The sequence below is a fragment of the Arthrobacter glycogeni genome, from assembly GCF_054510815.1.
In genome coordinates this window covers 1-57,671 of record NZ_JBTNDV010000006.1, presented here as the reverse complement: position 1 = coordinate 57,671, position 57,671 = coordinate 1, and the positions used below count along the sequence as shown (strand labels likewise).

Here is a 57,671-nt window from a genome sequence, read left to right as displayed (position 1 = left end):
AGCACCAGGCCATCAGGATGTCCCACTCGCTGCTGGATATTCGCGACGCCGAGTTGGCCTCGGTTGCCGCGGGGGGCGGGTCACTCGACGACGCGCCGAAAGCTTCTTGGCCCACCATGCGCCAGGACGGTCAAACGGTGTTTCGGTGGGCGGTCTGGGAAATGGCCAAGGTAGCCCAACAGGCCCTTGACGCGGCGGGCATCACCGCCGAGGACCTCGTTGCGTTTGTCCCCCACCAGGCCAACATCCGGATCATCGACGAGATGGTTAAACAATTGAAGCTTCCCGAGCACGTCGAGGTGGCTCGCGATATCGTTGACGCAGGAAACACCTCCGCCGCTTCAATTCCGCTGGCAATGCACCGTCTGCTGCAGGAACACCCGACCCTCAGGGGTGGCCTTGCCCTGCAGATCGGTTTTGGTGCCGGGCTGGTGTTCGGCGCACAGGTGGTAGTGCTTCCCTAGTTTCCCCCAAGCCAAGCCGTCAACCGCGGTTTGATTATCCATGTCGGATCTGTGATCCGGCAAGACAAGAAAAGGAGCCATCCATGGCTAGCAACGAAGAAATCCTGGCCGGACTGGCCGAAATCGTCAACGAGGAAACTGGTCTGGCACCAGAGTCGGTTGAGATGGACAAGTCCTTCACCGATGACCTGGACATCGACTCCATCTCAATGATGACCATTGTGGTCAACGCCGAGGAAAAGTTCGGCGTTCGGATCCCCGACGAAGAGGTCAAGAACCTGAAGACCGTCGGCGACGCCGTCAACTTCATCTCCGGCGCGCAGGCCTAAGTAATCCCTGCCTTCGGGACCACCAGCACGAGTCGGTGCTGGTGGTTCCGAAGGGCCCCACCAGCACGTTCCACAGCACCACCCCCACGTTTTAGAGAGTGAACCATGGCACGCAAAGTAGTCATCACCGGGCTCGGCGCGACGACGCCCATCGGCGGAGACGTTCCCACCATGTGGAAGAACGCCCTCAAAGGGGTCTCCGGTGCTCGAACCATCGAAGCCGACTGGGTCCAGGAGTACGAACTGCCCGTAACCTTCGCCGCACAGGTCACCACCCCCGCCCTCGAGGTCCTCTCACGAGTCGAAGCGAAGCGCATGGACCCCTCCACCCAGTTCGCGGTCATCGCAGCCCGTGAAGCGTGGCGGGATTCAGGGCTTGAACAGATTGATCATGACCGCTTTGCTGTCGCCTTTGCCACCGGCATCGGCGGCGTCTGGACGCTGCTGGATGCCTGGGACACGCTCCGCGCCAAAGGCCCCCGACGGGTGCTGCCCATGACGGTGCCCATGCTGATGCCCAACGGTCCCGCCGCGGCTGTCAGCCTCGACCTCGGCGCCCGCGCTGGAGCGCACACGCCCGTGTCGGCGTGTGCCTCAGGAACCGAAGCCCTGCATCAGGGACTCGAGCTGATCCGCTCCGGCAAAGCCGACGTCGTGATGTGCGGCGGCGCCGAAGCGGCCATCCACCCAATGCCCATTGCTGCATTCGCCTCCATGCATGCGCTGTCCCGCCGCAACGATGATCCCGAGCACGCGTCCCGGCCCTACGACACCGGGCGCGATGGGTTCGTCATGGGTGAGGGCGCTGGAGCACTCCTGATCGAGGCGGAAGAACACGCGCTGGCCCGCGGCGCCCGGATCTACGCCGAATTGGCTGGTACGTCGGTCACCGCTGATGCCTACCACATCACCGCCCCTGATCCCGGCGGACTGGGCGCAACCCGTGCCCTGAAGGCAGCCATGTTCGATGCCAGGGTGCAGCCGTCCGACATCGCCCACGTCAACGCTCACGCGACGTCCACCCCGGTGGGCGACAAGCCCGAGTACGTGGCGTTGAAGACAGCTCTCGGCTCGCATATCGACAATGTTGCGGTGTCGGCGACCAAGTCACAGACCGGCCATCTACTGGGCGCCTCGGGAGCAGTAGAGGCAGTCATGACGGTTCTTGCTGTGTACGACCGCAAGCTGCCAGTGACCATCAACCTGGAACATCAGGATCCCGAGATTCCGTTGGACATCGTTACCACCGAACGAACGCTGCCCGAGGGCGACCTGGTCGCCTTGAGCAACTCGTTTGGCTTCGGTGGACACAACGCAGTGATTGTGGTGCGCAGCGTCTAGCCAGTCGCTAGTGGAACCGTTGACGCAGAAGGCGCCGGCCCTCGGGGCTCGGCGCCTTCTGCTGTAGGAATGGTGACAGGCTGTCAGGCGTGGTCGAGCTGTCAGGCGTGGTCAGCCCGCTCGTGGGTGTCAGCCCACCTGGTGGAGCCACCTGACCGGCGCGCCCTCGGCGGCATGGCGGAACGGTTCAAGCTCATCGTCCCACGACTCGCCAAGGGCCAGCGACAGCTCATGGTAAACAGCAGCGGGATCCCCCGCGCCGGTTTCGTAGGCATAGCGGATGCGGTCCTCAGTGACCATGATGTTGCCATGCACGTCAGTGGTGGCGTGGAAGATGCCCAACTCGGGGGTGTGCGACCATCGGCCACCATCGGCGCCGGCGCTCTGCTCTTCGGTGACCTCGTAGCGCAGGTGCGCCCAGCCCCGCAGTGCTGAGGCCAGCTGGGCTCCGGATCCCTGGGATCCGACCCATGACAGTTCGGCCCTGGACATACCCGGTGAGGCGGGTTGAGGGGACCACTCAAGATCGGTTCGCTGTTCAATCACCGAACCGATCGCCCACTCGATATGAGGGCATAACGCAGAAGGGGCTGAGTGAATATACAACACTCCGCGCGCCGTGATACCAGACATTCCATCCTCCATAGCTGTAGGTACGTCTTCCCCAACGACCTGCAACGGGAACGAAATCTTCTGGATGTGTCTGCCGACACGGCAGACTACGATTTATTCTGCCTTACATCGCCACATTGCGCCACTGTGACTATGGAGCTGCTACGTGCACTCATTTCCGAGACCATTCGCTAGGCCCGCGGATGGGCCTGCTCATAGCTCTTTCGGAGCCGGTCGACCGATACGTGGGTGTAGATCTGGGTGGTGGCAAGGCTGGAGTGCCCGAGAATCTCCTGCACGGCCCTCAAGTCGGCGCCCCCGTCCAGAAGATGGGTGGCGGTACTGTGTCGGAGCGCGTGCGGACCGGTTGCCGAGGTGCCCTCAATGCCGGCGAAGAGTTTCTCGACCGTTGACCGGACCTGTCGCTGATCCAGCCGTCCGCCGCGTTGGCCGAGGAACAAGGCGTAACCGCTTCCGGGTGCGGCCAGCTCAGGGCGGCCACGGCGAAGCCAGTCATCCAGTGCATGGGCGGCGGGCACCCCATACGGAACGGTGCGTTCCTTATTGCCTTTGCCGACCACGCGGAGGGTGCGGCGGTCCATATCGAGGTGGTCAACGTCGAGACCGACCAACTCCCCCACCCTGATACCCGTGCCATAGAGCACCTCGACGAGTGCGGCGTCCCTGATCGCCACCGGGTCACCCTCGGCTGCAGCAGTGCGCAGTGTTCCAAACACCCCATCGAGCTGCTTTCCGGAAAGGACTCCCGGCAGCGTCTTTTCCCGTTTGGGGGCGCGGAGGCGCAGCGCCGGATTCGCGTCGATGAGTTCCTCGCGCACCGCCCAGGCCAGGAAACTCCGGACGGTGGCTGCGCGCCGAGCGATAGTCGACCGTGCCTGGCCCTGCGCATCCATCGATCCCAGCCAGCATCGGAGATCAGCCAGGGTCAGCTCATCCAGGCTGGTCACCCCCGCAGTGTGAGCGAAGCGGAGCAGCCCGCCAAGGTCGGTGAGGTAGGCGCGGATCGTGTGGACCGAGCGGTTGCGTTCAGCGCTCAGGTAGCTCTGGTACCGCTCCACGATGGGTTCGAACGATTCGGGCAGTTGCTGCATCCTCCTACTGTGAGCCCTGGGAGGTGCATCCTCAAGGAGGCGCTCCGCGCCGCGGTTCACGGGCTGGTCAGGTGCGATTCAAAGGGCGGTCTAGGGCTGCTACGGTCTGCCACGGCTGTTCACGGGCTGCCACGGGCTGCGGATGGAATCGCTGTCAGGCCGCCGGTCGGGCAGCATCACCCGCCTCAAGGTCGAGCAGGAACCTTTTGACGTCCGGGCCGGCAGAGTACCCGGTGATTCCGCCGGTGGACCTCACCACCCGGTGTCCCGGGATGATGATAGCCAACGGGTTGACCCGGATAGCGGCACCGATGGCCCTCCCCATCGACGGATTGCCCAATTGGGCGGCCAATTCCTTGTAACTGCGCGTTTCGCCGTAGGCAATGCCCAACACGGCGCCCCAGACCTGCTGCTGAAAATCGGTTCCGCTGGCGTGGACGGGAAGGCTAAAGGCTCGTCTTGTGCCTGCAAAGTAGGCCGAAAACTGATCCGTGGCACGCTCATAGGTGGCGGCGTCTGCCTTCAGGGCTGCAGCGGTGATGCCGCTGTCTGCTGGGTTTTTACCTTCGGGCTTCCTTACTCCTACCTCCTTGCCATGCGACTCCCTACCGCCCGGACCCTCGGCTTTGGGTCCCGACGGTGTGGCCGGTGGGCCCACCGGTGTACCCGCAGCGCTTTGGGCGACCGCGAGCGTGGCGAACGGGACTCCGACGGCCGATGGCACCGGCTGCGGTTCATGGACTTCGTGATAGACAGCCGTCAGTGCACCTCGTTCCACGACCAGTAATAGCCTGCCGATTGGAGAGGCGATAAATCGATGAGTCTTCATGGGATGGTTCCTTTCTTATCGTTGCTTCTCAGGTGTGATGGCGGTGGATGTTTCCGCGACGCCATCCGCCGTCGTCGGTTCGTTCCGCGAGGGCGCTGAGATCCAACCGGCTCAGCCCCGCCAGGACATCACGGATACTCAGGCCAGCGACCGAGGCGAGCTTGTCGACAGTGGTGGACGCCCGCACGGGGAGGGCGTCGAGGAGGAGTAGGTCTTCGACACTAAGTCCGTCGTGAACCGCCACCTCCTGGTCGGGTTCGGGGACGATCATCGCGCCGATCGGCCCAGCGAGTTCGGCGATCTCCGCAGCGTCGGTGACGCAGATGGCGCTTCCGTCGCGCAGCAGCCGATGGCATCCGGCCGAGTTCGCCGAATGCACAGATCCCGGCACTGCCCCGACCGCTCGTCCTAGGCCTGCCGCGTGGTGCGCGGTGTTCAGTGCCCCAGACCGCCACCGTGCCTCAACAACCACTGTCACCGCGCACAGGGCGGCGATGAGACGGTTGCGTTGCAGGAACCGCCACCGTGTTGGAGAGGAGCCGGGCGGTACTTCCGCGACCAGTAGGCCGCGTCGCGCTGTTTCGCGGAGCAGTTGCTCGTTGCCCGCGGGATAGTAACGGTCGACGCCGCACGCAGTTACCCCGATGGTCGGCACCGGGCGGTCCTCTCCCGCCGCGGCAAGTGCAGAGCGGTGCGCCTGGGCGTCGATCCCGTAGGCCCCACCCGACACCACGGTGTAGCCACGCATGACCAGGCCAGCCGCGATGTCCCCCGTGACGGCTGCCCCATAGGCGGTGCTGTCCCGTGAGCCAACTACTGCCACCATCCGGTCAAGTTCGGGCAATCCCGCTGAAAGGTCACCCCGGGCCCAAAGGCAGGAGGGGGCTGAAAGCTGCAGGTCGTCAAGTGCTCCGGGCCACAGGGCGCTTTCGGGGGTAATCAGGATTCCGCCGAGCCGTTCAAGCGTTGCGAGATCCCGGTCGGGCGCAAGGTCGGCGACTCGTGGTTTCCACCGTTCCAACGCCTGCTGGAGTGTCTGAGCGCGGCTACTGATCCCGTGCGATTCCAGCAGTTCTGCTATTTCGCGGGCTATCAGTGCTCCGACCACTACTTGACCGGTGGCGATCCTCAAGGCGTCGACCGGTCCAGCGGCGACGGTCAGGGCGAGACCTACCGTGTCAGATGGTTCAAAAAGCCGGGAGAGCGCGGCCCGGGCGATGACCGTTGGATCGGTCGAGATGGTCATGAGGCACTCTCCTGCAAGCGAAAATTCAAGGCAACCTCAACGTCGTAGGTGGTGGGTGATGTGCGTCCGCCCAGATCGGCGAGGGTCCAGGCCACCCTGAGCACCCGATCGTGCCCGCGCATCGTCAGGGTCTGCTTATCCATAGCCCGGTCCACTGGTGCTGTGACGGTTCTCGGTAGCTTGAGCTCGTCGTTCAGCACCGCGGAGGACATCTCGGCATTGGTGGTGGCGTCCCATGCGGCCAGCCGTTCCCGTTGGGCAGCACGCGCTGCGGCGACCCTGCCCGCGATGACATGTGACGCTTCGGCCGTTGCGCCGTCGGCGTAGTCGGCAAGGGAGACCCGGGAGACGGTGAGCTGGAGGTCCACCCGGTCGAGAAGCGGTTGGGAAAGGCGGTTGAAGTATCGGCGGCGGCGTTCTGCGGAGCACACGCAGTCAATCCCTTTACCGGTGGCCAGGCCGCAGGGACAGGGATTGAGCGCCATCACGAGCTGAAACCGGGCGGGATAGGACGCGGTGCCCGCCGAGCGGTGCAGCACCAGTTCTCCACTCTCCAACGGTTCGCGGAGCGCCTCAAGGACACCGCGCTGGTATTCGGGGGCCTCGTCGAGAAAGAGCACGCCGCGGTGCGCCCGCGATGCCGCGCCGGGGCGTGGAATGCCGCTACCGCCGCCAATGATTGAGGCGGTCGACGACGTGTGATGGGGGCTTTCAAAGGGCGGTCGTCGCTGCAAGCCGCGACAGGAGAGGATTCGCCCGAGCGAGTGGATGGCTGTCACCTCGATTGCCTCCTCGTCGCTGAGGTCGGGGAGAATGCCGGGCATGCGTTCGACCAGCATTGTCTTACCGGCGCCGGGTGGGCCCACCATCATCATGTGGTGGGCACCGGCCGCAGCGATTTCGACGGCGAAGCGGGCAGTGGATTGGCCGGCAATGTCGGCCATGTCCTTCAGCGGGGCCCGTGAAGGTGGCGACACAGGCGCAGGTGCCGGCACCGAGCTCAGCCTGGAATCGGGGAGAGTCACTCGTGCTGGATCGGCGCCGAAGGCGAGGAATACCTCGGCCAGGCTGGCGAACCCTTTCACCTCGGCCTGCGGAACCAGCCCTGCTTCCCCGTGGTTTCCGGTGGCCACGACAAACCGCGTGTAGCCGGCCTTGACACCAGCCATGACGGCGGGGAGCACTCCGCTGACCGGCCGCAGCCGACCGTCGAGGCCCACTTCGGCAATGAACACCGTATCGGCGCAGCCGCGAACATCACCGGTGGCGGCCAGCGCTGCCATCACGATGGCCAGGTCAAAACCTGAGCCTCGCTTGTGAAGTGAGGCGGGAATCAGGTTGACGGTGATCTTCCGGCGGCTGAGGGGAAGACCAGCGTTACGGGCGGCTGCCCGAATCCGTTCGCGGGCCTCATTCAGCGACGCGTCGGGGAGTCCCAGGATCACGAAGGCAGGGAGGGTTTGCCCGATGTCGGCCTCCACCTCGACGATGTAGCCGTTCAGCCCGACGAGCGACACTGCATAGGTGCGTCCCAGTGGCATCAGCTCACCGCCCTCAGGTACTCGATCTGCGGATGACCGGTGCCGTCGTCAACCACTGCCACAGCATCCACCCGCACCTCCAGGAAGCGCAGGTCATGGGCAAGGGCCCATTGAGCCGCCAGCAGATAGAGGCGCTGCAGCTTGGCTGCGTTGATGCCCTCCAGCGGATGGCCAAAATCCAACGAGGAGCGGGTCTTCACCTCAATGACAACCAGGGTGGAGCCGTCAATGGCCACCAGATCAATCTCGCCGTGCGGGCACCGCCAATTATGATCCACCAGATCCAAACCCACACCTTCGAGATACGCGGCAGCCAGCGCCTCTCCCCTACGGCCCAACCTGTCTTTCGCCAACATCACAACACCTCCGGTTCCAGCTTGATCTGGCTGGCACCGGTGGTGTCACGAAATGTCGGCTATGTGGGAAAACCCACCGGCACCCGTCCTGTGCAGGACGGGTGCCGGTGAAGGAGGGTAAGCAACGGCCGGTTTGGAAGTCGGCGGGTTTGGCGGACCAGGCGGGTTGGACCGGGCTAGACCGGCTAGCGCTCCAGGACCGATTCGATCTGACCCATCGCCTCTTTGATGCCTTCTTCCATTCCCATGGCGATCATTTTCTCCAGCTGGTCGAGACTCTCAAAACTCGACACGGTCGTCATTCGAGTCCCGCCGTCGATGGCCTCGAAGGTGACTGAACCATGGGTAGTTCCTAGCTCATCCACCGGGGCTCCGTTGTCATCGGCGAATCCGTCGTCGAACTCAAGATGAGTCGGCTCAGTGATGGTGGTGAACGTCCACCAGCCGCGGCTCTTCTCCCCATTGGGACCGGTCATGAAGTAGCCGGCCTTCCCACCCGGGACGAAGTCGTGGCTTTCGAAGGTTGCGGGCCAAGTGGGTGGACCCCACCAGCGCTCGAGTTGCCGCGGGTCCGCCCACACCTGCCATAACCGCTCGGCGCTTGCCTCGAATTCGGCAATGACTGTGAGGGTCAATGCCTCGGGGTCTTTGTGTGAACTGATAACTGTCATGATGGTGATTTCCCTTGTTCCTCAGCCAGGATGGCGGAAATCCGGTCGACGCGTTGCCGCCAGATCGCCTCGTACTCCTCAAGCAGCCGCCGTGCCCGTCTCAACCCATCAAGATGGACCCGCACAATCTGCTCCCGTCCGCGCTTCTCCTTCGTCACAAGAGACGCGCGCTCCAGGACCGCCACATGCTTTTGCACCGCGGCGAAACTCATGGCGTAGTGGGCGGCCAAACCGGATACTGAATGATCACTGACCAGTGCTCGGGCGACAATGTCGCGCCGGGTGGCATCGGCGAGTGCCTGAAACAGGCGGTCCACTTCGACCTCGGATAGCTCATCTATAACCATGCGGTTGTACGTTAGCGGGCGCCGGGCAAGGCGTCAAGAGGTAGGTGGGAGATCAGTTCCCGAGCGAGCCGTCTTTGGGGAGCGCAATGTCGTCCGACTTGGTCAGTTCTTCGACGTTGACGTCCTTGAAGGTGATCACCCTGACATTTTTCACGAACCGCGCCGTGCGGTAGACATCCCATACCCACGCGTCCTGGAGCGTCAGATCGAAGTAGATCTCGCCGTCGGCCGATCGCGCCTGCAGGTCGACGTGGTTGGCCAGATAAAATCGACGTTCGGTTTCCACCACGTAGCTGAACAGGCCGACCACGTCGCGGTACTCGCGGTAGAGCTGCAGCTCCATGTCGGTTTCGTAGTTCTCAAGATCCTCAGCGCTCATGTCCCCATCATCTCCCACTTTCCATCCGCGGCATGCTGATTCGGCCCCTGGTCCCCAACCGCCAGGTGGTGCGGTGCAGGCCGGTGGGACCCAGCCCGTCGATCGCTGCGCGGTGACCAACGGTGGCATACCCTTTGTTGATGTCCCAGCCATACTGCGGATGGTCGGCGGCGTAGGCCACCATCATGGCGTCCCGCTCCACCTTGGCCAGCACGCTCGCCGCAGCGACGCTGAGGCACTTCAGATCGGCCTTGATCCGGGTGTGGACGGGAACGTCGCAGCCGGTCACCACCTCCGCCACAGCGGTGCGAAAGGCGCCGAGGGTGGTGGCTTCAGTCTCGAACGTCTCGGCGTCGAACAGTGCCGCCTGCTCACGCGGTGAAAGCCAATCGTGGTTCCCGTCGAGGATCACCGCATCGGGCCGCACGGTAGCAGCCACCTGCTCCCACGCCCGGTTGCCTGCCAACTGCAGCGCACGCATCAGCCCGACGGTGTCTATCTCGGCGGCGCTGGCATGCCCCACCCCGTGGGCGAGGGCCCATTTTTTGATCCGCGGTACCAGTTGGACCCGGTCCGCTGGCGACAGCAGCTTGCTGTCCCGTACCCCCCTCAGCCCCTTGACGGCGCCCAGATCGATCACGACAAGCCCTACCGAGACCGGTCCGGCGAGGGCTCCCCTGCCAACCTCGTCGCATCCAGCCAGGTACCGGTGGCCAGCATCGAGGAAGGACCGCTCAAAGCGGAGAGTCGGAGCGGCTGACCTCATCGCGATGAGGGGGCCGTCTCGCCTGCCGCGACCGCGGGTTCGGGCACGCTATCGAAAACGCCGGGGTAGTTGCCGAGGAAACCGGCCCGATCCAGCGGCCAGGCGATCACCGCCGCTTTACCTTCAATGTCCTCCACGTCGATGAACCCGGAGTTTGGTTTATCCATGTTGGCGCGGGAGTCTGCTGACGCGTTGCGGTGATCGCCCATCACCCAGATTTTCCCTTCGGGGACTGTCACGTCGAATTCGGTGTCGGAGGGGCTCGCGCCAGGAAAGAGATACGGCTCCTCAAGAGGTTCGCCGTTGACGGTGATCCGCCCGTCGTCGTCGCAGCAGACCACCCGGTCGCCGGCCATGCCGATCACCCGCTTCACCAGGTGCTGCTGGGTGTCATCCGGGGCCAGCCCCACAAAGATCAGCCCGTCCTTGACCCAGTTGGAGCCGGGACCGGTGCCGGGCGGCGGCGTGGGCAGCCACCCTTCGCTGTCCTGGAAGACGACGACGTCGCCGCGCTGCAGGTCAAACGGTGCGGGTACGAGCTGGTTGACGAAGATGCGGTCGTCAACCTCGAGGGTGTTTTCCATCGAGCCCGAAGGGATGAAGAAGGCCCTGAAGAGGAATGTCTTGATGAGGAAGGACAGCAGGATCGCTATGCCCACGATAATGAGGATTTCCTTGAGCCAGCCGCCTAAGCCGCGGGCGCCGTCGTCGTCGGTCTTCTTCCTTTTCGAGGAGCCACGACGGTGGCTCCGCGCCGACGAGGCGCGGGTAGCATCCGGACGGGCGTCAGCGTCGTCGTTGGGCTTGCCGGGGATGCTCGTTGCCATCTGCAGGTCACTACCTCAAAGTTGGTGGTCGGTCAATCGGTGAAACGTTCAATGGGGCCATACCGTGAGGGCGGCCAGATGGTGTGCACTGCCCGGCCAAGGACCCGGTCAGTCGAGACCAGTCCCCCACCCGGTGCCCCCAGCAGCGACCGTGAATCGAACGACGCTGAGCGGTGGTCGCCCATTACCCACAATTTACCCTGTGGGACCGTAACCTCGAACTGTTGGTCGCTAGGGGCATCTGAGGGGAAAACGTAGGGCTCCGCGAGCTGGTTCCCATTGACCTCGATCTGCGCACCCGGGCTGCTGCAGCAGGACACCGTGTCTCCGCCGACGCCGAGTACCCGTTTGACGTAGACGGTGTCGCTGCCCGACACGCCGAGCCAGTGCCCCAGCGTGCCAAGGATTTCGGCGGGTCCACCCCCACTGATCGGGTCAAAAGAGCCCCGGCCGTCGAAGACAATGACGTCGCCGCGCTGCGGTTCCCCGTCGACCCGGGAGACCAGCACCCGGTCACCTTCCTCGAGGAGCGGCTGCATGGACGCGGAGGGGATGTAGTAAATGTCGGCGACGGTGGCCCTGAGGACAGAGGCCACCACCACGGCAATAAGGAGTGCGGACAGCACAAAACGCCAGCCCCGAAGGGGCCGGCGTTCTGGTTGAGCTCGCGCACCATGCCCGGGACGATCCGATCCAGGCATGGTGCGGTTCACAAAGGGTGTTACTTGGCGGTCTTGGGTTCGCGCTTTTCCTTGATCTTGGCGGCCTTGCCGCGGAGGTCGCGCATGTAGTACAGCTTCGCGCGCCGGACGTCGCCGCGGGAAACGACCTCAATCTTGTCAAGGACTGGGGAGTGAACCGGGAAGGTACGCTCCACGCCTACACCGAAACTGATCTTACGGACGGTGAAGGTTTCGCGGAGGCCATCGCCCTGACGGCCAACAACAAAGCCCTGGAAGATCTGGACACGGGTGTTCTTGCCTTCAATGATGTTGACGTGCACCTTGAGGTTGTCACCGGCGCGGAATGCAGGAATGTCGGTGCGCAGTGATGCTGCATCGACGGAGTCAAGAATATGCATGGTTGTTGCTCCTGGTGAACGCCACAGGTCATTCACGTTGGTCACAGCGGGCAGGGCCTAGGCAATGTCCGCCGGAAAATTAGGAGACCGGCAGACTCATAGGTGGGCCGCCGGCGTGTCAGCCTGTTGGTAGTTCTCCCCCTGTGGCAGGGAACAACCCAGTCGACACAAACGCCAATTATGCCATATCGACGAGCTCGGTCAGTCATCGCCTGGCGAGGCACCGTCGGACCGCCGCTTCAGCCCGCCGTCGACGACGACGTACCCCAAGTCCGCCAACGCTGCCAGGTCCGCGGTGCTCAGCGTTTCAGTCGACAGCCCTTCCAGCAGGTCCGGCCGGCGCTGGGCTGTGCGACGGAACTGCTCGTCACGCCTGAACTGGGCGATTCGTGCGTGGTTGCCGCTGAGCAGGACCTCGGGGATCCCCCGGCCACGCCAGTCGGACGGCTTCGTATAGACCGGATACTCCAGCAGCCCGTCGGCATGGGACTCTTCGACGAGTGACTCCGGGTTGCCCACCACTCCGGGCAGCAACCTGCCGACGGCTTCGACCATCGCGAGCACGGCCACCTCTCCGCCGTTGAGGACGTAGTCGCCGAGGCTCACCGGCCGGACCTCGAACTGCTCGCTGGCCCAGTCGAGCACCCGCTCGTCGATCCCCTCGTACCTCCCGCAGGCGAAGGCCAGCTGCGGCTCCTCAGCAAGTTCATTGGCCATGCGCTGAGTGAACACCTCCCCCGCAGGAGAGGGAACAATCAGCACCGGGCGACACTCCGCCGGCGACTCGTCAATCACTGACTGCAGAGCCAACGCCCACGGTTCAGGCTTCATCACCATGCCCGCACCGCCGCCGTAGGGCGTATCATCTACGGTGCGGTGGCGGTCGGTGGTGAACCTGCGCAGGTCATGGACCCGCAGATCGAGCAACCCGTCCTGACGCGCCTTGCCGATCAGCGACAGGTCAAGGGCGGCCAGATACTCGGGGAAAATACTGATGACGTCGATGCGCACTTAGCGTCCGCTGCCCTCGGTACCGGCCGGGGCGTCGTTTGCGGGGGCGTCGTCGTCGAGCTCGCTGACTTCCCCATCATCGGGACCCGCCTGGTTGGAGCCCGGCAGGTTCAGTTCGAACAGGCCCGCCGGTGGGGTAAGCAGCACGTAGCCGCCCGCCACATTGACCTCGGGAACAATTTCGTTGACGAAGGGCACCAGCGTCTCGTGTCCGGCGGAGGTTTCGACGATCAGCAGATCCTGCACCTCGAGGGTGCGAAGACCGCTGACCTTGCCAACGACGTCGTCCCCGACCCGCGCTTCAAGGCCGACCAGCTCGTGTTCGTACCAGGCGTCGTCGTCGTCGTCCTCAGCCTCATGGGTATCGATGAAAAGTTTGGCTCCGCGGAGGGTTTCGGCGGCATTGCGATCGGCGTACCCGTCGAAGCCGAGGATCAGGATGTCCTTGTTCCAGCGGGCGCCACTGACCGTCAGCGGGCCAAGGGTGGCCGGTTCAGCGCGGAAGATGGCACCCGCCTCGAACCTGTCCTCCGGCGCGTCGGTGAATAGCTGCACGGTGACCTCGCCGCGAATACCGTGGGGCTTGCCAATCCTGGCAACCTGTACTTCCATCTGACACTCCTGGGTTGGGTGGGCACAAATTTGGCCCCGCCACCATTATCCGGTGCGGGGCCAAACTTAGTAATCTAGTGTGCTGAAGCGCTGTTAGCCTCGGCGGCGGTCCGTATCGACGACGTCCACGCGCACCGGTTCGCCATCGGCGAGGGCTGACACAACGGTGCGCAAGGCGCGGGCTGTGCGGCCCTGGCGACCGATAACGCGGCCCAGATCGTCCTGATGAACCCGCACCTCGAGGGTTTCCCCACGGCGGTTGTTCTTCAGGGAAACCTTGACATCATCAGGACTGTCGACGATTCCCCGGACGAGATGTTCCAGCGCTTCTGCCAGCAATTTACTTGGCCTCGGCGGTTTCCGTCTCGGCGTCGACTGGTGCCTCGGCGTCGGACTTCTTGGCCTTGGGGGTGATGGCTTCAGGAACGATTACCGAACCCTTTTCTGGGGCGACGAAGGCTTCCTTGGGAGCCTTGGTCCGCAAGGTTCCCTCCTGGCCTTCGAGTCCCTTGAACTTCTGCCAGTCACCGGTGATCTTGAGCAACACGGCGACCTGCTCGGTTGGCTGTGCGCCAACGCCGAGCCAGTACTGCGCGCGGTCCGACTTGATCTCGATGAACGAGGGCTCCTCGGTGGGGTTGTACTTACCGATCTCCTCGAGGGCACGGCCATCACGCTTGGCGCGTGCATCCATGACGACGACACGGTAGAAAGGTGCGCGGATTTTACCCATGCGCTTCAGGCGAATCTTTACGGCCACTGTTGTGGTCACTCCTTGATGATCTAAAGGGGCGAACCCTACTCAGTGCTCCCGTGGGGCGGGCCACCTCTGAGGGTTCAAAAGGACAAGATGCGCGCGCAGAGAGAGGGGCTGCCCGGATCGAGTACAGCTCTATTGTGCCAGATAGCTGACGCCAGCACGAATCACGCCACACTAATTTATGGCTACCCGGATTTTGTTGTTCCACGGATCATTGAAGCGTAGTTCGCTGCCGGTGTGGTGGTTTTCAATGCCGGCGACTTTCAGCCTGTCAGCCAGTGCACCCACGTGGTCCTGGGCTGGGACACGGATGAGCACTTCACCCAGCCCGAGTGTGTCTTTCCGTGGTCCGGCGCCGAGGCTGTTCCACACATTCATCGCCATGTGGTGATGGTATCCCCCAGCAGACACAAACAACGCCTGCCCATGCCAGCCGGCGGTGCGTTCGAAGCCGAGTGTGTCGACGTAGAAGTCTTCGGCGGTCGCCACATCTCCCACCTGCAGGTGAACATGCCCGACGACGGCGGCCGCCACTTTCTGGGCTGTCACCGCTTCCTGGGTCAGGTGGTCCCGCAGGTAGTCCTCGACCGGAAGTCGGAGGCTGTCCATGACGACTGACTTTCCACTGCCGTCGGTGTTCCACTGCCAGGTGTCGCGGGGCTTGTCGAAGTACAGCTCAATCCCGTTGCCTTCGGGGTCGGTGAAGTAAAAGGCCTCGCTGACCAGGTGGTCCGCGCTGCCCACGTAGAGTCTGGCATCGTACTGGGCGGTGGCGGCGACCGTAGCGGCCAGAGCCGACCGGTCATCGAAGAGGAGTGCGGTGTGGAAAAGTCCAGCCTCGCCCCGGGCCGGAAGCTGGAGGCCATTAGCCGGTGTGAGGTGAATCAGCGGCGTGCTTCCGCGGCCGAGGTTCACCCCCTCGCCAGTTTCGTCGATGACTTCGAGTCCAAGGGCTCGTTGGTAGTAGTCGGACATCGCTGGCAGGTCGCCCACCTTGAGGAGCACGGTGCCCATGGACAGCTCGTCGGGCAATAGATCCTGGGGATTCGTCATGAGGTTCTCCTTTTTACGTGACGCGCTACAAGGCACAACTACTTGAAACTTCAAGTTATTCCCGGACGTGGTGCGTTCCTGGTCCGGCGCCGATCTCCAGCGGCTGGCTGGTGGGCGAGATTGCCCAGGTTGTGGCGCGTGTTCGGCGTGTAGGCCGCCCGACACGCCGTCGATGGGCCGTTTTCGGGCGGAGAAGGTGAGCAGACCGGCACGGATGTGGCGCCTTCGGGCGGCTACAGCGCGATGCGCATGATCACGCGCTGGCCGATCTGGTCGAGGCCGATGGTTTTTTCATGGCGTCGGACCTCCAGCAGTGCCGGGGACGGGTGCCGGGCCATCTCAAATCCGCAGCTCTCATAGAACGGGGCGTTGAACGGTACAGCGGAGAAAGTAGTGAGGGTCAGTGCGGTGTATCCCTGCGCGCGGGCCCAGTCCTTCGAAGCTTCGACCAGGGCCCGGCCGATCCCCCTGCCCGCGTGGCGCGGAAGGACAGCCAGTTGCTCAAGGTGCGCGCCGCCGTCGAGCTCCTCCAGACGGGCGAACCCGACACACGGGCGCCCGACAACCAGCAGCTTCAGCGAGAGTGCCAGCTCGGCCCGCGAGGCTCCGGCCGGTAGCGACACCGGCAGAGGTGCGCCGCCGATGAAGGTCAACAACGAATCAGCTGTCGCCTCGATGACCGGCAGAAAGGCGATATCCAGCGGTTCGGCGTCGCGGATGCTGATCATCCGATCAAGTGTAGGGCGAGACCAGGCCGGTCAGGGCGCCGAGCGGCCTGCGCTGCGGGGATCAACCTGGACAGGCGGGTCAGTCTGGACCTCGTGGACCGAAATACCGCTCACCGGGGTCCAGGCTGACGTCCCGTGTCCAGGATGCTCACCGTTGCCGGATTGTGGCACGGAAGGTCTTCATGAGTGAGCGGGATTTGCGTGCACAGCGATGAACTCCCGGATCAGGGTGTCCCCCTCGGTTGCGTCCTGCGGTCGATGGCCGCCCGGGGCAACCACGTGGTGGGCGCCGGTGACCGCGAGATAGTCGGCGATCTCCTCGTAGAGCGGTTCCCAGCCGCCGGTCACGATCAACGTCGGGACCCCGGGAACGATGTCCAGCGGCGCCTCCCACGGCGGCAACTGCATCTTCAACCGTCGGGCGGCGCGGCGGGCCTCGGATGTGGCAGGATGCCTTGCCTCGGTGGAGAACACGAGCCGGACAAACTCCTGCAGGAACGCTTCATCCGACAGAGAATCCCGGCGTTGATATAGCGGCTCGACCAGCGCCCGGTGCGCAGCGGTGGCAGGCAAGTCGGCGGTCAACGAAAGGCAGGCGGGCTCGATGAGTACCAACGACCGGACCAGATCGGGCCTGTCGACGGCGGCCATCATCGCCGAAATGGCGCCATGCGAATGGGCCACCAGATGCCCGCCGTCGCCGAGGGCATCGACAACAATCCGCTGGTCCTCGGCGAAGTCAGGGGGCAGCGGGTCAACCCCGGCCTCGAACCCATGACGGCGCAGGAAGAGGCAGTCGTACCTACCCGCCAGGGCGTGCTGGGTTGGCCAGGCGGCGGCGCCAAAGGCACCGCCGCCGTGGACAAACACGAGTCGTTCCTGGGTCATGGCGCCGCTCTTAGGTCTCCGGGATGGATCGAGTCACCACACATGACGGGACTCGCGCCCGAAATCGATCATTTCTGGTGACTCGATCCGAGGGTGTTGCGGGGGGCTACTTGCCGAGGAACTTGTCGAAGCCCTTCGGGAGGTTCAGCGACGACGGGTCGAAGTCGTTCTGCGCGCCGAAGGCCGCCCCGGACGGAACGGACGGTCGGTTGCGCCGCGCCTCGGCGTCGACCCGCTCCTGGGCCGCCTTGGCCGGGTTGCCCGACTTCGCCTTTTTCTTCCCCTTGGCTACAGCCTTGCCTTTGCGTGCTCCACCGTTGAACCCGCCGGGACCTGCCACGCCGGGCATCCCCGGGATTCCCCCGCCGGAGGCCATCTTCTTCATCATCTTCTGCGCCTGGCCGAAACGCTCCAGCAGGCCGTTGACCTCCGAAACATGCACACCCGAACCGCGCGCGATCCTGGCGCGGCGCGAACCGTTGATGATCTTCGGCGCCACCCGCTCATGCTTGGTCATGGACCGCACGATCGCCTCGACGCGATCGATCTCGCGCTCGTCGAAATTCTCCAGCTGTTCCCGCATCCCGGCGGCGCCCGGCATCATCATCAGCATTTTCTTCATGGAGCCCATGTTGCGGATCTGTTGCATCTGCGCCAGGAAGTCGTCGAGCGTGAAGTCCTCCTGGTCGGAGAACTTCTGCGCCATCCGCGCGGCTTCGTCCTTGTCCCACGACTTCTCCGCCTGCTCGATCAGCGTGAGAATGTCGCCCATGTCCAGGATGCGTGAAGCCATCCGGTCGGGGTGGAACAGCTCGAAGTCGTTCAGGCCCTCACCGGTAGAGGCGAACATGACCGGCTTGCCGGTGACCGACGCCACCGAGAGCGCCGCACCACCGCGGGCGTCGCCGTCGAGCTTGGTCAGGACCACACCCGTGAAATTGACGCCCTCGTTGAAGGCCTGCGCCGTGTTGACGGCGTCCTGCCCGATCATTGCGTCAATGACGAAGAGCACTTCGTCGGGGTTGACTGCATCGCGGATGTCGGACGCCTGCTGCATCAGCTCGGCGTCGATACCCAGGCGGCCCGCGGTATCGACGATGACGACGTCGTACAGCTTGGTCCGTGCTTCGGCGACACCGGCGCGGGCGACGGCTACCGGGTCCCCAGTGGCGGTTTCGAATTCGGAGCTGACACCGGGATGCGGCGCGAAGACCGGCACGCCCGCGCGTTCGCCGTTGACCTGCAACTGCTTGACGGCGTTGGGTCGCTGCAGGTCACACGCCACCAGGAGCGGACTGTGGCCTTGGCCCTTTAGCCACTTCGCCAGCTTGCCGGCAAGGGTGGTCTTACCCGCACCCTGGAGGCCGGCCAACATGATGACGGTCGGGGGGTTCTTGGCAAGCCTGATGCGACGGGTCTCCCCGCCGAGGATGCCGACGAGCTCCTCGTTGACGATCTTCACGACCTGCTGGCCCGGATTCAGCGCCTGCGAGACCTCCAGCCCCAGCGCGCGTTCCTTGACCTTGGCGGTGAATTCGCGGACCACCGTGACCGCGACGTCGGCATCCAGCAGTGCGCGGCGAATCTCGCGAACAGTGGCGTCGACGTCGGCTTCGGAGAGCCGACCCTTCCCACGGAGGTTCTTGAAAGTTTCTGTCAACCGGTCAGAGAGTGAATTGAACACGCGCCGTGAACTGCTTTCTTCGATGGATGGTGGATCTGCTATCAAGGGTACCAACTGGGGCAGCTGGCGGGTTGCGGGACATCGCGGTAGCGAGGTGGCAGGGTGGTGGTGTGGAAACGCATACAAACTCAGTCCAGGACCAGACGCCGTTCTCCCCCGATCAGGAGGTCGCGACGCTGCTCATCCTCGGCGCGTCAGGCGATCTGACCGGCAGGCTGTTGCTGCCCGGCCTGGCCCGGCTGGTGCGGCACGGCCGAGCCGGTGGGCTCCATCTGGTGGGTGCCGGCTCCGACGACTGGAGCGCGGAGCGGTGGGCGACGCGGCTCTCGGATTCCTTCGCTGCCGCCTCCGAGGATGCCGACGACGACGGCCGGATGGCGCTGGGCGGGATCAGAGCCACCAGCGTGTACCGGCGGATTGACGTCACAGCGCCCGGTGAACTGGCCCGGCTGATCGCAACCCTGCGGGGGCCCGTCGCCGTGTACTTCGCGCTGCCACCGGCGATCAGCGAGCAGGCGTGCGAGCTGCTCTCCCCCACTGATCTTCACGCTGGCACCCGGCTCGTGATGGAGAAGCCGTTCGGCACCGATCAGGCGGCGGCGTTCCGGCTCAATGAAACGCTGACCCGGCTGGTTCCCGAGGATCACATCCACCGGGTGGATCACTTCCTGGGCAAAGCCACGGTGCTGAACATTCTCGGCCTCAGGTTCGCGAACCGCCTGCTGGAACCGGTCTGGAATAACCTGCACATCGATCGGGTGGAGGTTGTCTACGACGAGGATCTGGCGTTGGAGGATCGTGCCCGCTACTACGACGGCGCTGGCGCCCTCCGCGACATGATCCAGAGTCATCTGCTGCACGCCATGGCCATCATGGCGATGGAATCCCCGGTGAGCCTGCACGAACGCGACCTCAGGGACGGCATCGGCGCCGTGTTGCGTGCCAGTGAGGTTGACCCCGATTTCACCCGGAGCACCCGGCGCGCCCGGTATGTGGCCGGGACCATTGCTGGGCGGGACATTCCGGATTACGCGGCCGAGGCCGGAGTCGACCCCTCCCGCGGGACAGAAACACTCGCCGAGATCACCGTGTCCATCAATAATGCGCGGTGGGCTGGCGTGCCGTTCATCCTTCGGTCCGGGAAGGCGCTCGGCGTCAAACGCAAGGAGGCGCTCATCACGTTCAAACCGGTGAGTCATCTACCCGCCGGGTTCACCGGTCAGGACACGCCCACCCGGCTGCGGATTAGTTTCGGACCCGAGACGCTGCAGCTCGAAGTTGATGTCAACGGACCCGGGGACATCTTCTCCCTGGACCGGGCGGTCCTTGAGGCCAGACTCAACGCGTCGGAACTGCTGCCCTACGGCGAAGTCCTCGAAGGGGTGCTGACCGGCGACCCCACCCTGTCCGTTCGGGGCGACACCGCCGAGGACTGCTGGCGGATCGTGGATCCGGTACTTGACGCGTGGGCTGCCGATGAGGTGCCGCTGGATGAGTATCCGGCCGGGTCGTCGGGTCCCGCAGCCTGGGAGAGGTAGTTGGAACGGCAGCGCCCCTGCTGACCGCCGCCAAGCGCCGTCGTCGTCGTCATTAACCGCCGAAGCCACCCCTCGCTTCGGGAAACCCGCCGGTAGGCGGTGATCCCGAAGGTGAAAGGTGGCTTTTGTCCGGTGTCGTGGGACGGACTAGAGTGCGGCGTCGCCGCGTTCCCCGGTGCGAACGCGGACGGCGTCCTCCACCGGGATCACCCAGACCTTCCCGTCACCGGCCCGACCGGTGTTGGCGGTCGAGACCAGGACATCAACAATGTCGGTGACCCAGGCATCGGCGACGAGTACCTCGACGCGAATCTTCTGGAGCAGGTCGACTGTGTATTCAGCGCCGCGGTACACCTCGGTGTGGCCGCGCTGCCTTCCGTAGCCGCTTGCCCCGCTGACCGTGAGACCCTGCACGCCGTAGGTTTCCAGGGCTCCGCGGACGCCGTCGAGCTTATCCGGGCGGACGATTGCCGTGACCAGCTTCATGAGTTCACCTTTTCCGAGACCTGCTCCGTGGCTGCGACATTGTGTGTGGGATGGAACTGTCCACCGACACCGAGCCCACCGAATTCGTAGGCTGTCTCGGCGTGCTCCGAGAGGTCGACGCCGGATACCTCGTCGTCAGCGGTGATGCGGAATCCGATGGTCTTGTGGATGCCGAGGCCGATGATTGCCGTCATGACCGCGGAGAGGGTCACGGCTACGAGGACCGAGATGACCTGGGCCAGCAACTGGCTGCCACCACCACCGTAGAAGAGCCCCCCACCTTCGCCGTCTACCGGCATGGCGATGAAGCCGAGTGCGAGGGTGCCGATGGTCCCGGCCACCAGGTGAACGGCGACGACGTCGAGGGAGTCGTCGAAGCCGAGCTTATATTTCAGGCCGACGGCGAGAGCGCACATCGCGCCAGCTACCAGGCCGAGGCCGATGGCACCGATGGGGCTGACGTTGGCGCAGGCGGGGGTGATGGCGACGAGACCGGCGACGATCCCCGAGGCTGCGCCCAGGGACGTTGGTCGCCCATCACGGAACCGTTCGAGCACCAGCCAGCCGACCATTGCTGCTGCCGGAGCGGCCATGGTGTTGACCCAGATGAGGCCGGCTTCCTCGGCGGAACCCGCGGCGCCACCGTTGAAGCCGAACCAGCCGAACCACAGCAGGGCTGCGCCGAGCATGACCAGTGGCACGTTGTGGGGGCGCTGCGCGGGATCCTTGCCGAAGCCCTGCCGCTTGCCGAGGATGAGCGCCAGGACCAGTGCCGCAACGCCGGCGCTGATGTGGACAACAGTTCCGCCGGCGAAGTCGATGGCTTCACCCACCGCACCGCCGACGGCACCGTCGGCGCTGAGTAGGCCGCCACCCCAGACCATGAAGGCCAGCGGGCAGTAGACGGCGGTGACCCAGATGGGAACGAACAGCGACCAGGCGCCAAATTTGGCCCGGTCGGCGATGGCGCCGCTAATGAGGGCAACAGTGATGATGGCGAAGGTAACTCCGTAGCCGGCCCCGATCATGTCCTCGGTGCCGATCAGGCCTTCGAGACCGAAGGAGGCGAAGGGATTACCGAAAAGCTGGGCGACGCCGTCGCCCCCTGTCATCGAGTAGCCCCACAGGACCCAGACGATGCCGACCAATCCGACGGCGATGAAACTCATCATCATCATGTTGAGTGCGGCCTTGGCGCGCGTCATGCCGCCGTAAAAAAATGCCAGCCCGGGTGTCATCAAAAGCACCATGGCGGCCGAAATCATTACCCAGACGTGACCTGCTGTCAGATCCATCGTCACATCCTCTCGCGAGTGGCGGGTAGATCCCGCACTAGCAAGTCTGCCCGCGCCGTGTTTCCGTGCCGTGAACCAATTGATTGCCGGGACGTTACAGAACTCGCGCCCCGGTAAAGACTGCATGACAGCTATGTTTCGGGCAGATGAACTGGCCCCACACTGCTGCGGGCCACCGGCTGGGGGTGACCACTGGGGGTAGAAAACGAAGGAGGCTGCGGGCTGGTTAGACTGGCTGGGAGCTGACAACGATGGAGACTAATGTCCGATTACCCCAATAGCCCCACGCCTGATCCTTTACCGGAGGAGACCGGGCAAGGATCAGCCCGGCGTGCCCGTCCGAGCCCCAAAGTGATGGTTGCTGCCGGGTTGGCCACCATTGGTGTCCTGGTCGGCGCGGGAGTTGGAATCTCCGCCCTGGTCCAGGAGGACGAGCCAGGGGCGACGACGTCGTCAGCCTCGCCGTCGTCGTCCTCGATGCCGAGCTCTGCTGCCGTCGAAACCTCGCCAGCTCCCCCATCGGAGCCGCTGCCTGAATCAACCAAGCCCCTTCCGCCGGCACCTACCGTGTTCTATGAGCAGGCCGGCCCCCCGGCAGGGTCGCCGCTTGAAGCCGTCGAACCAATGACCATCACGGTGTCTGACGAACCGACCGGCACCGAGCTGCCGTCCAACCTCATCGGACTGTCGCTTGAAGCGACCGATCTCGCAGATCCTCGGATGTCCGGCGACAACCCGGAGATAGTGGCCAGTCTGACCGGGCTGGGGCGGCCGATGCTTCGCTTCGGCGGCAACGCGGTGGACCGCCGGTTTTTCTGGACCTCCTCCAACGAGGCAATCCCCGGAAACCTTGAGGGCGATAAGGCGCGGCCCGTACGCGCAGTCGGCCCAGCAGACCTGGAGCGGGTCAACACCTTGCTGGAAGCCGCTGACGCCACGATCAGCCTGACAGTGGATATGGGTAACTACGATCCCGAGCGTGCGGCTGACATGACCATGCACGCGTCCAACATCTTCGGTGACCGACTGGTCGGAATCACCATCGGTAACGAACCCAATGGGTATCCCACTAACGGTCTACGGCCCTCCGACTGGGGCATCCCGGACTACCTGAACGAGCTGCAAGCCTACGCGGACGCAATGTACGAGGTTGCGCCAGAGGTGAAGATTGTGGGTCCGGGCACGTATGCGGAGGCCTGGTGGGAGCCGTTCACCCAGGCCGACCTGCAGCAGGAAAAGATCCTTTCGTTCCACCACTACCCGCTGTCGCAGTGCGACGGATCAAATGATCCCCTGGGCGAGCCCATCATGGAGAACCTGATGGCCGCGCCGATCCACGACCGCGCCGAGGACTACCGCCGCGCCGCCCTCGCCCCGGCCAGTGCAGCCGGACTGGAAACCTGGATTCCCGAAACCGGGATCTCGGCCTGCCCCGGATCAAACGAGACCACCAAGACCCACGCGTCAGCGCTGTGGAGCGTCGACTACGCACTGAGCGCCGCCCAGATCGGCATCCCCCGGCTGAGCTTCCACAGCTCACTGCTGACCTGCGAGGGCGGTCCTCCGATGTCATCCATTTGCTCGGGAGGGGCCTACCTTCAGCCTGATGCAACCTTCAACGAACGGGCCAACTACTACGGCCTGTCAATGGTTGCCGAACTCCCACCCGGAGCGTTCCTGAAGAACACCGCCGAGGGTGGTGGGCTGGCCTACAGCTACGTGGTCCAGCACGAGGATGGCAGCATCAGTGTGGTCCTGGTCAACGAGAACGACCCCGAGGTTGCTGCGCAGGCTGACGTCACAGTGCAACTACCCGCAGGTGCGCGCACCAGCTCCATGACCCAGCTCGCTGGTCCTTCCTACACCGCAGAGGACTCAACAGTGATCGACGGCGAGTTCGCCGCACCCATCCCGGCCGCCGATCGCCCGGCCATCCCCGGGTTCGTCCCGGGAGCGGAATCGGTGCAGCTGCCGGTGACGGCGGGCACCGTGTCGGTGTTCACGTTCACCTTCTAGCCCCACACGAAAGCGGCGCCCACGGAATCGTGGAGCGCCGCTTTCCTTGACCCGCTAGTTGAGCAGCGCGTCCACGAAGGTTTCGGCCTCGAACAGGGCCAGGTCGTCCGCGCCTTCACCGAGCCCCACGAGCTTCACCGGGACCCCGAGGCTGCGCTGGATCGCGACGACGATGCCGCCCTTGGCGGTGCCGTCGAGCTTGGTGAGGACGATGCCCGTCACGTTCACAACCTCGGCGAACACCCGTGCCTGGTTGAGGCCGTTCTGCCCGGTGGTGGCATCGAGCACCAGCAGCACCTCATCGACGGTGGCGAGCTTCTCGATCACCCGCTTCACCTTACCGAGTTCGTCCATCAGGTTCACCTTGTTCTGGAGCCGGCCGGCGGTGTCAATCATGACCACATCCACTTCGCCGTCGATGCCTGCCTTCACTGCCTCGAACGCGACCGACGCCGGGTCGGCGCCGTCGACGTCGGACCGGACCGTCGGCACGCCGACCCGCTGCCCCCAGGTCGCGAGCTGCTCCGCAGCCGCGGCTCGGAAGGTGTCGGCGGCGCCCAGCAGGACATCCTTGTCATCGGCAACGAGGACACGCGCCAGCTTCCCAACGGTCGTGGTCTTGCCTACGCCGTTCACGCCGACCACCAGCACCACCGCGGGGCGGTCGGCGTGCCGGTCGGTCGCGAGGGAACGGTCCATCGTGGGATCGACCAGCTTGACCAGTTCCTGGCGCAACATGTCCTTGACCTCGGCGGGGCTGCGGCTGCCGGCAACCTTCACCCGGGCCCGGAGCGCGTCCACCAGTTCCATTGTCGGTTCGGTGCCCAGGTCGGCGAGCAGCAGGGTCTCTTCGATTTCGTCCCAGACGTCTTCGTCGATGTTGTCGCGGGACAGCAGGGCGAGCAGACCCTTGCCCAGCGCATTATTCGACCGGATCAGCCGGGCCCGCAGGCGGGCCAGGCGGCCCTGCACCTCGTCGGGCGTCTCCACGGGCACGGTTTCGGTGCCGATGGTGGTCTCGTCGAGATCGCGCAGGTCATCGGGAACAGTTACATCCGGGGCAGCGACGTCGGGTGCGTGGACCATGCCCGAGGGCCGCTCCAGCGTATCGGTGGAGTAGGCGGACCTTCCACCGGTGACGGGATCGTCGTCGTCACGGGTGGTGGTGTAGGTACCCGGAGGTGTTCTGCGTCCCTTCAGCAGGAGCATGGCGAGTGAGCCGATCACCGCGAGGGAAATGGCTACGTAAATTACTATCTGGAGCGTCGTTTCGTTCACAGACCTAGCTTCTCATACGCCTCCGGCACGGCCCGGAGGAAACTGGTGAAAGACTGAACGCATCATGTTCAGCCTCAGACGCTCCCCCGCCACCGGCACGCCCGCCGTCGAACCCGCCGAACGCATCACCATCCCGCGGGAGATCCGGGTCCTGATCGCCGCTGCGTTCGTTATCGCCATCGGCTTCGGACTGGTGGCACCGGTGCTCCCGCAGTTCGCCCAAAGCTTCGACCTCCCACCGATCGTGGCCCGCCTTGACCTGGGGGTGACCGCCTCGGCCATCATCGTCAGCGCGTTCGCCTTCACCCGGCTGGTCTTTGCCCCGGCGGGCGGCAAGCTCGTCGAACGCCTCGGTGAACGGCCGGTCTATGTGTCGGGACTGTTGATCGTCGCGCTGTCGACTGCAGCGTGTGCGTTCGCCGCGGACTACTGGCAGCTGCTGATCTTCCGCGGACTGGGCGGTATCGGGTCCACTATGTTCACTGTGTCGGCGATGGGCCTGATCGTTCGGCTGGCGCCACCGGGCCTGCGCGGCAGGGTATCGGGCTCCTACGCTTCAGCTTTTCTGCTGGGCAGTATTTTCGGGCCCCTGATCGGCGGGTTGCTGGCTGTCTTCGGACTGCGGGTTCCGTTCCTCGTCTATGCGGGAGCCCTGATCATCGCCGCAGCAGTGGTCTTCTTCCAGCTGCGGGATTCGGCGCTCCGGGACAAGGCAGCCAACGCGGCGCCGCTCCCATCCCTGTCCGTGCGCGAGGCGCTCGGCGACTCCGCCTACCGGGCGGCGCTGGCATCGGGGTTCTCCAACGGGTGGTCCTCGTTCGGCGTGAGGATGGCGCTCGTCCCCCTGTTCGCCGCGGCCGTGCTGGGCGAAGGCCCTGAGGTGGCTGGCATCGCTCTGACCTTCTTCGCGGTAGGCACCGCGGTGGCCCTGACCTTTTCCGGCAGGCTGGCAGACCGGTTGGGCCGCAAACCCCTGGTGCTCACGGGGCTGGCCATCAACGGGGCGGCGATGGCGGGTCTCGGCTTCACCACCGACCTGGTGATGTTCCTCGCGGTCTCTGTTGTCGCCGGTCTGGGTGCTGGCCTGCTGAATCCCGCCCAGCAGGCGGCCGTCGCCGATGTGATTGGCAACCAACGCAGCGGCGGAAAGGTGCTGGCAGCGTTCCAGATGAGCGCCGATACCGGCGCCATCATTGGGCCCATCATCGCAGGACTGCTCGTTGACGCCCTGTCCTTCGGATGGGCATTCGCCCTGACCGGCGTCGTCGCGTTTGCGGCGTTTCTGGTTTGGCTGGGCGCGCGCGAAACGCTTCCAGGAAAGGCTGGCCCCTAAGCGCCAGTTAGCCGGTAGTCACGCCGGCGCGAACCGCTGCAACAGCGATCTGCACACGGTTGTCCACGCCCAGCAGCTGCATAACCTGTGCCAGCCGCGCCTTGATCGTCGCCTCGCTGAGATTCATCTTCCGCGAGATCTGCAGGTTGGTCTGCCCGTCAGCCAAAGCGCCAACAATGAGCAAGTCCCGTCCGCTCATCGACTCGAAGCGGCTCACCACCTGCGCATCCATGCCGGCCACCGGGCGTGGCGCGTGCCGACAGGCTGGGAAGACGGCGTTCACCACCCCGCCCCGGTGCACGATGCGCAGGGCGGCGGCAATATCCTCGACAGTGAAATCCCGCACAATGTAACTCGATGCCCCAGCGGCGAAGGCCGCACCCATGGCGCTGCCCGAATCGCCGGTTCGGTTGGCCGAGAGGATAGCCACCTTCGGCGCCCCGGCAAGCCTGGAGATTGCCGAGGTAGTCTCAGCCAACCCCCGGTCGGAAATCAGCGCGTCCACCAAAACCACGTCGGGATGTTCAGTCCGGACCTGGGCGACCGCCTGTGTGCCGTGCGTGCTCAATCCCGTGACTTCAATGAATCCCGACCGGTTCAGCAATTGAGCGAGCGCGAGACCGGTTAGATAATCGTTGCCCGCCAGATGAACCGTGAGCGATTGGGAACGAAGGTCTTCCATTGTCACTAGATGTCTCCCCCAAACGGCTACCAAGTAGCAATGACTCCCCAGCCATTTGGCTAATCTACCCCATCAACTAAGCTGGCTTAGTAACAGTTGGGTCACTTTTTTCTAACTGACCAGACCTGTCAATTACCCACCTGACCGGGTGACATGGAGCACAGGAAACACCTCAAGGACAACCGGTGCTCCTGCCTTCGGTCGCGGACCGTCGGCCCACTCTCGCCTCAGGAGAAGATTCATGATCACTCGCAACCGCCTGCTCGCCGTCGGGTCCACAGCTGCACTCATCGCTGGCAGCACGTTCCTCAGCGCTGCACCGGCACAGGCCGCACTCGATTCGCCCGAGTGCCTGTCGGCGCAGGCCGACGTCCGCGCTGCACTGGACCGCACGGGGGCGGACCCCGAGCTCTCCCTCGAACTCTCGCTTGCCCTACAGGCTGTACTGGACGCCCAGGCTGATCTGGACGCGCTGGTAGCAGCGGCAGCTGTCGCCACCGGCGAAGCCCAAGGGGAGCTCGACGCGGCACTGCAGTTGCTCGTCGATGCGGAGCTGGCACTGGATAACGCGCAACTCGCCCTCGACGCTGCGCTGGCGGTTCTGCTGGACGCCGGCGTTGACGTGGACGACGCCACCGTAGCTCTCGACGCAGCGCTCGCCCTTCAGTCCGGTCTGATCGCCGACGCACGGACGGCCCTCGATGTGGCGGTTGCCGCCCAGGTCGTCGCGGATGAGGCAGTGGCCACCGCTGAGGCCGACCTGGCTGTAGCCATTGCCGACGGCGACCCGGTGGCGATCGCTGCTGCCCAGGTCGCTTTGGATGCTGCGCTCGCCGCGCAGGTGGTCGCTGACCTATCGGTGACCAACGCCCAGGTTGCAGTGGATGCGCTGCTGGCGGTCGAAACCGACGCCGTAATCGCGGCCCGGGCGGCCCTGGATGCGGCCGTGGCGCTGGAAGCCGAGGCTCAGGTAGTGGCTGACGACCTCCAGCTGACGCTGAATGCCGCTGCGGCGGCCGCCGTCGATGCCCAACTTGCCGTTGACGCTGCCGAGCTAGCGCTCGAGCTTGCAGCCGACACCGAAGCTATTCTCGCAGCCCAGGGGGCGCTCGATGCCGCGCTGGCGGTGCTGGTGAACCTTCAGCTGGAGGCGCCCGGGATCAGCGACGCCGATATCGCCGAGCTGGAAGCCTTGTTCGCTGTGGCGATCGCCAACTGTGGGGTGGGCGACGTGCTGCTCGACATCGACATCATCGTCGACGTGGACGGTGGTACAGGAGGCGACGGTGGCGACGGCGATTCCGGTGGTTCCGGTGGTTCCGGTGGTTCCGGTAGTTCCGGTGGCGCAGGGAGCGGCAACGGAGGGACCGGCAGCGCGGGCGGAACCGGTGGAATCGGAGGCGCAGGTGGGTCCGGTGGAACCGGTGGCTCCGGGGCTGGCGGTTCGGCCGGGACGTCGGGTTCGGCGGGCAGCAACGGCGGTTTGAATATCCAGACCGGCAGCGACAGCGGCGATGTAACGGCTACCCCAGCGTCCACGGCGTCCACAGCATCCCCAGCATCACCTGCGAGCGCGGGGTTCCTGGGACTGGGGGCACTGTTGGCTGCAGGTGCAGCCGCGGCGGTAGTGAAACTGCGGCGCAACTCACGGGTGACAGGCTAGCTCCTCCTGCCGTCAGCTGACCAGCAGTGAAGGTGGCGCCGATCATCACCTCGATCGGCGCCACCTTCACACTGTGACTTTCACCCAACGAAACGAGGACCGATGACCAAAGATCGATTCCCCGGAGCACGGCAGAACCGCAGCTACCGGCTGGTGTACGTTGTGCTCGGCGCGCTGCTGACCTTGCTTACTGCGTGCTCGTCGGAAGTGGCAGCGTCGTCTGGCCCAGCGGACCGACCCTCGGGCAGCTACCAGACCTCTACCGCCCCCTTCTCCACCGCCCCCTCACCGGGCGCCCCCTCATCACCGTCAGCTGATCCCACGGGAACCGCTCCTCCTGCTGGACCGGCTGGGGCAGGACCCGCCGCCCTCGAAACAGGCCACGGCGACGGGGCAATCGTTGCTCCCGTTTCGGCGCCGATCGGGCTCACTGTTCCCTCAGCTGGCATTGATCTAGCGGTCCTGGGGCTGACACCGACCGCCGGTGAGGTTGCAGCGCAGTCGATTGTGCCGCCGTTCACCCTTGATGCGTACTGGCTCACTAGCTACGGCAGCCCCGGAGAAGGATCCACCAACACCACCTATGTCACCGGTCATAGCTGGGAGGACCGGGAAGCGCCGTTCAACCGGCTAAGCACCGACGTCGTCGTCGGGGATCCACTCACTCTGACCACTGAGACGGGCGCGTTGAACTACGTCGTCGAATCGGTCACGACCGACGATAAGGAGACGTTGAAGACCAGCGATATCTGGGACATTGTTCCCCACCGGTTGGTGATCATCAGCTGCTACACGGACGACCTGTGGGGGAAAAACGTCATCGTCACAGCGGTACCGTCCGGCTAGCTGCCTACGCGTCCACCAGCCGCTGGCTGATCACCGTGGAAACGCCGTCGCCCCTCATCGTCACCCCGTACAGCGCGTCTGCCACCTCCATCGTCCGTTTCTGGTGGGTGATGATGATGAGCTGGCTGGATTGACGGAGCTCCTCGAAGATGGTGATCAGCCGGCCCAGGTTGGTGTCATCGAGTGCCGCCTCCACCTCGTCCATCACATAGAACGGCGACGGCCGGGCCTTGAAGATCGCGACGAGGAGCGCGACGGCGGTCAGCGAGCGCTCACCCCCCGATAACAGCGAGAGGCGCTTGATCCTTTTCCCCGCCGGGCGTGCCTCCACCTCGATCCCGGTGGTGAGCATATTGTCCGGGTCGGTCAGGACCAGCCTGCCCTCCCCTCCCGGGAACAGCCTGCCAAACACACGCTCAAACTGGACAGCGGTATCCTGGTACGCGGCGGTGAAGACCTGCTCCACCCGTTCGTCGACCTCCCGGATGATGTCCAGCAGGTCCTTGCGGGTCGCTTTGAGGTCCTCCAGCTGGGTGCTCAGGAACTGGTGGCGCTCCTCAAGGGCAGCGAACTCCTCGAGCGCCAGCGGATTGACCCGGCCCAGCGACGCGAGGTCCTTCTCTGCACGCTTCAACCGCTTCTTCTGGATCTCCCGCACGTAGGGCGTCCCGGTGGGCACCGGATTACCGGCGTCGTCCACCGGCGCCCGGAGCTCAGCCCACTTGTCGGCGGCCGCTGCGGGAACCGGGACCGGCACATCGGGACCGTACTCGGCGATCAGATGGTCCGACGTGAATCCGAGCTCATCGATCGAGCGATTCGCCAGCGTTTCGATCCGGGCCCGCTGCTGGGCGCGCGCCAGTTCGTCGCGATGCACCGAGTCGGTCAGCGCGGCCAGTTCGGCGAGCAGCCTGTCGTTGCCGGTGCGGACCTCGGCCAGTTCGGCGTCCCACTGCGCCCGCCGGTCCTCGGCTGCATCCCGGAGGTGAGCCGCCCGGTCCACTGACACGTTGAGGTAGGCGAGTGCACTGGTGACCGCCTGCCCGACGGCGGCTGCCCGCTTCGCCTGCAGGCGGCGGACTCTCGCCCGCTCGGCAGCCTCGACGCGTGCCTGTCGTTCGGCGACCGCTGCCCGTTCGAGGGACAATGCACGGTTGCTGATGGACCGGAGTTGCTCCTCGGCGCTCCGCAGTGACAGCCGGGCTTCCATCTCGACCTGCCGCGACTGGGCTGCCCCGAGGGCCAGCAGGTCACGGTGCTCGGTGGAGGGTTCGCTGTCCGCCGGGGCGTCCTGGGCGGCGGAAAGCCGCCCGGTCACCTCGTGCAGCCGTTCCTGCTCGGCGGCGAGGTTGGCGGCGGCAGCGTCGGCCAGTCGGGTCAACCGTTCAGTCTCGCCTGCCGCCGACCGCACCACCGAACCCAGCTGACCCAGCTTTTCGGCGACCGCCGCGAGCCGGGCATCCGAGTCGTGGAGTTGTTCTAGCGCGTCGTTGGCCGTCGTCTGGGCGTCGTGCACCCTGGCTGTAGCGGCAGCAATCTCAAATCTGGCGCGTTCCATCCGGTTGGCCGCGGCGTCCAGCCGCCCGGTGGTTTCCTCAACCGCCGCCTGCACTTCCAGGACCCCCGGCTCACCGGCAGAGCCACCCCGCACTGACGCGACAGTGATCACCTGGCCATCCCGGGTCACGGCCGTCACGCGTGGCTGCGACGCCACCAGGGCAAATGCCTCAGCGAGTCCCTCAACCACCACACGGTCGGCGAGCAACCCGGTGACGACGCCAGCCAGCCGGCTGTCGCAACGGACCAGGCTGGCAGCCGGCACAGGTCCTGCAGGTACTTGTGTCGCCGTTTCCCCTATCTGCTTCCGCAGTTCTCCCCCAGCCAGTTCTCCCCCGGCGTGTCCTCCCCCGGCGACGAGCAGCGTGACCTGGCCGGCCCCGTCGTCCAGGACCCGAAGCAGCACGCGCCGGGCCGCCTCAAAATTCTCGACGGCGACGGCGTCGGCTGCCGGACCGAGAGCGGCCGCGATGGCCGTCTCATACCCCGGCTGCACAGTAATCAGGTCGGTGACCGCGGTGAGCACCCCGTGCAGGCCGGCGTCGAGCACAGCCTGGCTGGCGTCCCTGCGTCGCAGCCCGGTCTGCAACGCATCCCGGCGCGCCTGCAGGGAGTCCCGTTCCCTGTCGGCGGCGCGCTCCTGCCGGGTCAGGTCCTCCAGTTCCGCCTGGACAGCCTCCAGGGCGCGGCTGGCAGTTTCGTACTGTTCGTCGAGGTTCTCTTCGCCCTCCTCGGCGCCTGCGACCTGCACCTCCAGGGCGGTGAACTCCTGCTGGGCGGCGGTCCGGCGCACGTTGACGTCGGCCACCGAGGCACGAAGCCGGCCCAGTTCGGCCCCGGCCGACTCCACCCGTGACCGAGCGGCGCCCACCTGGCCGGTGAGCTTGGCCAGTCCCTCGCGCCGGTCCGCCGCAGCGCGAAGCACCGCGGTGAGCCGGTGATCCTCGACCGCCGCGGCCTCCTCGGCGTCGCCGCGCAGTTCGACAGCCGTCTCGAGCGCTTCGCTGCGTTCCTCAACGTGGTCCCGCAGCGCAGCTTCCTCAGAACGGGCGCGGGCCGCCTGCTGGTCCAGCTCGTCGGGGGTCCTGCCGCCGGCCCGGGGGGCGCCGTCGTCGTCGGCGCTCTCCCCAAGGAGCCGCCGACGCTCCTCAGCGAGGCTGCCCAGCGACCTGAACCGTTCGCGGGTGTTGGCGAGCTGGTACCACGTGTCGCGGGCTGCGTTGAGTTGGGGGGTTGCCTCGGCGGCGAACCGTTCAAGGTCGGCCTGCCGGGACCGTCCGGCGGCGAGGAGTTTCTCGACGTCGGCGCGGCGTTCCTTCAGGGCAGTCTCGTCGGCCACGTCGCGCTCGAAGGAATTCATCAGCTGCATCAGGTCGTCGGCCATAAGCCGTGCCCGGGCGTCCCTGACATCGAACTGGACGGTCTTGGCACGGCGGGCGACGTCGGCCTGTTTTCCCAGCGGGGTGAGCTGACGGCGAATTTCACCGGTCAGGTCGGTCAGGCGGGTGAGATTCGCCTGCATGGCGTCAAGTTTCCGCACGGTCTTTTCGCGGCGTCGCCGGTGCTTGAGGATTCCTGCTGCCTCCTCGATGAACCCGCGGCGGTCCTCGGGGGTGGCGTGCAGCACCTTGTCCAGCTGGCCCTGCCCGACGATCACGTGCATTTCCCGACCGAGCCCGGAATCCGAGAGCAGCTCCTGAATGTCAAGGAGCCGGCAGGTGCTGCCGTTGATCGCGTACTCCGAGCCACCGGTGCGGAACAGGGTCCGGGAAATGGTCACTTCGGCGTACTCGATTGGGAGGGCGCCGTCGGCGTTGTCGATGGTCAGCGAAACCTGGGCTCTGCCGAGGGGCGCCCGGCCCGACGTTCCGGCGAAGATGACGTCCTCCATCTTGCCGCCGCGGAGCGTTTTGGCACCCTGCTCGCCCATCACCCACGCCAGGGCGTCCACCACATTGGATTTACCTGATCCGTTGGGTCCCACCACAGCGGTGACACCCGGCTCGAAGTCGAACGTCGTCGCGGACGCGAAGGACTTGAAGCCGCGCACGGTTAGACTTTTCAGATGCACGGGATCTCTTAGGTCTCCAGAAGGTGATGGGTTTTCCCCTAATCTACTGCGTTGAGGCTCTGTTCAGCAGCATTGCGTGGGTTCACGCACCGCGTAATTAGGCGTCACCGCGGGCTGGAGAAAGAGAAAGGAAGTAGGCTTTATAACGAATCGTCAGATTCGTTTTTGCGTCCACGTGCCCCAGAGGCCATCCAGCGCAGGTTACCGAGGCGCACTGACCAGTCGACAAGGCAGGAAATTTGACCGGCAATTTCAACTTCCGACACCACAACACAGCGCTGCTTGGCGTGGAAAGCGTTGAGGCTCCGGTCATCGTCACCTCCAACGAGTTCGACCGTGTTCTGGCACCGGCGCTCAAGCGCCTCCGACTCTCCAGCGGACTGCTTCAGCGGGTTGCTGGCATCACTGAACGCCGGTGGTGGGCTCCGGGCACCCGGTTTGACGACGCCGCCATCGAGGCGGGCGCGAAAGCCCTCGCTTCCTCGGGCATTGGTGCCTCACAGATCGGCCTCCTGATCAACACCTCGGTCACGCGCACCAACCTTGAACCATCGGTTGCCGTGAAGATCCACAACGGGCTGGGGCTGCCGTCATCGGCGATGAACTTCGACGTCGCCAACGCCTGCCTCGGGTTCGTCAACGGCATCACCCTGGCCGCGAACATGATCGAGGCCGGGCAGATCCAGTACGCGATGGTGGTCAATGGTGAAGATTCCCAGGCCACCCAGGAGGCTACGCTGCGCCGACTCAACCAGCCGGACGCCACCAGGGCCAGCTTTCTGCAGGAGTTCGCCACCCTCACCCTCGGATCGGGGGCAGCCGCCGCAGTGCTGGGGCCAGCCGACGCCCACCCGGGCGCCCACCGTGTGTTGGGTGGAGTGGCACGTGCTGGAACCGAGCACCACGAACTGTGCATCGGCGGCATGGACGGCATGTATACAGATGCTCAGGGATTGCTCGACGGCGGCCTCGAGCTGGTCGTCGACGCCTGGAAAGAAGCACAACAGGAGTGGGACTGGACGTCGATGGACCGCTACATCACCCATCAGGTGAGCAGCACCCACACGAACGCCATCGTCGAGGCGATTGATCTTGATCCTTCCCGGGTGCCGATGACCTTCCAGAAATGGGGCAATGTTGGTCCTGCTTCCCTGCCAATGACCCTCGCAGCCGAGGCGCAGACGCTCACGTCGGGCGACCGGGTGCTCTGCATGGGCGTTGGTTCAGGGCTGAATACCGCAATGCTGGAGATTGCGTGGTAGCACTTCCCGGCGTCGACCCGTCGTGGCCGGCCTACCGAGACGTCCCTTCCACCGCCGCAATAGACCCTGCGGGAACCACCAATAGCTGGCATTATCTAGATAATGGGTCTGAGCTGACCAGGCCAGCCCGCGGGACTCTGCTGTGTGTGCACGGCAACCCCACCTGGTCCTACCTGTGGAGGACCGTCCTCGCCGCGGGTGTTGAACACGGGTGGCGGGTGATCGCCGTCGACCAGCTGAACATGGGGCTTTCCGAACGGACCGGACGGTTCCGCAGGCTCGCTGACCGCGTGACTGACCTGGTTGACTTCGTCGATTCGATGGGACTCACCACACCGGTCATCACAGTGGGTCACGATTGGGGCGGTGTGGTCAGTCTCGGCTTCGCCGACCGGCGCAGGGACCTGGTGTCCGGAGTCGTGCTCACGAACACGGCGATCCACCAGGATCCCGACCGGCAGATTCCCGCTGCGCTTCGACTGGCACTGCACCCGCTGGTTCACCGGTGGGGCACCAAGGACACGACGGCCTTTCTTGACGTTACGCACGCCCTGGCCCGTCCGTCGCTGCCCCAAGAGGTGCGGAAAGCGTTTCTGCTGCCGTACCGTGGTGCCGCCCGGCGTCAGGGCATCGCGGATTTTGTTGCTGACATCCCTGCCGACCCGTCGCATCCCAGCTATCCGGCGCTTCGGAGCATCGCTGAAGGCATTCGGACCCTCGATGTGCCCGCGTTGATGCTGTGGGGCCCCGAAGATCCGATTTTCTCCGACACCTACCTCAACGACCTCGCAGCACGCCTGCCGCACGCCGACATTCACCGGTTTGAGGGTGCTGGCCATCTGGTGGGCGAGGATCGGGATATCGCGACGCCATTGTTCGGATGGCTGGGTGGCACTGCGGCGCTGGCTCCTGAGGCCGGTCCGTCGTCGTCGTTCACCCCACTTGAACACGAACTGATTCAGCGTGCACAGGGGCCCGACGCGGACCAGTTGGCGGTTGCCGACATGGGCTCCGACGGCCGCATCGGCCGGTCGCTGTCCTGGCGGGGGCTCGAGGATGAGGTGCAGTCCCTTGCGACCGCGCTACGGAGCATTGGTGTCAGCCGGGGTAGCCGAATCAGTCTCATGGTGCCGCCGGGGGTTGAGCTCACCGTGCTGCTGTACGCCTGCCTGCGGATTGGGGCGGTGATCATCGTCGCCGATGCCGGCCTGGGTCGAAAGGGACTGAGCAAAGCGGTCCGGGGCACGGTTCCCGACTTCCTCATCGGCATTGACCTGGCGTTGACCGCTGCGAAACTGTTCGGTTGGCCGGGACGCCGTATCAGTGTGGCCGCGATGCCAGCAGCCAAGCGGAGGGTCCTGGGGGTGGAGTACTCGCTCGCGGAGCTCCGTGTCAGCGGGGCTGGGGCTCCTGCTGCTTCTGGCACAACCGGGGCTTCCGCTGCTGACGAGCTGGATCCCGACGCATTCGACCCCGACGCATTCGATCCCGACGCTGACGCCGCCATCCTCTTCACCTCCGGTTCGACCGGGCCCGCGAAGGGCGTCGTATACACGCATCGACGGTTGGCCGCGATGCGGGATACCGTCGCCCAAACCTTTGGTATCCGCCCCGGCGCTGGGCTGGTAGCCGGTTTCGCTCCGTTCGCGCTGCTCGGTCCGGCACTGGGAACGACGTCGATCACTCCCGACATGGACGTCACCAAACCGAAGACCCTGTCCGCGGCGGCCCTTGCCGACGCCGTCGCCGCGATCAGCGCCACCGCAGTGTTTGCGTCCCCAGCGGCGCTCAGGAACATTCTCGCCACCCGGAGCGAGCTGACTGCCGCTCATCGAGACGCACTGGCCGGCGTGTCACTGCTGCTGTCGGCAGGGGCTCCCGTGCCGTCACGGTTGCTGACCGAACTGTTTGGCGTCCTTCCCAAGGCGTCGCTGCACACGCCCTACGGGATGACCGAAGCGTTGCCCGTCACCGACATCGACCTCGGGATGATCCTTTCGGCCGAAGCCGATGCGGCAGCCGGGAGGGTGATCGGCGCGGGGAACGGGGTCTGCGTCGGCAGAGCCGTCTCGGGTGCGCAGATCACCGTCAGTCCCCTCAACCAGGCGGGTACCGCCGACGGCGACCCGACCACCGATGCCGGGGTCACCGGCGAGATTCTGATCAGCGCCCCACATGTGAAAGAGCGCTATCACCGGTTGTGGATCACCCAGAGTGATAGCTCACGGACGGGCGGCTGGCACCGGACCGGAGACGTGGGCCATTTCGACTGTGACGGCAAGCTCTGGGTCGAGGGCAGGCTCCCCCACATCATCACCGCGCCAACCGGCGTTGTCACCCCGGTGGGGGTTGAGCAGGCGCTCGAAACGGTCGACGCCGTCGGGCTGGCGGCGGTGGTCGGTGTTGGGCCGGCCGGTACGCAGGTGGTAGTCGCCGTCGTCGAGACTGTGCCGCCGGCCACCACGTCAGGGCTGGCGCCGGAGTCCCTTGCCACCGGTGCGCGCACGGCAGCACAGTCCGCCGGAGTTGAGCTGTCGGCGGTGCTGGCTGTTCCGTTGCTGCCAACGGACATCCGGCACAACGCGAAAATCGACAGGACCCGGGTCGCCGCATGGGCGGCTAGGGTGCTCGCCGGCGGGAAGATCGGCTCGCTGTGAGGGTTCTCGTCACCGGTGCCAGCGGGATGCTGGGCAGGGTGACAGCGGATCTACTCCGATCCCAGGGGCATGAGCTACGGACGTTTCAGCGTCGGCCGTCGGGGTTGGCCGGCGTCGATGATTGGCTGGGATCGGTTACCGATCCGGAGGCGATCCGGCGGGCGGTGCGGGGCATGGATGCGGTGGTACATCTCGCGGCCAAGGTGTCATTTGCCGGTGCTGCAGCGGATTTCGAAACAGTCAATGTGGAGGGGACCCGGCTGCTGCTCTCCGCTGCTAGATCCGCCGGGATCCGGGACTTCGTCCTCATTTCCTCCCCGTCCGTGGCGCATGTCGGAGCGGCGCTGGTCGGACAAAGTGCCACGAGCGCGACGCCGGGCTTGGTGCGGGGTCATTACGCCCAGACCAAGGGAAGGGCCGAACTGCTCGCCCTGGCGGCCGACAGCGAGGATTTCCGGGTTGCAGCTGTCCGACCCCACATCGTGTGGGGTCCTGGGGATACCCAGTTGGTGGAGCGAGTGATTGAGCGTGCCCGTGCGGGGCGTCTACCGTTGCTGGATGGCGGGACGGCCCTGGTGGATACCACCTATGTAGACAATGCCGCAGCAGCGATAGCCGCAGCGCTTTACGGCATGGACCGGTTGGCGGGGCAGGCGGTGGTGGTCACCAACGGTGAGCCGCGGCCCATCGGCGAGCTGATTGCGGGGATCTGCCGGGCTGGCGGGGTGCAGCCGCCGCGTTGGACGGTTCCGGGTCGGGCGGCGCGGGTGGCTGGATCGTTGGTGGAGCTGGTGTGGCAGCGGCGCGGCCTTGAGAGCGAACCACCGATGACCCGGTTCCTTGCCGAACAGCTGTCCACCGCCCACTGGTTTGATCAGCGCCGGACCCGAGAGTTGCTGGCGTGGACGCCGGCCGTGTCGATCGATGAGGGTTTGGCCCGGCTCGCCCGGCACTACCAGGGCTAGCTGGCGCCTCCCCGTCAGATTCCTGGTTTATTGATGTCTGGCTCGTCGGTCCGCGGTTTGCTCATGTCTGGCCCGATAATTCCGGGCTCGTTAGTCACTGGCTCGTTGTTCCCTGGCTCGTTAGTCCCTGATCATTGGCTCTTCACCGACTGCGCCGTCCGCTTGTTCCCGCAATACATCAAGGTGGCCGAGGTGGCGTGCAGTCTCCTCGATCAGGTGCTGCAGGATCCACCGGAGTGTGTAGTCGTCGCGGGAGGACCTTGCATCCAACGAAGGGGCGGCCCGGACGACGGCGTCGCAGCGGCCCGATTCGGCTGAATAGTCCTGAAGGAGCCGCTGCATCGAAATATCGGGGGCGACGTGGAATTCGCCGTCCGGATCGGCGTCGGACCAGTCGTAGGTAAGACCTTGCTCCCCCGCGAAGACGTCCCTTAGCCAGGACCGTTCAACATTCTCGAGATGACGTACCAGGCCGTGCGGGGTGAGCCCGGTGGGGGTCGCGACGGAGCGTAGGGCGTCGTCGTCGACGTCCCCGACCTTCCAGGCGACCAGATCGCGTTGACGTTGGAGGAAGCCCAGGGTGGTGGTCGACTCGTCACCCTGGTGGGCGGGCTCGGTAATTCCCCGCCGCACGCCGTTGTTTGCTCCTGCACCGTCGCCAGCCGCCTGTGTCATTGATTCACCCTACCGGTGAGCCGTCTGACCGGAAAGCACGAAGGCAGAGCCGCGGCTATCGTCCACGCTGGCGCGGGACGAGACCATTCTGGCGTGGGGGTGGATATCCGATCCCTATGCCTCTTTACTGCGCCATTGCCTTCAATTACAGTGCGACAGTGGAGACTTCGCTGAAGAAGTACGTTCCCTACGTTCCTCGGACGCCGCCGATGGCTGTGGACGACCCGGTGGTGCGGTGGCTGCTGCAGGGCGATCCAGCGATCCGTTGGCAGGTGCTACGCGACCTCCTCGACGCCCTGCGGGATGAGGTGGTAGCTGTGCGGGCGAGGGTGGAGCACGAAGGGTGGGGCGCTAGGCTGCTCGCGCTGCGGGCGCCCGACGGACAATGGGCGGACGGGGCATGCTTTCCTAATACCGCTGCGTTCGCCGAGAGTACCGCGCGGGCCTTGGCTGCCGGCAAGCCACCGCCGCCGTTCCCGTCGCCCACCACAGACCAGACCGAGACGCCAGGTGAGCACCCTGAGCAACCATGGATCGCTACCTACCCCGTGCTGCTCGATCTGTGCCACTTGGCGTACCGCCGGACAGTGCGGTGATGCTAGAGACGGCACAGTTGGTCGACCGCAACTGCCGGTGGGAGTATGACGGGTTGCCTTTCTTCGCCGGGGAAGTCGACTGCTGCATCAACGCCGGCGTTGTCCTGATCGGTACCTACCTTGGCATCAACATCGATCCGGTGGTCAAGCGGCTCGTGGCCGACCAACTGCCTGACGGAGGCTGGAACTGCTGGGCCGAGTCGCGTTCGGCGCCGGGATCGTTCGCCAGTACTCTTGACGTAATTGACGCTTTACTGAGGTGGGAGCGACGCACCGGTGGATCCGACGAGGTCAGGCGGGCTCGCCACGGGGGCGAGGAATTTCTGCTTCGACGCGGTCTGTTCCGGTCGTTGCGCACAGGCGAGGTAGTGAACCCTCGATGGCTCCAGTTCTCTTACCCTCCACGCTGGCACTACGACCTGCTCAAAGCGACGAGCTACTTCGCTCTCCGCGGCGGACCGGCCGATCCGAGGCTGGTTGAGGCAGTCGATCAAGTTCGTACCAAGCGTCAGTCAAATGGACATTGGCTGCTGGAAAACCCTCACCCCGGGGCGGTCCACTTTCGATTCGAAGAACCCGATGGTACATCGAGTCGGTGGAACACCCTTAGGGCATTGCGGGTTCTTCGCTGGTACGACGCAGCGAGTCTCTCCGACGGAGCAAGCGTGACCCTATGACAAGAGCAGCAAGAAGATTTCGCATGCGCAAGTGACGTCGAGAGTGCCGTACGAACTGGTGTCATTTAACCACGGGTGACCGATTCACAGACGAAGCACAAAGGCGCCACCGGATGTTTCCGGTGGCGCCTTCATGGTACTTCTCCAGACCGCCGCGACGGTATGGAAGGTTTAGAGCGTGTAGTACCCAACCAGTGGCATAGCGCTGACCGCGTGGACCAGGGTTCCCTGGCTTGGGTTCAGTGCGCTGACCATCTGGCCGTCACCGATATAGATGCCGATGTGTCCGCCGCCGTTCTGGACGACGAGGTCACCTGGCTGAGGGTTGCTGGTGGGGGTCAGCGCACCCATCTGTGCCTGGCTGGTGCGGGGCAGATCGATGCCGTGCTGGGCGTAGACCCACTGCACGAAGCCTGAGCAGTCCCAGCCAGCGGTTGAGCTGGTGCCACCGTAGACGTACGGTGCGCCGATCATTGACTGGGCCGTTCCGGCGATACCTGCGCTCGATACCTGTCCGCCGGTGGACGCCGCACCGATTGGCTGGATGTCCTCCGAGGCGGTGGTGATACCCAGCGTGCTGGTCTCAGCGGGGGCCGCCGGTGCAGCTACCTGGATCGCCGGGGCTGGCGCTGCTGCTGAAGCTGGCGCCGGTGCTGCTACTGGTGCTAACTGGCTTGACTGGCCAGTGTTGCCGGTCAGCGAGATGACGTCGCCTGGGAAGATGACCGAGTCCCAGCCGAGCCCGTTGGCGGCGAAAATCGACTCAACGCTGACGCCGTAGGTGCCGGCAATGCTGCCGAGAGTATCTCCGGGCTGAACCGTGTGAGTGGAGGCTCCGGGGGCTGGTGCGCTGGAGGCCTGGGCGACAGATGCCGGCGCGGCCTGGACGTCGACTTCGCCTGCAGCGTTAGCTGGCAGCCCGGCGCTCAACATCAGACCTGATGCGGCGACGACAACCGCTGCCGGACGGCCGATGGAGCCGGCATGTGAGCTGACTGCCTTGGATACGGTCTGCATGGCGCTTGGCGGGGTTGCACGGTGGCGCGCGATATAACGGTTCTTGGACATGATGATGTTGCCTCTCCCAGTGCCTGCGAAGTTAGCTGTCGGATTCGGATGGGAGCCACCCGGGTGCGATACCGCACCTTTACCCCTAGGCCGTCTTACGACGACCACTACTGGTTCCCCCGCTTCTGCCGGATGTATGCGAACGGACCTCGCGGCAGCGGCAGAATTAGGCAATCTGTCGGGAGGACGCTGAGTTGAACGGAACAGAGCGTGCCGTCTACTGTACCTATCGCTATGAGGTTTTGTCACATTTAGGTCACGGAGCCAGTGTGCCGTTGTGTGCCCCCGGTGGCGGCGACGGGCGACCGCCTCGATGATGGATTGCGTGCGCGGATCGATGATCCGGATTACTCCCCGGGTTACATTTCGCTGCCAGTCATTGCGTTTTCCGGCCAGAGCCGCCATCAGTTCGCGCGGCGCTACAAGCAGTGCGGCCCGGAAATTGACCCTACCGAGCCCGGCACGGGAAGGTTCCCTCCGGCATGCTATGCCGCCAAGCTTTTGAAATGTCCTCACGGTATCCATACCTAATGGTTACCTGCCCGCAGGTGCTGCCGGACGGCGACATGTATTAAGTGGGTAAGTCTCCTGGGTGGAGGACAAGTCATCCAGTGGTGTCAGGACGAGAATCGGATGCCGACCTCACCGGAGCCGCGCTTCCTCGTTCACTGAGGGTCACTGTGTTTCGGCGTGAGGCCATTTAGTGGTAATTATGCGGGCGGTGCGTCCCGCCCGCATGGCCCCGAATTGATGGTCCCGGGCAAGGTTTTCCCATGGTTGGTTCGTCAACATTGGAGGCGCCAGAACTAATGGCAGCCTGCAGTGACTTCACGGCGTAGCCGGGAGCACCGGAACCAGTAAGGGGAATCATCATGTCGGCAGTGAACAGCAAAACCGCTCGGGGTTGGCAGACAGGGAATACTGGGGATGAACCCGGTCTGCACCGAGGTGCAGGGCAGGGCCGTCGGAAGACTTTCCTGCGCCGGTTCGCCACCGTGACTGTTGCCTCCCTGCTGGCCGCATCCATGGCCCCTTTGGCTGCCGTGCCTGCGTTGGCTGCGACGGCGGGCATGAGCCCGGTCGACCCCCAGAATGGATTTCCCACCTGGTATTCAGACGGCAACGTCAAACTTCAGCTGTGCTACATGGCCGGAGCTGGTTGCCTGGCTGAACCGCCGGACCCAAACTCCCCGGCGTCCTACCCCGATAATTTTCCGGAAGAAGCGTTCTGGTTCAACGCAGGGGCATCCGGCGGAAAGCTTGGGCTCTACGAAGCGGCACTGGAAGGTGCCCACCTGAACGGTGTCGTAACGGCTGGCGAGCAGATGGGCTTCGGCCGGCTTCGGTTCATCGTCGAGGACCTCCAGCCAGGCGCCAGCTACACCATTACGCACCCCTACGGTGTCAACACGTTCGTCGCCGAGCAAGACCCGAAGGTGGCAACGGCCGGACGCATCAAGCAAACCATTGACGCCGGAGTCTGCGCACCCACACCCCAGCAGCCCTGCGATTGGGCCAGCGTCGGGCAAGCCTTCCTGGGCGACAACTCAGACAGCACGACATCGACCTTCCTGAAGCAAGTTGGCGCAGCGCCAGGAACGCTTGGCGACATCAACACAGCACGCGCCGTCACCGGTGCACCGACCGGAAACAACTTCGTGCGGGTGGACGGCCCGGACGCCGGCGGTCCCGGCGTCAACACCCTTACCGTCAACACCTTCACCGTCCAAGGCCTGATCTTCAACGGTGCCGACGCCGCCCCTTCGACCCCCGACCTCGCGCCGGCGAGCGACAGTGGAAAATCAGGCACAGACAACATCACCAATGTGACCAGGCCGACCCTCACCGGAACCGTACCGGGCGTCGGCGTCAGCGAAGCGACGGTGGAGTTGCTAGTGGATGGCGCCACGGCTCCAGCTGCAACGACCACCACCACCGCTGGCGCATACTCGGTTCTCCTGGACACAGCCCTCACATCCGGTACCCACAGGGTCCAGGCCCGAACACCCAATCCCGAATACACAGTGGACCCAGCAACGGGTGAACCGGTTGATCCCACGATTCCCCAATATCTCATCTCGGGAACGCTCACCTTCAAATTGGACACGGTCGCTCCGCCCGTCGCTATTGTGGCGCCTTTCCCGTCCAACCCGACCGCCGACACCACCCCAACCGTGAACTTCACGTCCCCGGAGCCAAGTGTCAGCTTCGAATGCCAGCTGGTGCCAAGCAACCCCGACTGGGATCCAACCTGTGCCTCACCAAAGAGCTACGACCCACAGCTCAACGGGACTTACACTTTCAACGTCCGCGCCACCGATCCCGCGGGTAACGTCGGAACCCAGGCCACCCGGACCTGGACCATTGGCCCGGCTGACACCATTGCACCAACCCTCAGCGCGCAATCGCCTTCAAGTAACGCCAGCGGGGTCCCCATGCTCAACACGATCTCCGTCAGATTCTCCGAACCGGTCAGAAACGTTGATGCATCAACGTTCATCCTTCAGGATCCTGCGGGCGCCATCGTGCCGTCGACCGTTACCTTCGACACCGCCACCAACCAGGCGGTCCTGGATCCCACCAACCCTCTGGCGGGCAGCACCCGCTACACCGTCTCACTCAAGAACACCATCGCGGACCTTTCCGGAAACCAATTCGCTGGCAGCACGTGGGCCTTCATCACTACTGACACAACCCTCCCGACCGTCACCTCCCGCAGCCCCCTTACCGGCGCCACCGGCGTCAGCACCACAGGGAACATGACGGCGACCTTCAGCGAAGCCGTCCAAGGCGTCAGCGGGACAACCTTCACCCTGAGAAACGCCGCCGGAACAGCAACCGCCGCCACGGTGTCCTACAACGCCACCACCCGGGTCGCGACCCTGGATCCCACGGCGACCCTGGCAGCGAACACCAATTACACGGCTACCCTGACCGGAAGCACAACCAGCATCCGAGACACCGCCAACAATCCTTTGGCCACCACGTCCTGGTCCTTCACCACCGGAGCCGCGCCCGACACCACCGCCCCAACCGCCACCTCCCGCAGCCCTCTCACCGGCGCCACCGGCGTCAGTACTTCAGGGAATGTTACGGCGACCTTTAGTGAGGCCGTCCAAGGCGTCAGCGGGACAACCTTCGCCCTGAGAAACGCCGCCGGAACAGTAACCGCCGCCACGGTGTCCTACAACGCCACCACCCGCGTCGCAACCCTGGATCCCACGGCAACCCTGGTGTCGGACACGCGCTATACCGTTGCTCTGACCGGCGGAGCCACCGGCATCCGGGATGCTGCCGGCAATCCCCTGGCCACCCAGAGCTGGGCGTTCACCACCGGTCCCGCCCCGTCGGTGACAGGACGGACACCGGGCATCAACGCAACGGCAGTGAGCACGACGGGAAACATCACTGCCACGCTGAGCGAGTCAGTCGCAGGAATCAGTGGAACGACGTTTGCGCTCCGGAATGCTGCGGGGACAACCGTCGCCGCGACAGTGTCCTACAACGCCACGACCCGCGTCGCGACGCTCAATCCCACGGCTACTCTGGCTTCGGACACGCGCTACACGGCGACCCTCACCGGAGGAGCCACCGCTATCCGGGACGCTGCAGGAAATCCCCTGGCCACCCAGAGCTGGTCGTTCACCACCGGTCCCGCTCCAACGGTGACAGGAAGGACTCCGGGCATCAACGCAACGGCAGTGAGCAGGACCGGTAACATCACCGCAACATTCAGTGAGGCCGTCACTGGAGTCAGCGGCGCCACCGTTGCCCTTCGGACCTCAGCCGGAGCAGCCGTCACAGCTGTAGTGTCCTACAACACCACTACCCGTGTCGCCACGCTCAACCCATCGGCAACCCTGACAGCCAACACCAGCTACCGAGTCACCCTGACCGGCAGCACCACGGCACTGCGCGACATCGTGGGCAATCCGTTGCTCACTACGACATGGAACTTCACCACCGGCCCATGACACGCTCCCAGTAAGTCGACGAAAGCGGCCCCGATCAGTAAGCCTGCCTGAATCGGAGCCGCTTTGTCGCGTCGGCGCCACCAGCCCTTTCCGAATTTACCAACGGCCGTTCCGGGGTTTCGGCTGACACCGGGGGCAGGTGAATGACGAACGGTTCATAAACATCTCACGACGCATCAGCGCGACCCCCTGGAACAACGGATCACCGGCGCAGCGGCTGCACGGTTCGCCCTCCCGGCCGTAGGCGTTCAGCGAACGCTCGAAGTATCCGGAGCTGCCGTTGACGTTCACGTAGAGCGAGTCAAAGCTGGTGCCGCCGGCCGCAAGCGCCCGGACCATGACGTCGCGGCAGGCGTCAACTAACCGCGACGCGTCGGCGCGTCTCATGGAGTCGGTCGGGCGCGCGTAATGCACCTTCGCGGCCCAGAGTGCTTCGTCGGCGTAGATGTTGCCGATCCCGGAGATCAGACCCTGGTCGAGGAGCGCCCGCTTGATACCCGTCTTGCGCCGTCGCAGCTTCGCGAAGAAGCTTTCAAAGGAGAACACGGGATCGAGCGGGTCGCGGGCAATGTGGGAGGCCTCTGCCGGAATCAACGGCAGGGGGCTCTCGCCAAGACCACCCGGCTGTCCGTCGTCGGTCGACACCATCGACGTCACGAAGAGGCCACCGAAGATGCGTTGATCAACAAACCGCAGTTCCCCCGGCAAAGGCCCAGTCGGCCCCCCCGCCGCCGACAGCGTCAGTCTGACCCGTAGGTGCTTTTCCTCGGGCGAGCCAGCGTCTTTGACCAGCAACTGCCCACTCATCCCCAGGTGAGCCATCAGGGCCACGGGCGCGACATCAGCGGACGAACCAGCCAGCGCCAACGACGCCGACGACGCCGACCCAGTGCTGACTATCTCGGCCGGGGCAGCCAACGGCATCCACAGAAATTTTCCGCGGCGCACCACGTCGAGGACCCGGGCCCCCACCAGGTTGCCGCTGAAGTCGTCGGCGCCGAGCCCGTGACGGCGGATGGACCGGAGATCGAGGATGTCGACGTCGTCGATGGTTCGCCCCAACACCCAGCGGGCGAGGCCACGGCGCACCACCTCGACCTCGGGAAGTTCAGGCATCGGGAAAGTTAGGCTGACTCAGTCGACGCCGCGGCGGCAGCACCAGGATCGGCAAGCTCAGAAGCGGCATGGTCATGAGCCGGGGTGGCAGCGGCAGGTACAGACACCGAGTAGGCGGACGACTTGGGCTCTGCGGCCATCACCCGCAGCATCTTCCATGACGCTGCTGCCGCTTCCTGCTCGGCTTCCTTTTTCGACGGACCGGATCCTGAGCCGTACGGCAGACCGCCCACCGTGAGCAGAGCCTCGAAGGTGCGGGCGTGGTCGGGCCCGGTGCCGGTGACCTTGTAGTCGATGACGCCGAGCCGTCGTGCGGCGGCGATCTCCTGGATGCTGGTCTTCCAGTCGGTGCCGGCGCCCATCGCCGCTGCGCTGCCGAGGAGAGGAGCCACCAGCCGCATCACCATGGCCCGCGCCACTTCAATACCGTTACTCAGGTAGGTGGCCCCGATGACGGCTTCCATGGTGTCGGCGAGGATTGAGGCCTTGTTTTTACCGTCGGTCAGCTTCTCCCCCTGCCCGAGCAGGACGTGCTGGCCAAGTTCGAGCTCGCGAGCAATACCGGCGAGCGCGCGGGTGCTGACGACCGCGGACCGGCGCTTGGCGAGGTCGCCCTCGGACAGGTCGGGATTATCGCGGTACAGCGCATCGGTCACCGCCAGTCCCAGCACAGAGTCACCGAGAAACTCAAGGCGTTCGTTGGTGGGGATGCCCCCCTGCTCGTAGGCAAAGGAGCGGTGTGTCAGGGCAAGACGAAGCGTCCCGGCGTCTATAGAGACACCGAGACGCTTCAAAAGGTCTTCAGTATTTGCCACGTCTACTTACGCATTCGCATAAGAACGCTGCGGGCACCACGTTGCCGGGGCGCGCAGCGGTCGTTAGACGTCGGCTACTTTGCGTCCCTTGTACTCAAGGAACAGTGCAGTGCCGGCGGAGTCGGTTACTACCTTGGCCTGGTGAGCCAGGCTGTAGGTAACGCGGCCGTTCTCCACGGTCTTCACCAGTTTGGGCGCAGTCGCCTTCCACTGGGACCGACGTGCACGGGTATTCGAGCGGGACATTTTCCGCTTAGGAACAGCCACGACTAACTCTCTTCTCTCTCGACAGACTCTGTACTTGTTGCCGCATCGCTCGACGCGGCAGTGCCAGTCAGCCCGGTAAGGGCGGACCAACGGGGATCCAAAATTTCGTGCTGATGATCGGGGTCATCCGCTAGGTGTACTCCACATTCAGAACACAAGCCCTCGCAGTCCTCCCGGCATACCGGCTGGAACGGCAGCGACGTTACCACTCCGTCCCGAAGCACCGGCTCAAGATCAATTGAATCCCGATCAACCCGGTGCTCTTCAACAAGCTCATCTCCTTCGGACAACTCGACGTCGTCGTAATAGAAAAGCTCTTGCACATCGATGCTGCTGTCGTACCTGATGGGATCCAGGCACCGACCGCATTCGCCCACTATCTCGACGTCTGCGGTACCCGATACCAGGATGCCTTCATGTACTGCCTCAAGTCTCAGATCCAGTTCCACAGGGGAACCTTCCTGAACACCGATGAGAACCACACCGAAATCCTTAGGTGCAGGTACATGTTCTTCGATTGTTCGCATGCTGCCTGGGCTGCGCCCGAGGTCCTTGACATTGAATATCAAAGGCGAACTGAGATCGCTCTTAATGGGAACTCCTGTAGAACATATGACCGACGTATCATCTTAGCCTGATAAGCCCGCCCGGCTCAAACCAGGGCCCGCGGGCCCTGCATGCGGCGTACGCCGACGGCGAGTGCCGTTCATGCTCCACCTCACCACGGATTCGGTGCAGTTCCAAACCCGCCACGCGGGTCGGAGCGGGATCGACAACGCTCCGACCACCGGTCCCCCATCACTGGACTACCTACCCGTAAGCTTTGTCCAGTGAAGATCCCCCCAGCCGCCGGTGCCATCTGGCCGTGGCTGCGACGATCAATGACGCTGCTGGCCGCTCTTCTCTGCGTCTGGCTCATTGCCTGCTACTCCCTGTTCATCAATCCTCCGGTGTTTGGCTCCGACCAGGTGGCCGGCGTTGAGGCGGACGCTGTTGTGGTGCTCGGCGGTGACAGTTCAGAACGCCTCCCGGTGGGGCAGGAACTGGTGGCAGCCGGGCATGCTCCCATCCTGGTCATGTCGAACACCGACACTCCGGGCAACGTCGACGCCGACAAGTTGTGCCGGCGACCGGCCCACGTGTCGCGAGTGTGCTTTGAACCGGATCCGCGCACCACCCGCGGCGAGGCTCGAGCCCTGGCCCGGCTCGCTGCGGACCGGGGATGGGACAGGCTGATCGTTGTCACCTCGGACTATCACGTGCTGCGGGCCTTCACGAATCTGAGCCAGTGCTCAAACTCGACGTTCATCATGGTGCCGTCCCAGCCGGACCACGGGCTGCTTGGCTGGCTCCCCCGGTTTATCGAGGAAAGCGCGGCCCTCACGGCGAGCTACCTGCGACCAGTGTGCGCCAACCGCATCTGATCACCCTTCCCCGCACCATGGTGCAACAGCGATATTGGTCAGTATGCTTAGGTTCACCTGGGCCCCGCCAGTAAAGCGATGCCCCACCCACTAACCGGGAAGTAGCGCCAACGATGAGCAATTCCGAAAAAACGCTGGATTCGATCTGGTCCGACTGGACACAGGCTGTCAACATGAATGCCTCCACCCTGAAGCACTGGCTCGACACCGACGAGTCCAAAGCAGTCGGACAGAAGAGTGGCAGCGAGGAATCAGTGGGTCATGAATCCGGTCGTCGGATTGTCAAGATTCTAGAAACCAACAAGGCAGATCTGAGCAACGCCGATGTCGAGCACATGCACAAAGTCGTGGGCTACATCCACCGGCATTTGGCACAGAAACCCTCCTCCAACCTGGAAGACTCGCGGTGGCGATACTCCCTGATGAACTGGGGGCACGACCCCCTCAAACAGGAGTAAAACGCTCAGCCATCCCCACATAGCCGCACCTGCTGCGATAGAGTGCAGATTATGTCGCAGATAAGAATCAGGGATGCTGCCCATTATCTCGGGGTCAGCACCGATACGGTGCGCCGGTGGGTGGAGGAGGGCACGTTGTCCGGCGATAAGTCGGAGTCGGGGGTCACCACGGTGGACGGGCTCGGACTGGCACACCTTGCCCGCGAGCGCGCTGTACTACCTGATGATCCGTCGGGAATGGCCAGTTCGGCCCGCAACCGGTTTGTGGGGCTGGTTACCCGGGTGGTGTCGGACCAGGTCATGGCCCAGGTGGAGCTGCAATGCGGCCCGCATCGGGTGGTGTCGCTGATGAGCGCCGAGGCAGTCCGCGATCTGGCACTGGAGCCCGGTTCGGTGGCTGTTGCAGTGGTGAAGTCAACGACAGTCATTGTGGAGACGCCGGGAAGGAAGGCCTGACGTGGCTCGCCCCTCCCGCACCCTATCGGCCGGATTCGGCCTTGCCGTTCTACTGTCGACCACCGCCTGCGGCACACCCAGTGACCCCGCGCCCACCGACGACCAAACGCTGACCGTGTTTGCCGCAGCATCGCTGCAGTCAACGTTCACAGAACTCGCCGACGACTTCGAAGCAATACACCCCGGCGTGACCGTCACGCTAAGCTTCGCCGGGTCATCCGATCTCGCCACCCAACTCTCGGCTGGTGCCCCCGCCGACGTGTTCGCGTCGGCGGACACCGTCACCATGGGCCGGCTCGTCCAGGAAGGTCTGATAGACGGCAACCCGGTGCCTTTTGCTACCAATACCCTCACGATCGCCGTCCCGCCGGGCAATCCGGCGGGTGTTGAGCAGTTCAGCGACCTCGCCGACCCCGGCACGAGCGTGGTACTTTGCGCTCCCCAGGTGCCCTGCGGTGCTGCAGCCACCCAAACGCAGGAAGCAGCCGGTGTCACGGTGAACGCCGTTAGCGAGGAATCATCGGTGACCGAGGTGCTCGGGAAGGTGCGCTCCGGTGAAGCCGACGCCGGACTGGTTTACGTCACCGACGTCCTCGGCGAGGAAAGTGGCGTCGAGGAGATTCCGTTCGACGAAGCAGCCGACGCCGTCAACATCTACCCCGCGGGGGTAGTTGCGGACGGCAATACCAGGCTCGCCGCCGCCTTCCTTAACCTTCTGACCGGGCCGGAGGGGCAGGACGTCCTGACTGAAGCCGGCTTCGGCCCCCCATGAGCGACCATCCCAGCATCGAGTACCCGTTGAAAGGGCGCCCGCCCGATAAACCCTCAACTAAAAGGCCCCAGTCAATCCGCCACGGGATTCCACCATGGGTTTTCGTCGTCGCCGGTGCTGGCGCACTCTTTGTCATGTTGCCGCTCGCAGCAATGATTTCCCAGGTGAGCTGGTCCCAGTTTGTCCCGCTCATCACCTCCGAATCGTCGCTGGCCGCGCTGGGTCTGAGCCTACGAACCTCGCTGATCAGCACAGTGCTGTGCGTGGTCTTTGGGGTGCCGATGGCTCTGGTGTTGGCCCGCACCGACTTTCCCGGCCAACAACTGATGCGGGCTCTGGTGCTGCTGCCGCTGGTGCTTCCGCCGGTGGTCGGTGGCATTGCCCTGCTCTACACGTTTGGCAGGCAAGGACTGCTGGGCACCAGCCTTCAAATCCTTGGCATTGACATCGCCTTCTCGACCACCGCCGTCGTGATCGCCCAGACCTTCGTTGCACTCCCCTTCCTGGTACTAAGTCTTGAGGGTGCGATCCGGTCGGCGGGCAGCAGGTACGAGGCGGTGGCCGCTACCCTCGGGGCCCACCCCGGGACCGTCCTGCGCCGGATCACCCTCCCCCTGGTGTTGCCCGGGCTGGTTTCTGGCATGGTGCTGTCCTTCGCCCGCGCGCTTGGAGAGTTTGGTGCCACCCTCACCTTCGCCGGCAGCCTGCAGGGCACCACCCGGACGCTGCCCCTGGAAATCTACCTGCAGCGGGAGACCGACCCGGATGCCGCCGTCGCCCTGTCCTTAGTGCTCGTAGTGGTGGCGGTGCTGGTGGTAGGCCTGGCACACCGGTCACGCGCCCCGGTCCGCGACGCGCCATGAGACTGGTAGCGGATGTGCGGGTGGCAGCGCGGGGGCTGAATCTTCAGCTCACCGTGGAGAGCGGCGAAACGGTCGCCATCCTCGGCCCCAATGGTGCAGGCAAGTCGACGCTACTCGCTGTCCTTGCCGGACTGCTACGTCCTGACGGCGGCAGCGCCGCGTTGGGCGACACAGTCCTCTTTGATGACACATCCTGGCGTCCGCCCTACGACAGGGGTGTCTCGTTGCTGGCGCAGGAGCCGCTGTTGTTTCCGCACTTGAGCGTGCTGGATAACGTGGCCTTTGGTCCGCGGAGCCAGGGCACCGGTCGGGCCGCGTCACGAACTGAGGCGATGCGCTGGCTTCGTGAGGTTGAGGCTGTCGAGTTCGCTGACCGTCGACCGTCGGAACTCTCGGGGGGTCAGGCCCAGCGGGTGGCAGTCGCCAGGGCGTTGGCCACCGATCCGAGGCTGCTGCTCCTTGACGAACCGATGGCTGCGCTGGACATTGCAGTCACCCCGGCGATGCGCAGGACGCTACGGCGGGTACTGACGGGCCGAAGCGCCATCATCGTGACCCACAACGTGCTTGACGCGCTAATGCTTGCTGATCGAACGATTATCGTCGAAGCCGGCGCAGTGGTGGAGATGGGACCAACCCGTGAGGTGCTGGAACGCCCCCGCAGTGCGTTTGGTGCGGGGTTGGCCGGGCTGAATCTGGTGACCGGCGTCAGCATCGAGGGTGGTCTGGAGACCACCGCGGGGCTTCGGCTGTCGGCACTCGCCGAAGTGCCGCTGGGTCTGGCCCAGGAGGCTGCTGCGGTGTTCAGCCCGCGGGCGGTCTCGGTGTTTGTGGTGCAACCATCGGGTAGCCCCAGGAACGTGCTACCCGTCACCATCACCGACCTGGAACAGCGTGGTGAGCTCATAAGTGTTCGAGCCGGACAGCTAAGCGCCGATATCACCGCCGCCGCTGCGGCTGACCTTGACCTGATACCTGGCCTGCGGGTGTTCTTTGTGGTCAAGTCCACCGAAGTGACCCTTTATCCGCGGTAAGAATCACCGGGGTCAGCGTCAACAATTTTTCTGGTGGGACGACCGGTAGAACTATAAGTTTTTCACAACTTGCATCCGACAGCATGAGGGCACCTAGATTCGTCCAAAGACCGGGGTGTGTCATGAATATTTTCGGTAGGAAAAGTCCGCTATTAACGCATGAGTCACCTCAAGGGGCGGGGGAAGCGGTTCCACGCATCCCCGACCGAGATCAGGCCCGGGTCAGACCACAAACATCCGGTCACCGATTGTCGGTCCGCATCGCAGCGATTGCCACCGCCCTGGTCTTTCCCCTCGGCATGTTGCTACCGGTGACCGTAGCCAACGCCGTGGTGGCCCCCACCGGTCAGGGGTTCACAGTGACCCCCTCGGATCTCGCCTTCATCCTGAAGCAGATCAAAATCTCCGAGGCGCACGTGGCGAACACCACATCCGAGACCGGCCCCTGTGGCGCGCTGGTGGGAACAGGGCCCAACCAGATTGCCACTCCCCTGATTTCACATGGTCTCAGGACGGTTGATGGTTCCTGCAACAACCTGCAACCGGGGCAGGAAACCTTCGGCGCCGCTGATCAGGTGTTCCCGCGGTTGGCGCCGGCCAAGTTTGGCAGCGCGGAGGCGGGGTCACTGGGTGGCCCTCCCGCACCAACCAGTTATCAGCAGACATCCGGGAATGTCTTCGACTCACAGCCACGCATCATCAGCAACCTGATCGTGGACCAGACCTCAACCAACCCTGCAGCTGTAGCTGCAGCCGGTCTGCCCATCAGAAGCCAGAACAACCCCGGGGTCACCCCGTGCACCACAGATCCCGATCCTTTGGCCGTGCCAGCGGTAGACGCTGTCCCTGTCGGCTGTACACCGTCCTTCCAGACCCTGTTCATTCCGAATGTCACCACGGATGTGGGGCTTTCTCCTCCGTACAATTCGCTGTTTACCCTGTTTGGACAGTTCTTCGATCATGGAATCGATCAGACGGTCAAGGGTGGCGGAACCGTCTTTGTTCCGCTGAAAAGTGATGACCCGCTGATCGCTGGACCGGACCACAAGGTTGGTACCGCCGATGATCTGGATTCGCACCTGCGGTTCATGGTGCTGACCCGGGGGAAGAACCAGCCGGGCCCCGACGGACAATTGGGCACAGTGGACGACATTCGTGACGCCCTCAACACCGACACACCCTGGGTTGACCAAAGCCAGACCTACACCTCCCACGCCTCCCACCAGGTTTTCGTGCGCGAGTACGTCAATAACGCCAATGGACGCCCGGTGTCGACGGGCAAACTGCTGGGCGGACCTGCGGGTCCCACTGCGGGCGGCATGGCTACCTGGGCGACCGTCAAGGCACAGGCCGCATCGCTGCTGGGCCTGCGCCTCGAGGATAAGGACGCTCTGGACGTCCCCATGATTGCCGCGGATCCTTACGGTAAGTTCATCCCCGGCCCCGTTCGGGGGCTGCCACAGTATGTGACCCTCACCGGACTGGTTGAAGGCGACACTGCAGCTCCTGTGCCTGTTCCGGACAACGTCAGGTACTTTGAGACACCGTTCCTGACCGACATCGCCAACAACGCAGTTCCAAAGCCCGGCTTCACTCCGGACCCCGACGACGTCGTCACGCCATCCCTGACCCCTTGCGCGCGACCAGGAGTTCCGGTGGGCTGCGTCAACCAATACGACAACGAAATCCTGGACCTGCACTTCGCAGCCGGTGATGGCAGGGTCAATGAGAACATCGGACTGACCGCCATCCACCAGGTGTTCCACTCCGAACATGACCGGATGGTCAATGACATCAAGAACACCCTTACCGCAGATACCTCCGCTGCTGGCGTGAAAGCACTGGCCGAATGGAAGGCAGCACTTGGCGCTGACGGTTGGAACGGTGAAAGGCTGTTCCAGGCCGCCCGTTTTGTGACGGAGATGGAGTACCAGCACCTGGTCTTCGAGGAGTTTGCCCGCAAAGTCCAGCCTGCAATCAACCCCTTCGAACCGTTTGCCTTCACCCAGACCAACGTCGATCCGGCAGTTACCGCTGAGTTTGCCCATGCGGTTTACCGTTTTGGACACTCCATGTTGACCGAGACGATCTCCCGGCGCAACGAAGACCGGCCAGGTCCGGACGGCGAATTCGGCACCTCCGACGACATAGCGGGATCCCAGAATGACATTTCTCTCCTTGAAGGGTTCCTTAATCCCCCGGCCTACACCGATGGCGGTCCGGCCGGGGCCCTGACCTCCGAGGAGGCTGCGGGCAGCATCTTCATGGGAATGTCCGATCAAGTGGGTAACGAACTCGATGAGTTCGTTACCGAGACCCTCCGTAATAACCTGTTGGGTCTGCCGCTTGACCTGGCGACAATCAACATTACCCGCGCCCGTTCGGAGGGCATTCCCCGCCTCAACGTGCTACGCCGCACCATCCACGCTGCTACAAATGACGCCCAGCTGCGGCCTTACGTCAACTGGATCGACTTCGGCGAAAGCATCAAGCACCCGGAGTCCCTGGTGAACTTCGTTGCAGCGTACGGCATGCACCCAACTATTACCGGTGCGACGACTTTGAAAGCCAAGCGCACTGCGGCGCGGGAGATTGTCAATCCAAATGTGGCCGCGGGAGACGTACCTCCTGTGGACGCCGCGGATTTCATGAACAGCACCGGCGCCTGGGTAAACAATGGAACCTCATCCATTACCGGGCTGGACAACGTTGACCTCTGGATTGGCGGTTTGGCTGAGCAGACAAACGTCTTCGGGGGGCTGCTCGGAAGCACCTTCAATTACGTGTTCGAAAGCCAGATGACCGATCTGCAGAACGGCGACCGCCTGTACTACCTCGCCCGCACGCCCGGTATGAACCTGCGCACCCAGCTTGAGGGAAACTCCTTCGCGGAACTGGTCATGCGCAACACGAATGCGAAGAGCCTCAAGGCCGATCCCTTCGCCACGTCGGACTGTAAGTTCGAGTTGAAGAACCTCGCTGGCACCCCGGCCGGGTTTGCTACGTTCGGCAACACCGTCGCTAACGATCCAAGCAGTGAATGCGATGAGGCTGCCCTGCTGATCCGCATGCCGGACGGAACGATCAAGTACCGTGCGCGAAATACGGTCGACCCGGCCGGTATCAACGGACAGAGCGTTTACAACGGAACGTCGGGCACCGACCGGATCTTCGGTGGAAATGACAGCGACACCTTCTGGGGCAACGCAGCCAACGACATTATCGAAGGTGGCGACGGAGCCGACGTCGCTTTGGGCGGTCTTGGCAATGATGTCCTTACCGACCTCGCTGGCGACGACGTACTTAAAGGCGGCCCCGGTAACGACGCCATCGACGCAGGTCCCGGGCTGGATCTGCTCATGGGCGGTGACGGCAAGGACTTCACCAACGGCGGCGGTAACGCCAACACCACCTTCGCGGGTGAAGGAGACGACTTCCTGATCCTCGGCGAGGGTATTGACCAGGGTATTGGTGACGGGGGGGACGACTGGATCGAGGGTGGTGACCAGCCCGACGGTCTTATCGGTGACAGTTCCAATTTGTTTTTCACCGATGACAACAAGCCTGGCCACGACATCGCTATCGGCCAGGGTGGGGACGATGACTACGACCTGGAGGGTGGGGACGACATCGGCGTCGCCGGACCGGGAATTGAGAAAAACTCTGGCGCCGCGGGTTACGACTGGTCCATCAGTCAGGGAGATCCCCAGGCGATGGATGCGGACCTCGCCCTTCCCATTCCACCGCTGGATGTGTTGACAGCGGGGGTCAGGGACAAGTTCAACGAGACCGAGGCCGTGTCAGGCTGGAACTTGAATGACAAGATCCGCGGCGACAGCCTGGTTCCCAGTGAAGTGGGTGGCGGCGGATTCATCGGCTGCGACGTTCTTGACCAAGCAGGCGTAGATCGCATCAGAGGACTCAGCGCCCTGGTTCCTACCTCCGCGCTGACCACCCCGCTGGCTGATGTCGCTGCCAAGTCGGTGATCGGCCCGGGAGAATGTGCTGGGCTCGCTGGACCCGTATGGGGCGCGGGTAATGTTTTGCTCGGCGGCGCCGGGAGCGACCTGATTGAGGGCCGTGGCGCCAACGACATCATCGACGGCGATGCCTACCTCAGTGTCCGGCTCAGCGTCCGTAACGCAGCCGGCGAGCAGATCGGCAGCGCATCAGTTGAGGGCGTCGGTCAAAGTGCCATGGCCGCTCAGTACCTGCGCGACGTCAATGGCAACCTCACCGGGCCAACCCTGCAGCAGGATGTCTTTGCAGGGGTAGTCGATCCGGGGAACATCGTCATCGTTAGGGAGATCCTTTCCCCAGCGAACGGGACGTCGGTGGACATTGCACAGTTCTCTGATCTTGAGGCGAACTATGATGTAACCACCTCCCCCGCGGGAGCCACGTTGGGTTCGCCAGGTTCGGTCACCACCGTTGTTCACGCCCGCGGCACCCTGGCCGACGGCACCGACACCCTGCGGAATGTTGAACAGCTCCGGTACTCGGACTCCGTTGCTCCAGCGGCACCGGTGATTGGAACGGCCACGGCAGGCAACGCCTCCGCTACTGTCCGGTGGACCGCACCAACGGGTCTTGTGACCAGCTATAACGTGCGGGTCATCGATTCCGCTGGCGCTACGGTGGGCGCACTACGGACGGCCGCCGCCGATGCAACCAGCGAGGTGGTCACAGGCCTGGTCAACGGGCAGGCGTACCGGTTCCAGGTGCAGGCGGTCAACGCGGTGGGAGCAAGCCCGTTCTCGGCCCTGTCCACCGCGGTAACTCCCGATGTGGTCCCCGCAGCTCCAACGAATGTAGTCGGAGTACTCGGAAACGCACAGGTGACCCTGTCCTGGACCGCTCCGGCACTAAATGGTGGAACGGCCATCACCGAATACCGGGTACAGGTGCTTACCGGCACAACGGTCCTACGAACGGTGACGTTCGCTGGCACCGCAACGACGGATCGCCTAGTTACCGGTCTGACCAATGGCACCGCGTACACCTTCAGGGTCCAGGGGGTTAACGCCTTCGGGATCGGCGCACTATCTACAGCCTCCGCCGCAATCACCCCAAATGTTGTCCCGGCGGCACCAGTGATTGGGACTGCCACGGCGGGTAATACCACGGCTACAGTCCGGTGGACGGCGCCAGCCGGAACCGTCGGCAGCTACAACGTACGGGTAGTCAACG

53 protein-coding genes and 1 riboswitch (1 of these 54 running past the window's edge) are annotated in these 57,671 nt (G+C 64.3%); of the genes, 21 read left to right on the top strand and 32 right to left on the bottom strand.

What is annotated here, in order from left to right; genetic code table 11:
- The 3 genes from ACX80G_RS08160 to fabF all read left to right on the top strand — a co-directional run.
- Window positions 1-464 carry the final stretch of a beta-ketoacyl-ACP synthase III gene (locus ACX80G_RS08160; protein ID WP_459307116.1) on the top strand. 589 nt of this gene lie to the left of the window's left edge, so the window shows 464 of its 1,053 coding nt (coding positions 590-1,053); its start codon lies off the left edge, out of view; it ends in the stop codon at window positions 462-464.
- 83 nt (window positions 465-547) lie between these two features.
- Window positions 548-793 (top strand): acyl carrier protein, encoded by a 246-nt coding sequence (locus ACX80G_RS08155; protein ID WP_019482900.1) that lies wholly within the window; start codon window positions 548-550, stop codon window positions 791-793.
- Window positions 794-898: 105 nt separating this feature from the next.
- Window positions 899-2,134, top strand: a complete 1,236-nt coding sequence (gene fabF / locus ACX80G_RS08150; protein ID WP_459307114.1) for a beta-ketoacyl-ACP synthase II — start codon at window positions 899-901, stop codon at window positions 2,132-2,134.
- A 129-nt stretch (window positions 2,135-2,263) separates the two neighbouring features.
- Here fabF and ACX80G_RS08145 read toward each other — a convergent pair whose 3' ends face one another.
- The 21 genes from ACX80G_RS08145 to ffh all read right to left on the bottom strand — a co-directional run bounded on the left by ACX80G_RS08145 (window position 2,264) and on the right by ffh (window position 18,637).
- Window positions 2,264-2,767 (bottom strand): DUF3145 domain-containing protein, encoded by a 504-nt coding sequence (locus ACX80G_RS08145; RefSeq protein ID WP_459307112.1) that lies wholly within the window; start codon window positions 2,765-2,767, stop codon window positions 2,264-2,266.
- Between the two features lie 170 nt (window positions 2,768-2,937).
- A complete protein-coding gene (locus tag ACX80G_RS08140; protein WP_459307110.1) occupies window positions 2,938-3,858 on the bottom strand; it encodes a tyrosine recombinase XerC in 921 nt (306 codons plus the stop codon).
- Between the two features lie 154 nt (window positions 3,859-4,012).
- Window positions 4,013-4,687 carry a methylated-DNA--[protein]-cysteine S-methyltransferase gene (locus ACX80G_RS08135; RefSeq protein ID WP_459307108.1) on the bottom strand — a complete coding sequence of 225 codons (675 nt, stop codon included), beginning with the start codon at window positions 4,685-4,687 and terminating at the stop codon, window positions 4,013-4,015.
- Window positions 4,688-4,715: 28 nt separating this feature from the next.
- Complete coding sequence (gene dprA, locus ACX80G_RS08130) at window positions 4,716-5,933, bottom strand: DNA-processing protein DprA (protein ID WP_459307106.1); 1,218 nt, start codon at window positions 5,931-5,933, stop codon at window positions 4,716-4,718.
- Window positions 5,930-7,474 (bottom strand): YifB family Mg chelatase-like AAA ATPase, encoded by a 1,545-nt coding sequence (locus ACX80G_RS08125; RefSeq protein ID WP_459307104.1) that lies wholly within the window; start codon window positions 7,472-7,474, stop codon window positions 5,930-5,932. The genes dprA and ACX80G_RS08125 overlap by 4 nt, the downstream gene beginning before the upstream one ends.
- Window positions 7,474-7,830, bottom strand: a complete 357-nt coding sequence (locus tag ACX80G_RS08120) for a YraN family protein (RefSeq protein ID WP_459307102.1) — start codon at window positions 7,828-7,830, stop codon at window positions 7,474-7,476. Before ACX80G_RS08120 ends, ACX80G_RS08125 begins: the two co-directional genes overlap by 1 nt.
- 185 nt (window positions 7,831-8,015) lie before the next feature.
- Window positions 8,016-8,501, bottom strand: coding sequence for an SRPBCC family protein (locus tag ACX80G_RS08115; protein ID WP_459307100.1), 486 nt, complete (start codon window positions 8,499-8,501; stop codon window positions 8,016-8,018).
- Window positions 8,498-8,848, bottom strand: a complete 351-nt coding sequence (locus ACX80G_RS08110; RefSeq protein WP_459307098.1) for an ArsR/SmtB family transcription factor — start codon at window positions 8,846-8,848, stop codon at window positions 8,498-8,500. Before ACX80G_RS08110 ends, ACX80G_RS08115 begins: the two co-directional genes overlap by 4 nt.
- Before the next feature lie 52 nt (window positions 8,849-8,900).
- Window positions 8,901-9,227: a DUF2469 domain-containing protein gene (locus ACX80G_RS08105; protein ID WP_459307096.1), complete on the bottom strand. Its 327-nt coding sequence runs from the start codon at window positions 9,225-9,227 to the stop codon at window positions 8,901-8,903.
- 7 nt (window positions 9,228-9,234) lie between these two features.
- On the bottom strand, window positions 9,235-9,993 hold the full coding sequence (rnhB, locus tag ACX80G_RS08100) for a ribonuclease HII (protein ID WP_459307094.1): 759 nt from the start codon (window positions 9,991-9,993) through the stop codon (window positions 9,235-9,237).
- Window positions 9,990-10,820 (bottom strand): signal peptidase I, encoded by an 831-nt coding sequence (gene lepB, locus ACX80G_RS08095; RefSeq protein WP_459307092.1) that lies wholly within the window; start codon window positions 10,818-10,820, stop codon window positions 9,990-9,992. The genes rnhB and lepB (ACX80G_RS08095) overlap by 4 nt, the downstream gene beginning before the upstream one ends.
- Window positions 10,821-10,852: 32 nt before the next feature.
- Window positions 10,853-11,446, bottom strand: a complete 594-nt coding sequence (gene lepB / locus ACX80G_RS08090) for a signal peptidase I (RefSeq protein ID WP_459307090.1) — start codon at window positions 11,444-11,446, stop codon at window positions 10,853-10,855.
- 95 nt (window positions 11,447-11,541) lie between these two features.
- Entirely contained in the window at window positions 11,542-11,901 is a 360-nt protein-coding gene (gene rplS / locus ACX80G_RS08085; protein ID WP_459307088.1) for a 50S ribosomal protein L19, read from the bottom strand.
- 201 nt (window positions 11,902-12,102) lie between these two features.
- Window positions 12,103-12,912, bottom strand: a complete 810-nt coding sequence (gene trmD, locus ACX80G_RS08080) for a tRNA (guanosine(37)-N1)-methyltransferase TrmD (RefSeq protein ID WP_459307086.1) — start codon at window positions 12,910-12,912, stop codon at window positions 12,103-12,105.
- Window positions 12,913-13,524 (bottom strand): ribosome maturation factor RimM, encoded by a 612-nt coding sequence (gene rimM / locus ACX80G_RS08075; protein ID WP_459307084.1) that lies wholly within the window; start codon window positions 13,522-13,524, stop codon window positions 12,913-12,915.
- 93 nt (window positions 13,525-13,617) lie between these two features.
- The gene (locus ACX80G_RS08070) at window positions 13,618-13,863 is read right to left on the bottom strand and encodes an RNA-binding protein (RefSeq protein ID WP_019482920.1); all 246 of its coding nucleotides are present in this window, start codon (window positions 13,861-13,863) and stop codon (window positions 13,618-13,620) included.
- A gap of 1 nt (window position 13,864) precedes the next feature.
- Window positions 13,865-14,284, bottom strand: a complete 420-nt coding sequence (rpsP, locus tag ACX80G_RS08065) for a 30S ribosomal protein S16 (RefSeq protein ID WP_459307269.1) — start codon at window positions 14,282-14,284, stop codon at window positions 13,865-13,867.
- Window positions 14,285-14,458: 174 nt separating this feature from the next.
- Entirely contained in the window at window positions 14,459-15,337 is an 879-nt protein-coding gene (locus ACX80G_RS08060) for a VOC family protein (protein ID WP_459307082.1), read from the bottom strand.
- Window positions 15,338-15,570: 233 nt separating this feature from the next.
- Entirely contained in the window at window positions 15,571-16,065 is a 495-nt protein-coding gene (locus ACX80G_RS08055; protein ID WP_459307080.1) for a GNAT family N-acetyltransferase, read from the bottom strand.
- Window positions 16,066-16,245: 180 nt separating this feature from the next.
- Window positions 16,246-16,953: an alpha/beta fold hydrolase gene (locus ACX80G_RS08050; protein ID WP_459307078.1), complete on the bottom strand. Its 708-nt coding sequence runs from the start codon at window positions 16,951-16,953 to the stop codon at window positions 16,246-16,248.
- Window positions 16,954-17,059: 106 nt separating this feature from the next.
- Entirely contained in the window at window positions 17,060-18,637 is a 1,578-nt protein-coding gene (gene ffh, locus ACX80G_RS08045; protein ID WP_459307076.1) for a signal recognition particle protein, read from the bottom strand.
- A 26-nt stretch (window positions 18,638-18,663) separates the two neighbouring features.
- Between ffh and ACX80G_RS08040 the strand changes: the two genes are divergently transcribed.
- Complete coding sequence (locus tag ACX80G_RS08040; protein ID WP_459307268.1) at window positions 18,664-20,175, top strand: glucose-6-phosphate dehydrogenase; 1,512 nt, start codon at window positions 18,664-18,666, stop codon at window positions 20,173-20,175.
- Between the two features lie 147 nt (window positions 20,176-20,322).
- On the opposite strand, the gene ACX80G_RS08035 is transcribed toward ACX80G_RS08040, so the two are convergent.
- Both ACX80G_RS08035 and ACX80G_RS08030 read right to left on the bottom strand, forming a co-directional pair.
- On the bottom strand, window positions 20,323-20,661 hold the full coding sequence (locus tag ACX80G_RS08035) for a P-II family nitrogen regulator (RefSeq protein WP_019482927.1): 339 nt from the start codon (window positions 20,659-20,661) through the stop codon (window positions 20,323-20,325).
- Window positions 20,658-21,956: an ammonium transporter gene (locus ACX80G_RS08030; RefSeq protein ID WP_459307074.1), complete on the bottom strand. Its 1,299-nt coding sequence runs from the start codon at window positions 21,954-21,956 to the stop codon at window positions 20,658-20,660. Before ACX80G_RS08030 ends, ACX80G_RS08035 begins: the two co-directional genes overlap by 4 nt.
- A gap of 261 nt (window positions 21,957-22,217) precedes the next feature.
- Between ACX80G_RS08030 and ACX80G_RS08025 the strand changes: the two genes are divergently transcribed.
- The gene (locus ACX80G_RS08025) at window positions 22,218-23,972 is read left to right on the top strand and encodes a hypothetical protein (RefSeq protein WP_459307072.1); all 1,755 of its coding nucleotides are present in this window, start codon (window positions 22,218-22,220) and stop codon (window positions 23,970-23,972) included.
- Window positions 23,973-24,026: 54 nt separating this feature from the next.
- Here the strand turns inward: ACX80G_RS08025 and ftsY are convergent, their stop codons facing one another.
- Window positions 24,027-25,181 (bottom strand): signal recognition particle-docking protein FtsY, encoded by a 1,155-nt coding sequence (gene ftsY, locus ACX80G_RS08020; protein WP_459307267.1) that lies wholly within the window; start codon window positions 25,179-25,181, stop codon window positions 24,027-24,029.
- A 133-nt stretch (window positions 25,182-25,314) separates the two neighbouring features.
- Here ftsY and ACX80G_RS08015 point away from each other — a divergent pair, with 133 nt between their 5' ends.
- Window positions 25,315-26,583 carry an MFS transporter gene (locus ACX80G_RS08015; protein ID WP_459307070.1) on the top strand — a complete coding sequence of 423 codons (1,269 nt, stop codon included), beginning with the start codon at window positions 25,315-25,317 and terminating at the stop codon, window positions 26,581-26,583.
- Between the two features lie 7 nt (window positions 26,584-26,590).
- On the opposite strand, the gene ACX80G_RS08010 is transcribed toward ACX80G_RS08015, so the two are convergent.
- Window positions 26,591-27,265, bottom strand: coding sequence for a LuxR C-terminal-related transcriptional regulator (locus tag ACX80G_RS08010; RefSeq protein WP_459307068.1), 675 nt, complete (start codon window positions 27,263-27,265; stop codon window positions 26,591-26,593).
- A 241-nt stretch (window positions 27,266-27,506) separates the two neighbouring features.
- Here ACX80G_RS08010 and ACX80G_RS08005 point away from each other — a divergent pair, with 241 nt between their 5' ends.
- Both ACX80G_RS08005 and ACX80G_RS08000 read left to right on the top strand, forming a co-directional pair.
- Window positions 27,507-28,928, top strand: a complete 1,422-nt coding sequence (locus tag ACX80G_RS08005) for a hypothetical protein (RefSeq protein WP_459307066.1) — start codon at window positions 27,507-27,509, stop codon at window positions 28,926-28,928.
- Between the two features lie 102 nt (window positions 28,929-29,030).
- On the top strand, window positions 29,031-29,774 hold the full coding sequence (locus tag ACX80G_RS08000) for a class F sortase (protein WP_459307064.1): 744 nt from the start codon (window positions 29,031-29,033) through the stop codon (window positions 29,772-29,774).
- A 4-nt stretch (window positions 29,775-29,778) separates the two neighbouring features.
- Here the strand turns inward: ACX80G_RS08000 and smc are convergent, their stop codons facing one another.
- The gene (gene smc, locus ACX80G_RS07995) at window positions 29,779-33,402 is read right to left on the bottom strand and encodes a chromosome segregation protein SMC (RefSeq protein WP_459307062.1); all 3,624 of its coding nucleotides are present in this window, start codon (window positions 33,400-33,402) and stop codon (window positions 29,779-29,781) included.
- A 239-nt stretch (window positions 33,403-33,641) separates the two neighbouring features.
- Here smc and ACX80G_RS07990 point away from each other — a divergent pair, with 239 nt between their 5' ends.
- Genes ACX80G_RS07990 through ACX80G_RS07980 form a run of 3 tightly spaced genes read left to right on the top strand, consistent with a single transcriptional unit; the run spans window position 33,642 to window position 38,286 of the window.
- Window positions 33,642-34,664: a 3-oxoacyl-ACP synthase III gene (locus ACX80G_RS07990; protein WP_459307060.1), complete on the top strand. Its 1,023-nt coding sequence runs from the start codon at window positions 33,642-33,644 to the stop codon at window positions 34,662-34,664.
- A complete protein-coding gene (locus ACX80G_RS07985) occupies window positions 34,658-37,321 on the top strand; it encodes an alpha/beta fold hydrolase (RefSeq protein WP_459307058.1) in 2,664 nt (887 codons plus the stop codon). Before ACX80G_RS07990 ends, ACX80G_RS07985 begins: the two co-directional genes overlap by 7 nt.
- Window positions 37,318-38,286 (top strand): NAD-dependent epimerase/dehydratase family protein, encoded by a 969-nt coding sequence (locus ACX80G_RS07980; protein ID WP_459307056.1) that lies wholly within the window; start codon window positions 37,318-37,320, stop codon window positions 38,284-38,286. The genes ACX80G_RS07985 and ACX80G_RS07980 overlap by 4 nt, the downstream gene beginning before the upstream one ends.
- 120 nt (window positions 38,287-38,406) lie before the next feature.
- Here ACX80G_RS07980 and ACX80G_RS07975 read toward each other — a convergent pair whose 3' ends face one another.
- Window positions 38,407-38,961, bottom strand: coding sequence for a DinB family protein (locus ACX80G_RS07975; protein ID WP_459307054.1), 555 nt, complete (start codon window positions 38,959-38,961; stop codon window positions 38,407-38,409).
- Window positions 38,962-39,119: 158 nt separating this feature from the next.
- On the opposite strand from ACX80G_RS07975, the gene ACX80G_RS07970 reads away from it, so the two are divergent.
- Together ACX80G_RS07970 and ACX80G_RS07965 are read left to right on the top strand one after the other, a co-directional pair.
- Window positions 39,120-39,557, top strand: a complete 438-nt coding sequence (locus ACX80G_RS07970) for a hypothetical protein (protein WP_459307052.1) — start codon at window positions 39,120-39,122, stop codon at window positions 39,555-39,557.
- Complete coding sequence (locus ACX80G_RS07965) at window positions 39,557-40,234, top strand: hypothetical protein (protein WP_459307050.1); 678 nt, start codon at window positions 39,557-39,559, stop codon at window positions 40,232-40,234. The genes ACX80G_RS07970 and ACX80G_RS07965 overlap by 1 nt, the downstream gene beginning before the upstream one ends.
- Before the next feature lie 171 nt (window positions 40,235-40,405).
- Here the strand turns inward: ACX80G_RS07965 and ACX80G_RS07960 are convergent, their stop codons facing one another.
- Window positions 40,406-41,302 (bottom strand): C40 family peptidase, encoded by an 897-nt coding sequence (locus tag ACX80G_RS07960; protein ID WP_459307048.1) that lies wholly within the window; start codon window positions 41,300-41,302, stop codon window positions 40,406-40,408.
- A 6-nt stretch (window positions 41,303-41,308) separates the two neighbouring features.
- Window positions 41,309-41,469: riboswitch (cyclic di-AMP (ydaO/yuaA leader) on the bottom strand.
- 714 nt (window positions 41,470-42,183) lie between these two features.
- Between ACX80G_RS07960 and ACX80G_RS07955 the strand changes: the two genes are divergently transcribed.
- Window positions 42,184-45,276 carry an Ig-like domain-containing protein gene (locus ACX80G_RS07955; RefSeq protein WP_459307046.1) on the top strand — a complete coding sequence of 1,031 codons (3,093 nt, stop codon included), beginning with the start codon at window positions 42,184-42,186 and terminating at the stop codon, window positions 45,274-45,276.
- Window positions 45,277-45,372: 96 nt separating this feature from the next.
- Here ACX80G_RS07955 and mutM read toward each other — a convergent pair whose 3' ends face one another.
- From mutM to ACX80G_RS07935, 4 genes are all read right to left on the bottom strand, one after another.
- Entirely contained in the window at window positions 45,373-46,392 is a 1,020-nt protein-coding gene (gene mutM / locus ACX80G_RS07950) for a bifunctional DNA-formamidopyrimidine glycosylase/DNA-(apurinic or apyrimidinic site) lyase (protein WP_459307044.1), read from the bottom strand.
- Between the two features lie 8 nt (window positions 46,393-46,400).
- Window positions 46,401-47,207, bottom strand: coding sequence for a ribonuclease III (rnc, locus tag ACX80G_RS07945; protein ID WP_459307043.1), 807 nt, complete (start codon window positions 47,205-47,207; stop codon window positions 46,401-46,403).
- Between the two features lie 63 nt (window positions 47,208-47,270).
- Window positions 47,271-47,474, bottom strand: coding sequence for a 50S ribosomal protein L32 (rpmF, locus tag ACX80G_RS07940; RefSeq protein ID WP_024476178.1), 204 nt, complete (start codon window positions 47,472-47,474; stop codon window positions 47,271-47,273).
- A 2-nt stretch (window positions 47,475-47,476) separates the two neighbouring features.
- Window positions 47,477-48,043 carry a YceD family protein gene (locus ACX80G_RS07935; RefSeq protein WP_459307041.1) on the bottom strand — a complete coding sequence of 189 codons (567 nt, stop codon included), beginning with the start codon at window positions 48,041-48,043 and terminating at the stop codon, window positions 47,477-47,479.
- A gap of 261 nt (window positions 48,044-48,304) precedes the next feature.
- On the opposite strand from ACX80G_RS07935, the gene ACX80G_RS07930 reads away from it, so the two are divergent.
- From ACX80G_RS07930 to ACX80G_RS07900, 7 genes are all read left to right on the top strand, one after another.
- A complete protein-coding gene (locus ACX80G_RS07930; RefSeq protein ID WP_459307040.1) occupies window positions 48,305-48,898 on the top strand; it encodes a YdcF family protein in 594 nt (197 codons plus the stop codon).
- 113 nt (window positions 48,899-49,011) lie between these two features.
- Window positions 49,012-49,356, top strand: coding sequence for a DUF3140 domain-containing protein (locus ACX80G_RS07925; protein WP_459307038.1), 345 nt, complete (start codon window positions 49,012-49,014; stop codon window positions 49,354-49,356).
- 51 nt (window positions 49,357-49,407) lie between these two features.
- Entirely contained in the window at window positions 49,408-49,812 is a 405-nt protein-coding gene (locus ACX80G_RS07920) for a TOBE domain-containing protein (RefSeq protein ID WP_459307037.1), read from the top strand.
- Window position 49,813: 1 nt separating this feature from the next.
- Window positions 49,814-50,584, top strand: a complete 771-nt coding sequence (modA, locus tag ACX80G_RS07915) for a molybdate ABC transporter substrate-binding protein (RefSeq protein WP_459307036.1) — start codon at window positions 49,814-49,816, stop codon at window positions 50,582-50,584.
- Window positions 50,581-51,447, top strand: a complete 867-nt coding sequence (locus ACX80G_RS07910; protein ID WP_459307035.1) for an ABC transporter permease — start codon at window positions 50,581-50,583, stop codon at window positions 51,445-51,447. The genes modA and ACX80G_RS07910 overlap by 4 nt, the downstream gene beginning before the upstream one ends.
- Window positions 51,444-52,481, top strand: coding sequence for a sulfate/molybdate ABC transporter ATP-binding protein (locus tag ACX80G_RS07905; protein ID WP_459307034.1), 1,038 nt, complete (start codon window positions 51,444-51,446; stop codon window positions 52,479-52,481). The genes ACX80G_RS07910 and ACX80G_RS07905 overlap by 4 nt, the downstream gene beginning before the upstream one ends.
- Window positions 52,482-52,729: 248 nt before the next feature.
- Window positions 52,730-57,671, top strand: a 4,942-nt coding sequence (locus ACX80G_RS07900; protein ID WP_459307032.1) for a peroxidase family protein, incomplete at its 3' end; no start/stop codon positions are given.

What these genes read in the sequence shown, in the direction of transcription:
- ACX80G_RS08060 (WP_459307082.1), bottom strand. Translation starts at nt 15,337, where the DNA reads ATGACGAATCCCCAGGATCTATTGCCCGACGAGCTGTCCATGGGCACC.
- ACX80G_RS08005 (WP_459307066.1), top strand. Translation starts at nt 27,507, where the DNA reads ATGATCACTCGCAACCGCCTGCTCGCCGTCGGGTCCACAGCTGCACTC.
- ACX80G_RS08055 (WP_459307080.1), bottom strand. Translation starts at nt 16,065, where the DNA reads ATGATCAGCATCCGCGACGCCGAACCGCTGGATATCGCCTTTCTGCCG.
- ftsY (WP_459307267.1), bottom strand. Translation starts at nt 25,181, where the DNA reads ATGCTCCTGCTGAAGGGACGCAGAACACCTCCGGGTACCTACACCACC.
- ACX80G_RS08135 (WP_459307108.1), bottom strand. Translation starts at nt 4,687, where the DNA reads ATGAAGACTCATCGATTTATCGCCTCTCCAATCGGCAGGCTATTACTG.
- ACX80G_RS08050 (WP_459307078.1), bottom strand. Translation starts at nt 16,953, where the DNA reads ATGACCCAGGAACGACTCGTGTTTGTCCACGGCGGCGGTGCCTTTGGC.
- ACX80G_RS08120 (WP_459307102.1), bottom strand. Translation starts at nt 7,830, where the DNA reads ATGTTGGCGAAAGACAGGTTGGGCCGTAGGGGAGAGGCGCTGGCTGCC.
- ACX80G_RS08110 (WP_459307098.1), bottom strand. Translation starts at nt 8,848, where the DNA reads ATGGTTATAGATGAGCTATCCGAGGTCGAAGTGGACCGCCTGTTTCAG.
- ACX80G_RS08140 (WP_459307110.1), bottom strand. Translation starts at nt 3,858, where the DNA reads ATGCAGCAACTGCCCGAATCGTTCGAACCCATCGTGGAGCGGTACCAG.
- ACX80G_RS08015 (WP_459307070.1), top strand. Translation starts at nt 25,315, where the DNA reads ATGTTCAGCCTCAGACGCTCCCCCGCCACCGGCACGCCCGCCGTCGAA.
- lepB (WP_459307092.1), bottom strand. Translation starts at nt 10,820, where the DNA reads ATGGCAACGAGCATCCCCGGCAAGCCCAACGACGACGCTGACGCCCGT.
- mutM (WP_459307044.1), bottom strand. Translation starts at nt 46,392, where the DNA reads ATGCCTGAACTTCCCGAGGTCGAGGTGGTGCGCCGTGGCCTCGCCCGC.
- fabF (WP_459307114.1), top strand. Translation starts at nt 899, where the DNA reads ATGGCACGCAAAGTAGTCATCACCGGGCTCGGCGCGACGACGCCCATC.
- ACX80G_RS07920 (WP_459307037.1), top strand. Translation starts at nt 49,408, where the DNA reads ATGTCGCAGATAAGAATCAGGGATGCTGCCCATTATCTCGGGGTCAGC.
- ACX80G_RS08025 (WP_459307072.1), top strand. Translation starts at nt 22,218, where the DNA reads ATGTCCGATTACCCCAATAGCCCCACGCCTGATCCTTTACCGGAGGAG.
- ACX80G_RS08125 (WP_459307104.1), bottom strand. Translation starts at nt 7,474, where the DNA reads ATGCCACTGGGACGCACCTATGCAGTGTCGCTCGTCGGGCTGAACGGC.
- ACX80G_RS07905 (WP_459307034.1), top strand. Translation starts at nt 51,444, where the DNA reads ATGAGACTGGTAGCGGATGTGCGGGTGGCAGCGCGGGGGCTGAATCTT.
- ACX80G_RS07975 (WP_459307054.1), bottom strand. Translation starts at nt 38,961, where the DNA reads ATGACACAGGCGGCTGGCGACGGTGCAGGAGCAAACAACGGCGTGCGG.
- ACX80G_RS07910 (WP_459307035.1), top strand. Translation starts at nt 50,581, where the DNA reads ATGAGCGACCATCCCAGCATCGAGTACCCGTTGAAAGGGCGCCCGCCC.
- ACX80G_RS08155 (WP_019482900.1), top strand. Translation starts at nt 548, where the DNA reads ATGGCTAGCAACGAAGAAATCCTGGCCGGACTGGCCGAAATCGTCAAC.
- rnhB (WP_459307094.1), bottom strand. Translation starts at nt 9,993, where the DNA reads ATGAGGTCAGCCGCTCCGACTCTCCGCTTTGAGCGGTCCTTCCTCGAT.
- ACX80G_RS08145 (WP_459307112.1), bottom strand. Translation starts at nt 2,767, where the DNA reads ATGTCTGGTATCACGGCGCGCGGAGTGTTGTATATTCACTCAGCCCCT.
- ACX80G_RS08115 (WP_459307100.1), bottom strand. Translation starts at nt 8,501, where the DNA reads ATGACAGTTATCAGTTCACACAAAGACCCCGAGGCATTGACCCTCACA.
- ACX80G_RS08105 (WP_459307096.1), bottom strand. Translation starts at nt 9,227, where the DNA reads ATGAGCGCTGAGGATCTTGAGAACTACGAAACCGACATGGAGCTGCAG.
- ACX80G_RS08040 (WP_459307268.1), top strand. Translation starts at nt 18,664, where the DNA reads ATGGTGGATCTGCTATCAAGGGTACCAACTGGGGCAGCTGGCGGGTTG.
- dprA (WP_459307106.1), bottom strand. Translation starts at nt 5,933, where the DNA reads ATGACCATCTCGACCGATCCAACGGTCATCGCCCGGGCCGCGCTCTCC.
- ACX80G_RS08030 (WP_459307074.1), bottom strand. Translation starts at nt 21,956, where the DNA reads ATGGATCTGACAGCAGGTCACGTCTGGGTAATGATTTCGGCCGCCATG.
- rplS (WP_459307088.1), bottom strand. Translation starts at nt 11,901, where the DNA reads ATGCATATTCTTGACTCCGTCGATGCAGCATCACTGCGCACCGACATT.
- ACX80G_RS08000 (WP_459307064.1), top strand. Translation starts at nt 29,031, where the DNA reads ATGACCAAAGATCGATTCCCCGGAGCACGGCAGAACCGCAGCTACCGG.
- ACX80G_RS07925 (WP_459307038.1), top strand. Translation starts at nt 49,012, where the DNA reads ATGAGCAATTCCGAAAAAACGCTGGATTCGATCTGGTCCGACTGGACA.
- ACX80G_RS07965 (WP_459307050.1), top strand. Translation starts at nt 39,557, where the DNA reads ATGCTAGAGACGGCACAGTTGGTCGACCGCAACTGCCGGTGGGAGTAT.
- ACX80G_RS08010 (WP_459307068.1), bottom strand. Translation starts at nt 27,265, where the DNA reads ATGGAAGACCTTCGTTCCCAATCGCTCACGGTTCATCTGGCGGGCAAC.
- rimM (WP_459307084.1), bottom strand. Translation starts at nt 13,524, where the DNA reads ATGGAAGTACAGGTTGCCAGGATTGGCAAGCCCCACGGTATTCGCGGC.
- ACX80G_RS07960 (WP_459307048.1), bottom strand. Translation starts at nt 41,302, where the DNA reads ATGTCCAAGAACCGTTATATCGCGCGCCACCGTGCAACCCCGCCAAGC.
- ACX80G_RS08035 (WP_019482927.1), bottom strand. Translation starts at nt 20,661, where the DNA reads ATGAAGCTGGTCACGGCAATCGTCCGCCCGGATAAGCTCGACGGCGTC.